We start from the raw sequence: 57,671 nt of genomic DNA, 5'->3' as shown, positions 1-57,671 counted from the left end.
ACTCATCAAGTCCAAGCTCGTCCGCTTCCTGAAGCGAAATCCGATATACATCCATATGATATAGGGGCAGACGGCCCTCGTACTCTTTAATAATTGTAAAAGTAGGACTGTTTACGATCCCCTTTACGCCGAGATGCCGAGCGTACCCTTGCGAGAATGCTGTTTTTCCTGCGCCCAGATCGCCGTCCAAGCCGATAATCATCCCTGGCGTTGAAGCAGTAGCTAGAGCAGCTGCAAGCAACTCCGTATCCTGGAGGCTGTAAGAACGGTAAGTGAACACCGTTTCGTCTGTATTGTCCAACTACAACTACCACCTTTTAAAATATACCTGCCAAAAACCATTACTATTAATTATATCGGTATGCTCCATCCATCGCAACAACTGTCCCAATTCAATCTCCCATGCCAGTATGCCAACAATAGAAAAAGAGACCTCTATGCAAAAATAAGCATAAAGAGTCTCTTTTATAAAAGTATAATTTAGCTTATCTCAGCTCTTTGAACAAACCTTGTTAATGATCTTGCTCCTCTAACCGTTCAACGCCTACCGTATGCGTATTCGTTGGTCGAGAGCCCACTTGAACTGTAGCCATTCCGTTCTGTGCATCCACATGCTCAATCCATACAGGTTCTCCATCCAAATGTACACTTACCGTCTCTTTAGAAGCATAAATATCCTGTGCTCGTTTGACATCCACCACTGTTCTCCTCCTTTATTTTACCTAAATCTCACGATTCTAATGGCGAAGTTTCTTCGAGGGTTGATTCCGCATCAAGCTTCTCCGAGTCCGAGACCTGACTTGCTTCCGGTGGAGCTATAATGCTGTCCCAATCCACAACTGTCGCTGGAATATCCTGTTCGCTCAGCGCATCGATCCACTCGTTTCCACGCGGTTCCATGACTTAGTATTCTCCTCCTCAGCTTTATTAGCCTGATTTTATATTTTCCCATGCTTCACAAAAAATGCACCCGGCTAGAAAAACCTGTCCTGCCTCATACTAACCCAAAGCAAATAACTTAGATCAGGAGGCGTTTCTCATGCATACCGTTTGGAAAGGGGCCATCAGCTTCGGGCTAGTGCATGTTCCGGTTAAAATGTTCTCCGCTACGGAAGACAAGGACATTTCTCTGCGTTATATCCATAAGGAATGCGGCAGCCCACTGTCGTATGTACGTAAATGTCCGGTGTGTGACAAAGAGGTGGCTTGGGAAGAAATCGGCAAGGGTTATGAATATGAAAAAGGGAAGTTTGTTCTATTCGACAAAGAGGAACTGGATCAATTGACCGACGAAAGCAGCAAAAGCATTACCATACTCGACTTTGTTGATCTGACGGAGATCGATCCAATTTATTTTCAAAAAACCTATTACTTATCTCCGGATCAGGCTGGCACAAATGCATATCGGCTTCTTATGGAGGCCATGCGTCAAACTGGTAAAATTGGCATCGCCAAAATATCGATTCGTTCCAAAAGCAGTCTGGCTGCTATTCGTGTGCTGGAGGATTGCCTCGCCATCGAGACTATTTTTTATCCTGATGAAGTGCGACCGGTCTCGCAAGTGCCTGGCCTGCCCGAAGCAGGGACGGTGAATGATAAAGAGCTGGATATGGCCAAGCTGCTCATTTCACAGCTATCCACGCCTTTTGATCCGGCAAAATATACCGATGATTATCGCCAGCGTATGCTTGATCTAATCTCACATAAAATTGCAGGCGAGGAATTTCATATCGCTCCTGCCAAACAGGAAAGCAATGTAATTGATCTAATGGCAGCATTACAGGCCAGTATTCAGGCTGTACAGCATATCCCTACAGATCCGGGTCCTTCATTAACAGGTACTAAGAAAACAAAAACTAAAGCGGCTCCGGCTGCCAAAAGAAAAACAGCCAAGTCTAAAGCAGCAGCTGAGCCTGCCGATCAGCAAAACGAGGCTTCTGGAACTATTCCTGTCATTGCACCAAAACCGAAACGCCGCAGCCCAAAAAGTAAAACAACCGTATCTTAGGAGGCTCTGCTGATGAAGCTTCAGCCTATTATTCCTTTTGAACCTATACTGGCTGGGCAGCTTCCAGCAGGCAACCAGTGGATTGCACAGATTAAATGGGATGGCGTTCGCATGTTGTCCTATTACAACGGAAGCACTACTCAGCTTATTAACAGACGTGGAAATTACCGTACAGCGCAATATCCTGAGCTTACTGATGTATCTGCTTACTGCAAGGCTGATTCCGTTATTCTTGATGGTGAAATCATTGCACTCAAGGACGGCAAGCCCTCATTTCACGAGGTAATGCGGAGGGACAGCTTAAAGAATGGCTCCACCATTTCCGTCGTTAGGCATCAGGTTCCTGTCATTTATATGATTTTTGATATTCTGTTTTATAATGGCCAATCGACGATGGATCAGCCTTTATTCTCACGGCAGCAGCTGCTAAACGATATTCTGCTGCCGCATCCCCATGTTCAGGCCGTACCCAGTTATACCGATCCCACAGAATTATTCGCCGCTGCTCAGAGTCAGAGCTTAGAGGGAATCGTCTGTAAGGATATCAACAGTACTTATGCTCCCGGTGGAAAAGATAAACGCTGGCAGAAACGCAAAATCATTTCTGATCTTACGGCAGTAGCCGGGGGTGTAACGTTCCGAGACGGCATCGTCAATGCGCTACTTCTTGGGCTGTATGATGATAAAGGGAATTTGCATTATATCGGACATGCCGGGCCAGGAAAATTGACTGTACAGGATAAACGCGACTTAACTGCAGAGGTACAGCATTTAAAAATAGATCAAATGCCCTTTACAGCTGATCCCCAGCGAGGGAAGGGTGCTTTTTGGATAAAACCGAAGCTTGTCTTCAAAGTTCATTTTTTGGAATGGAATACCTCAGGCACTCTTCGTCAGCCGGTTACTCAAGCTAGGGTAGATCTTCCTCCCGAATCATGTACTATGGAGCAAAAAGGATAAACTCTTTCCAAAAAAACGTCCTCCCGAATTTATCGAGAGGACGTTTCTTATTGCGCTGTAAGACTCGTTACAATGGTCTCCAGCTCTGCTTTTGTCTGCGCAGTATTTTTCGTATTCGTAAGCGTATAATCAATACTTCCATCCGCACTGGACCATACAAGCTGGACTTTTAGATCTCCATGGTGAGGACCAAACACCGTGTAAACTGCTTCAACCCCGTTGATGGTCAAATTTTCATCCTGGTCACCAGGCAGCTGCGCTAAAGTAACTCCTTCCGGAAGTGTATATGCTGGAGCTGATTTTAGATTCAATCTCTCCCCATTTCGCAGATAAGTGATAGAGGTTTCTGTATCGCTCCACTTTAAGCTTTGTGAAATCACTTTTTTACCAGCAGCTTGTGCTTTAGCTTTCACCTGATCTCTGAGGGTTTTATACTCTGTACTGAAAAACTTCGGAAGCACTGGATTTAAAACGACATCCTGCAGCTTATATTCGTCTGGTAGAGCAACGGGTATCAGGAGTGAATTCCCAGTTAATGAAGATAGCTTCTGTGCTGCTTCGTTTATAGAGCTGAATCTGTATGGCATATAGCTTACACTCAAATCTTCCTCTGGATTAGATTTTTTGTCATTAACATAGAGAGCCTTAATTTCTCCCGTTTGTAGGGGAACAGCATATTCTTTGGCAATCAAATCCTTAATCGTTGGCGATACCGGTGGTGATTTCTGCTCAACCGGAACCGTACCTTTGCTTTTATTATTGCTCCCTGCAGGCACTGCGCCTGCTGTTCCACTTACCGCGCTCATTAACACTAGCAGGCTCAAAACCGTGATGGCCGCACTTTTTTTAATCATCTTTATAATATCCTCCTTTAACCCCTTGGTTATTTGATCATGCTTTTAGCTACAGCCAACATTTCATTTGTCGTCAGTTTACTGACCCGATTGTCTGAAAGGGTATATTGTATCGCGCCTGATTTATCCAGCCACACTAGCTTAGTGTTGAAACTCGCTTCTTTAGCCGAATCAGTTGTAAGAATTACTTTCCTACCGTTGACCGTCAGTTCTTTCTTAGTTTCCGAAGCTCGTACAAAAGGCACAGCTCCTTCGGGAAGTTTGGCGGGCGGCACTCCAGTTACAATACTAAAATTGGCTTTTCCTTTGGCATACAGCTGCATAGACAAGTTCGTCTGGCTCCAGCTGATGATCTTGCTAAACAACTGTTTGTTGGGATCACCTGCCGCCGCTGCTGCCTTTAGTTCCTGCTCTAATTGCAAATACAGCTCTGAATCATTTGCTACAGACGGTGGATAAATGATGGCTGTCGCCAGAGCAAAGCCCTTAGGAAGGTTTCCAGGCTGTGGAGTAGCTGGACCCTTCAACGCTTTGAATTTAGCAGCAAAGGATTTGTAGTCTTTAAAAACAAATCCTTTGCCAGAGAAGCTGATCGTATCCTGAGGGTTAGAGACTTTGTCACGTACGTAGTAGGCCAAAAGCGTACCTTCCTTCAAGCTTGCTACGATCGCCTGTAATTCCTTTTGAGGATTCTGATCGGTTGATGCTGAAGTCTGCTGTTCTGCTGCCGCCGCGACCGAAAGAAACAAGCCAGGCGCAACCCCACTTACAACTACTCCTGTTCCTAACAAGGTTGCTGCCGAGAGTACGATCAGTGTTTTTTTGAAATCATTATTGAGCTTCAATTTCTAACATCCTCTCCTTCTAAAAGGGTGAATGTAAGCTCACCCTGTTTTCAACTACACTTCTATAACACTCCAGCATGAGAAAAAGGGACATTTTCTTACAAAAAAGAGGCCGCCCCAAGCAACCATCATGGCTTTTGGGACAGCCTCTTTTTTTGTTCTTAACATTACAAGTGACGCACCAAGTGATGCAATATGTGAAGCACCTATAGAGTAATTGGGGAATTTCTCCCTAAAATTCAGAGATTTCTGTTCATCGGACTTATAATTAGGGAAAACTTCCCTGAAATTTGGCCTATTCGGCAACGAATAAAGAAATTCCTATGATTATTAGGGAGGAATTCCCTGATTTCGTTTATTTAGAGCGAATATCGGTTATTTTTAGGGAGTTTTTCCCTAATTAGTTTAAAATAAGTAGATCACACATAGCACATCGCCCACCGCCCCAACCAGTAGCATAGAACACTACGCGTGGCATATCGTCACATGGCACAGTAAAATCCATTACTTTTCCTATTCCATAAAAAAAGCTGCCTCCCAAGTAGATTTCACTACTTTAGAGACAGCTTCTCATAATGTACGGATAGAACAACAGTAGCTAGCGAATAAAACTATTGGCAATCGCTTGCCATTGTTCACGGGTTAAAATGTTATTCAATCCATCATTTAGACTACGAATCGTCTGGCTGGCTTCATCATACCAATACAAACGATTCTGAGAAGTCCAAGCCTGCGCCCCCTGCTCTGTACTCGCAGCAATAAAAACCGCCTCTTTGCCGGTGTTTGTCAGTGACCATTTTTCAGCAGTCTGCCCTTCCAAGATAGACACTTGCGTTATACCACCCATATAGGCGCTCTGACTTAAGGATAGTTCAATTGTTTGATCCTCCTTATGGTAGGAAACCTCAGCGCTCTCTATGGCATTCACAGCGATCTTCTCCATAAACAGCTTTTGGCCTGTTTTATCGTCCTTAGCTTTCTTTTGAAATTGTTCAAGAACTTCTTTGTATTCCGTGTCTATCGACCCGTAAGGAGAAGCGGCTTTAAAAGTTGCTTGCTCGAATTCGTAACCATTGTCGAGTATGGAAGGCAGCTCGGGCCAGAAATCGCCAGCTAATTTTAATTCGTTTACGAAGTCCTGATATTTCGAATACACAGGAGGATTGAAAGCGAACTGCAATTGATTCCCATAGCCTAATCCTTTGACCAAATTAGTGAATTCAGTATCAATCACGTAATAGGCAGCCATTTCTCCGAGGTTCAAGCGGGCAAGCACCTGCTCATTATAAGTCGCTAATAAAGTCTGATACTTCTCAATCGCAGGAGAGGCCGTGGCAACAGGCTTACTATTATTAGTATGCACCGTCTGGACAACCACCCTTCCTCCACTATTCACTAGGGTAATGGAACCATCCGAAGGTTTGATGATATCAATTGTAGACTGGCTACCATGTTCCGTTAAACCTCCATATTCAGACAGCTGAAGAATGCCAAATCCGACTATCCCCAGCAATATAGCTGCGGAGACCCCTGAGAGAAGTCTTTTCCTAAATTTTGATGGAAGCGGGATAGTCTTCTCTTGCATCTGCATAACGGGAGCACCCGGTTCTCCGAATGACTCCAGCTCGTCTCTGAGGTTCGCCATTTCTCCGTCCATCGTATTCTGTTGATCATGAATTGCCCTTACCCGATTCATAACTGCTGCTTTTACATCTAGTTCGTCGCAGTTTCCCAATGCGTCCATCTTCTTTATCATTTTCTCTTCAACACAGCTTCGTTGCCCCACCATTCCGTCCCCCCTTTTTGAGCATTCATCATTTTGCCAAGCTTCGTAATCGTACGCCTGTATTTCTTCTTCACAGCATCAGTATTCTTATCGAGGATCTCCGCAATCTCCGGGAAGCTCTGTTCCTCAAAGATTCGCAGAACTAACAGATTTCGTTCATCTAATTTCAATTTCAAGAGGGCAAAGGTGAGATGTTCGTTAAATATGTAACGGTCCATCAACTGTTCCGGGCTTTCTGCAGGAGGATCCGGTTGAAAAAGCGCCATAATCTTCAAATGTCTTTGGCGTTTGCGGATCAGACTGAGGCAATGATGATAGGCAATTCTATATAGCCAGGAAGAAAAGCTCGCGATAGGGCGATATGTGCCTATATGCTGATATGCCTTCACTAGAATATCCTGTACCGCATCCTCCGCTTCTGTTCGACTCCCAAGCAGCCGGCAGCAATAGCGGTAAATCGGCTTTTGAAAAGCTTCGACGATAAGGGCATAGGACTCTACCTCGCCTGCCTGTACCCGAACGACGGTGTGTTCGATCCCGTCCAAAATCAGCAAACTCCCCTTTCACATAACCGTATAACCTTATAACTCTTATGATCATCCAAAAGGGACACTTTGGAAATATTTTTTTCATGAAAAGGAACAGACTGGCACATAATACCCTCATTCCTATAACAGAGAGGAGGTTCAGGATGCCAGCAGCCATCAAAGGCACAATTACTGTAGACGGCCAAGAGATAACCATCACCAACCCAGAGAAGCTGCTATGGCCGGATTGCGGGATTACGAAGCGGATCTATCTGGAAAAGCTCGCCGCCCTCTCTCCCTATCTGCTGCGTTATTGTCGAGATCGGCTGCTAACCGTAATACGTTATCCGCATGGTATCTCTGGAATGTCCTTTTATCAGAAAAATGCACCTGATCCTCTTCCAGCTTTTGTCCAGACCGCTGTTCACGAGAATATTAACTATATCAAGCTGCAAGGTTTACCTGAGCTGATCTGGCTGGGTAATCTGGCTGCTTTGGAGTTTCATCCTTCTTTGCATTATGTAGGTAGCGAGCTGCCTTGTGAATGGATGATTGATCTAGATCCGTCGCGTGAGGTCGAGCCCCGTATCATGGAAGCAACTGCAATTGTAGGGACGGTCCTAACCTCCCTTGGTTTATCCTCTGTGCCCAAAACCTCTGGGGCTACGGGGGTGCAGATCATCGTGCCTATCGAGACTGGCGTTACTTTTGATGGACTGCGAAAAATCGGACACTTTGTGGGTCGTTATGTCACTGAAAAGCACCCCGATTTATTCACCTTGGAGCGTCTGAAGAAGAATCGGGGAGATAAAATCTATTTTGACTACCTCCAGCATTACAGTGGCAAAACCTTAGCTGCACCTTACACACCACGTGCCAGGCCGCTTGCTACAGTATCCACACCATTGCTCTGGAAAGAGGTTCAACAAAACGTATCTCCTACTGATTTTCATCTGCTCAATATTGAGGAACGCCTGCAACAGATGGGAGATCTTTTGGAAAAAGTGCCACCGCAGCCCGTCAAACAACTCATTGCTAAGCTTCCATAGGGATGGAATGCCACGAATAATGAGCCCAAAAACAGCAATAAGCCCGCAGCATCATTTCATGCTACGGGCTTATCAGGCGTCCCACTCAAGGACAGAAGGTATATTGTATAAGAATACGGCATATCGAGTCTTGTTCACCGTATTTATTGCTCCATTATTCGTAAAAATACCTTCTTTCAGTTAATAGTACTAAAGTGCCAAGCTAAAACGCCTGCGGCGTCCTTTTAGGATGGTAAGCTAATGAATTGCTTTCTTCTTGAAACGGCCACCTTTAACATCATGAATGTTACCTATTGCGATGAATGCACCAGTATCCCAATCCTCAACAATGGATTTAAGCTTAGCTTCTTCCAAACGGGTGATAACTACGAAGATCACTTTCTTATTCTCCCCGGAAAATCCGCCTTCTCCATCTAAATAAGTAACACCACGTCCAAGACGTTCCGTCAAGGCTTCACCGATATCACGGAATTTATCACTAATAATCCATACCGATTTCGACTGATCCAGACCCTCAAGTGTAATGTCAATTACCTTGAATGCAATGTAATAAGCAATTAGTGAGAACATCGCATTATTCCAACCGAACACAAATCCAGCTCCGGATAAGATGAACAGGTTGAAGAACATAACAACTTCACCTACAGAGAAGGGAAGCTTCTTGGCTACTAGAATCGCAACAATTTCTGTACCATCTAGAGATCCGCCAAAACGTACAACTAACCCTACACCTACACCAAGAATGATCCCTCCAAAAACGGCAGCAAGCATAGGCTCAACCGTAAAGGCATTCACATGATGCAACATTGAAGTACCAATAGACATAAGCACAATTGCATATAAGGTAGATAAGGCAAAGGTCTTACCGATTTGCTTATAACCGATTAACAAGAACGGAAGGTTTAACAGCGTCAATAAAATCCCCAGAGGAATGTCGAATAGATGTGATAAAATAATGGAGATACCGGTAATCCCACCATCAATCATTTGATTCGGTACGAGGAATATCTCAAGTGCAACAGCCATCATTGCTGCCCCAATGGATAACATGATCATTCGCTGCGCGAACTTAGCCATTTTATGTGTTCCGGTCTTCTGCAGCTTGTTCTTTTCCTCTTTGGCAATCATTTGTGGACTCACATTCATAGAACTCCCCCTACAATTTAACAGTATAGTGTTGAAACATTCGGAAGTATAATTATAATCTATACTTTCTTACATTTCTTCTTATACAATTATTATATCACAAAATAAGCCCTAATAATGAATGGAACACGTTATATCCTTCGAAAAATTCAGATTTAGTCCTCTTTCCGCTCATAATAGCGGAGATAACAACTGACACAGCCCTTCACCGAGTTTGACAATTCTCCCTCTCTCCTTAAACTTTACAGGATCAATAAATTCACTGTGCTTTTGATCCTTCTCAAACCCTGTGACTAGAGGGGATATAGCATCAGGATGTAGCAGCACAGCAGTCAATTCAAAGTTAGAATAAAAGCTGCGCATATCCAGATTTGCACTCCCCACTGTAGCGAGCAGATTATCGATAATCATGATTTTGGCATGCATAAATCCTTTAGTATAGCGGTAGAATTTCACTCCAGCGTCTTGTAAATTTTCTAAATAAGACAAAGAAGCATGATAGACAAGCACATTATCAGGCTTCGCAGGAATGATAATTCTTACATCCACTCCACGAAGTACTGCACTTTTCAAGGCCCGGCAGATGGCAGGATCAGGAATAAAATACGGTGAAGTAATCCAAATCCGCTGTTTAGCTGCACATAAGGCGGCAAAATACATCTCTTGAGAGGCGTCTATTGCAGCATCCGGACCACTCCCTACAATCTGCACGGCTTCTTGTGACTCACAATTATGTTTTGGGAACAGACGCGGATGGCTTGTGCTTTCGCCAGAGGCCAATCTCCAATCCTTTAAGAAAACATACTGAATATAATATACTGAGTCTCCTTCGAGACGCAGATGGGTATCACGCCAGTATCCCATTTTGAGATCCTTCCCCAAATAATCATCCCCTATATTCATTCCACCCGTGAAGCCAACGAGGCCATCTACCACCAGGATCTTCCGATGATTACGGAAATTAAAACGACGGTCTAACAGAGAACTAATCGGAGGTAAAAAAAAGTGGAACTCCACCCCAGCATTTCTCATCGTTCGAATAAACCTGCGACTTAATTTATGACTGCCCAGACCATCACAAAGCAAGCGTACCTTAACGCCCTGTCGCGCCTTCCGAATCATAACATCTTGAAATTGCTCACCGATCTCATCATCACGATAAATATAAAATTCCATATGTATATGTTCTTTCGCTTCTTCCATAGCTTCCAGCATAGCATCATACGCTTCTCTCGCAGATGATAATACCCTGCTCTTGTTATGACCAGTAATTGGTCCTTCTGCGATCTTAGAAAGCAAACCCAATAGACCCTTATTATTCTCAAACTGAGCGTTCCCACTCTCAGTAACATCCTTTACTACCTTAATATTGCCAGAGACATGCGAACGAATTTCACGAAATAGTGTAGTACATCTTTTGTTTAATTTTCGATTCTGTCTATAATCACGGCCCAGAAAATAATAGAATGCCAGACCCAGCGGCGGACAACAGAATGAAATGAACAACCACGCCAAAGCCCTTTGCGGGCGACGAAACTCCATAAATACAATTACTGCGACCTGAATAATAAAAAGACTTAGAATTATCGCAAAAATCTTCAATTCCCTACCCCCTTCATTAATAAAACAGTTACCAATAGACTCGCTGCGACGATTCTATTACTGGTTTTGCCGTAACTCTCTTTCTTTATTCAAACAAACCGTTGTCATGTTCCTGAAAGATATGGAATACATAGAGTAGTAAGACAATTCGGGATGAGCCTAATGCAAGTAAGGTCGTTAGCTTCGTGTATCGTAAGGCGGCTGCCATATGCCGCAGAAAGGAGAAGCCATGAAGAGTCAGCCAGATCATAACCGGATTACGCTGCTCGTCGTAAGGGATGCCGGACGCCCAGTCAAACAACTCCAGATCTCCAAGCCACTTGCGTTCGCCCTGCCGGCAGCAGCAGCCCTGTCCCTCTCCAGTCTGGTCACCTCTATGCATTTCCATGCCTCGCAGTCGATCTCACAACTGGAAGCTGAGGCAGCCGCACTATCACTAACCAATCTCCGCATGGAAATGAAGGTCGCTGACAAGGATAAGGATCTAATGCAGCTTCGTACTCAAGTCAGCGAGCTATCAGAAGAGGCAGATCATATTAAAGACAAGCTGAAGAGTGTAAATGCGCTGGAACAGGAGTTGCAGTCTTTGATTAACAAAAGCAAAGGCTCCGCCGCTGAAACAAAAGAATCAAAAACGGGATCAACCGCTTCAAACTCAACCTTAGGCTTATCGAGCCGTAACGCTGTGCCAATCCCAAATGAGACATCTTCTAAAGCTACAATCACATCACAGGTAGGCGGAGAATATATCGCGTCTTATCAGAACGAATCGCTGAATCTAGTGGAGGAAACAAAAGACGATTTCGAAGAGATCCACGGTATGCTCGATGAAATGGTGGAAAGTATTACTCAAACTATCACTCTGGCGGAGCATGCGAATAACGTTCAAGCAAATCAACAGGCAAAAAAAGCTCAAGCTGAAAAAGCCAGACTAAATGCAGCGGTACTCTGGCCTACCGATTCTAGGGTCATCTCCTCAAGCTTCGGCTACCGAACAGATCCTTTCAAAGGCTTATCCGCGTTCCATTCAGGTGTCGATATTGCCGGGAACTTAGGCGATCCTGTATATGCCGCCTTAGACGGGGAGGTCGTTACCTCCGAGCAGATGGGTGCGAGAGGCAAGTATGTCGTGATCAAGCATTCGAACGGGCTTGAAACCTGGTATATGCATCTGCAGGCAATGAATGTATCTGCGGGAGACAAGGTTAATAAGGGGCAGAAGATCGGCTTGCTTGGAAACACTGGTCGAAGCACAGGACCTCATCTTCATTTCCAGGTAGTGAAGCAGAATAAAACTGTGGATCCATTGGATTATGTTAAACCCTAAACGTTAATGTAAAAATATATGAAATAGGAGGAATTTATACATGTGGAATAAGCGGCAGCAGCGTGCCACTATCAAGTCTACTGACTCTCTGATTGGGCATGGGGGTACGCTCGAGGGTAAAGTACATTGCGATACGAACCTGAGGATTGAAGGTACCTTTAGCGGAGAAATTATATGCAGTGGTGTTGTCACTGTAGGTGAGGAAGGCACGGTGCGCTCCAGTATTAGAGCAGAAGAGATCGTTATCGCTGGTAAAGTATATGGAGATGTTACCGCAGACCGTAGGCTCATTATGACCGGTACTGGCGAGCTGCACGGTAATATTTCTGCAGGAGCACTCAGTATTATGGAAGGCAGCCTGCTTAATGGGTCCATCGCCATGCAAGAACAGCCCACCTCTGAACAAGCAGGTGAGCTCAAAAGTAATACGAAAAAGGACAAGACAGCAAAACGTTCCTCCAAAGCAGAAGAAACGCTTGAAGCCGGTTAATCCTATTTTTATCCAGCAACGTCCCGTTTACGGAAGACAAACCAGGAAACTGCTAAGAATATAACATAATACACTGCCAGCACAGCAATGGAGAAGCCTAGTGTAGCACCACCTGGACCAATATCAGATCCCATGTAGACCCTTAGATCCATATGAGTGAAAATTAAATATCTGGCCCATTCGAACACATCCGGATTAAGCAAAGCAGCGAAAATACCTTGGGCAAACATGATAAACATAGATAACCCTATCGCCAATCCACTTGCACGGAATACGGAAGAGATCATAAAAGCAAGCGTAACCGTCAAGAAAAGAGTGACATAGCGACATAGGAGATCTATAAAGGAATACTCAGCAGGACTCCAAGCTGTAATCGAAGACAGTGTATCTCCAGTTGGTGAGGCGAAAATAAACGATGAAGCTAAACCAAAAACAATCAATACTGCAGTACAAAGCAAGCTAAACAACACAATGCTAATGTATTTCGAGAGCAAGATCTGGGAACGGCTCCACGGGCGAATCAGCAGCATTTTGATGGTTCCCCAGGTAAATTCGCCCGCTACGGAGTCAGCGGCTATAACAACAACGAAGATCGTATTCAGGAAGAATACAACACTCACTATCATTTGGAAACTGTCCCAAACGCCTAAGCGCGATGCAGGGTTATCCGTTGTGAAATACATAAGAGCCGGAAGAAACGCACTAAACACTGCTAGAATAATCAGCATAATCCATGTGCGAGCACGACTATATATCTTGATATTCTCATTATGTATCAACGCTGTAAAATTACTCAATTCCTTCACCTCCTGTAACCTCTAAGAATTGATCCTCTAGCGTACGGGCAAGTGATTTGATACTGTACACTTTAATCCCACCAGCCACTAGTCTGGCATTAAACTCAGCAATTTCTTCACGTGCCGCCTCAACTACAAGCCCACCGCTCTTTATAGTTCCTTGTCCAATGAGAGCAAGTGCAGCTTCGGCATCGTCAACCTCAAACAAGGTTTCTCCGATAGGCATTGTAACATTGCCTACCTCTTTTAGCTGTTTTACCTCAAGCAGTTGCCCATTCTGAATAATGGCTACACTGTCACACATGAGCTCCATTTCGGAAAGTAAATGGCTGGAGACAAATACGGTTGTTCCTTCTTCACGACAGAGTAGGCGCAGATAGTCACGAAGCTCACGTATGCCTTGTGGATCAAGCCCATTGGTTGGCTCATCTAGAACCAGTAGCTTTGGTCGGTTTAGTAGCGCCTGAGCTACTCCAAGTCTCTGACGCATACCTAGGGAATAAGTCTTCACTTTGTCATGAATTCTTTGACCAAGCCCGACCAGCTCCACAACCTCATCAATCCGTTGCTTACTGACTCCCGGTACCATCCGTGCAAATTGTCTAAGATTCTGATACCCAGACAGAAACTTGTACATTTCAGGATTTTCTACAATAGCCCCAACACTTGCAATAGCCTCTTTATAATTATTTTTAATACTATGACCACTAATCAGGACATCCCCACTGCTAATGGAAATTAATCCCACCATCATTCGTATTGTTGTCGTCTTCCCTGCTCCGTTTGGTCCCAAAAACCCGAATATTTGACCCGGTGGGATATCCAGCGTTAAATTGCTCACCAGCGTCTTAGAGCCTATTTTCTTGGTAACTCCCTGCAGACGGGCAACAGGTTCAGACAGCATTTCTGTATTTGACACAGTATCACTTCCTTTCATTTACAAACAAGTTTACCATACAGTTTTTTTCAGAAAATTACAAAAAAGAAACAGTCTAACGTTGTTTAGACCGAGGATTCGATTCGATTTGAACAAAAAAGGGACCTGGCCTCCCGCAAACGAAAGAGTCCAAGTCCCTTATATCACTTCATTCAATATTACCTGTTTATTCAGAATGCAGTTATTTAGCCACCTACACGTGCAAGCTCGCGCATATTCGCTTCAAATGCAGCCATCAAAGCAGCCTCGCCGGTCAATCCGGTTTGCTCTACTTTGCGAATCTGCTCCATCATCCGTTTGTAATCCTTCGGAATAACACGAACAAACTTCGGCAAGCTATCTGCCCACTGATCCAATACCCGCGCTCCCGCCTTACTGCCTGTAAGCTCTACATGACGGCTAATCAGCTCGCGCAGCTCTTCGATCTCTTCTGGCTCTTCCACTCTCTCGAGAAGTACCATCTCGAGATTGCAGCGGCCGATGAAGGATCTCTCTGGATCGTAAACATAAGCGATACCACCGGACATCCCTGCCGCAAAGTTACGGCCTGTTTCACCAAGAACAACCACACGGCCTCCAGTCATGTATTCACAACCGTGGTCACCCACACCTTCTACTACAACCTTCGCTCCAGAATTACGAACGGCAAAGCGTTCACCGGCGATACCGTTGATATAAGCTTCTCCAGCTGTTGCTCCGTAAAACGCAGTATTTCCGATAATGATATTGTCCTCAGCTGCAAAGGTAGCTTTTGGAGATGGTTTAATAATAATCTTACCACCCGACAGTCCTTTACCAACGTAGTCATTGGAATCGCCTTCCACCGTAAGTGTGATCCCCTTAGGCACGAATGCACCCAAGCTTTGACCAGCAGAACCGGTGAAATGAAGACGAATCGTATCATCAGGCAAGCCGGCTGCCCCGTATTTACGTGTCAGCTCGCTACCAAGAATGGTTCCAACGGCACGATTAACGTTCGTAATCGGTAACGATGCTTCTACAGCCGTTCCAGATTCCAGTGCAGGTGCAGCCAGATCCAGCAGTTTAGAGACATCAAGCGTCTCTTCCAGACCATGATTCTGACGTTTACTGCAGAAGCGTGTGCTTCCCTCTGGCATTTCCGGTACATGCAGCAGACTACTCAAATCTACGCCCTTCTTCTTCCAATGCTGCGAAGCTTGAGCAGCGTCTAAGCAATCTGTACGGCCAACCATTTCTTCAATCGTACGGAAGCCAAGACTCGCCATAATTTCGCGTAAATCCTGTGCCACAAAGGTCATAAAGTTAACTACATGCTGTGGATCACCCGTAAAGTTCTTACGAAGATCTGGATTTTGTGTCGCTACACCAACCGGACAAGTATCCATTTGGCAGACACGCATCATGATACAACCCACAGCTACTAACGGAGCAGTAGCGAAGCCATACTCTTCAGCACCTAGTAATACAGCTACGGCTAGATCGCGACCGCTAAGCATTTTTCCGTCTGTTTCCAGTACAACGCGGTCACGCAGATTGTTCAGCATCAATGTCTGATGCGTTTCGGCCAAGCCAAGTTCCCATGGAAGACCTGCATGACGAATGGAGTTCATCGGAGATGCACCTGTACCCCCGTCATAGCCACTTACCAGGATAATATCAGCGCGCCCTTTGGCTACGCCAGCAGCAATCGTACCTACTCCGACCTCAGAGACGAGCTTAACATTAATATTTGCACGTGGATTGGCATTCTTTAGATCGTAGATCAGCTCTGCCAAATCCTCAATCGAATAAATATCATGATGCGGTGGAGGTGAAATCAAGCCCACACCAGCTGTTGAACCGCGCACTTCAGCCACCCATGGATAAACTTTACGTCCTGGAAGCTGTCCGCCTTCCCCTGGTTTAGCACCCTGAGCCATCTTAATCTGGATCTCATCAGCGTTAACAAGGTAGTTAGATGTAACTCCAAAACGTCCGGAAGCTACTTGTTTAATCGCACTGCGACGGGAATCGCCGTTGCTGTCCGGGATATAGCGGGCTGGATCTTCTCCGCCCTCACCAGTATTACTCTTACCACCGATCCGGTTCATTGCAATAGCGAGGGTCTCATGCGCTTCCTTACTAATGGAACCAAAGGACATCGCACCCGTCTTGAACCGTTTCATAATGGACTCCACTGGCTCTACTTCTTCTAATGAAATCGGTTCATAAGCTGACTTGAACTGCAACAAGGAACGAATTGTCAGATGCTTCTCACTTTCACCTTGAACAAGTGCAGCATATTTCTTGTACATCTTATAATCTCCACTACGCACGGAGTGCTGAAGCAGATGAATGGTCTGTGGGTTGAACAAATGATCTTCCCCATCGTTTCGCCATTGATAATCACCACCGGAATCAAGCACTTTATCATTTCCGTCTTTTTCCGTGAAAGCACGGTTATGATGGATAAGTGCCTCGGTTGCTACTTCCTCCAGACCAATTCCGCCAATGCGGGAAGGTGTCCAAGTAAAGTAACGATCCACGAATTCCGAGTTCAGACCCACAGCTTCAAAGATCTGCGCGCCCCGGTAGGATTGAATAGTCGAAATCCCCATTTTGGAAAGAATCTTAACTACGCTCTTAGTCGCAGCTTTAATATAGTTCTTCACAGCCTTCTCATGCGAGATTCCCCGCAGTAAGCCTTGGCCGATCATATCATCCAAGCTTTCAAAGGCCAGATACGGATTGACTGCACTCACACCATAACCAAGCAGAAGTGCATAATGATGGACTTCACGAGGTTCACCAGATTCAAGTAAAATACTAACTTTTGTCCGTGTTCCTTGCCGGATCAGATGGTGATGCAAGCTCGATACCGCAAGTAGAGCAGGAATCGCAGCATTCTCACGGTCCACACCGCGGTCCGTCAGAATCAGAATGTTATGACCTTTAGCCATAACGCGATCAGCAGCCTCGTTCATACGCTCAAGCGCGATACGCATTCCTTCTGCTCCAAGCTCAGCTGGGAAAAGAATCGGAATAGACATCGACTTGAAGCCTGCACGACGAACATGTCGAATTTTAGCAAAATCTTCATTCGAAAGAATCGGTGTGTGCAGCGAGATTTGGCGACAGCTTTCTGGTTCTGGTTTAAGCAAGTTACGCTCTGGTCCAATTGTAGTCGTAGTAGAGGTAACCAGCTCTTCGCGAATAGCGTCGATTGGTGGATTCGTTACCTGAGCAAACATTTGTTTGAAATAATTATATAGACGCTGCGGACGGTCTGAAAGCACAGCGAGCGGCGCATCATAACCCATGGAACCTACAGCTTCAGCGCCAGTAGATGCCATTGGTTCAAGCACCTTGCGCAAGTCCTCAAAAGTATAGCCGAACGCTTGCTGCAGCTGCTGAACATTGTCATGCTTAGGATTTGGTAGTTCAGGCGCATCTGGAAGCTCTTCGAGACTAATCAAATGCTCATCCAGCCATTGGCGGTAAGGCTTCTCAGTCGCGATAGCCGATTTGACTTCCTCATCGGAGATAATACGGCCTTCCTTCGTATCCACGAGCAGCATGCGTCCAGGCTTCAGGCGGTCTTTATATAAGATGTCCGCTGCTGGAATGTCCAGTACACCCGCTTCGGAGGATAGAATAATCATGTCGTCCTTTGTTACATAATAACGAGCAGGTCGCAAGCCGTTACGGTCCAGAATAGCGCCGATCTGCACACCATCTGTAAAGCCCATTGCAGCAGGTCCGTCCCATGGCTCCATCAAAGTGCTGTGGTATTCGTAAAAGGCTTTCTTGTCGGCGTCCATACTGTCATGATTGCTCCATGGTTCAGGAACCATCATCATGGCTACTTGTGTCAAAGAGCGTCCGCTCAAATAAAGAAACTCAAAGGTATTATCGAACATTGCAGTGTCCGATCCATCCGGGTTTATAACAGGTTTGATCTTACTCAGATCTTCGCCGAACACTTCACTCTTGAACAGCGACTGGCGAGCATGCATCCAGTTCACATTTCCGCGCAAGGTATTGATCTCACCATTGTGGATCATAAAGCGGTAGGGATGCGCACGTTCCCAGCTTGGGAAGGTATTCGTACTGAAACGGGAGTGAACTAACGCGATTGCTGATTCCAGCTCTTCGTTCTGCAAATCCAGGTAGAATTGTCCGACTTGTTCTGTAGTCAGCATGCCTTTGTACACGATCTTACGACATGACAAGCTTGGGATATAGAAGGCTTCAGCCTCTTCTACACCACCGTAGCGAATCGCAAGCTCTGCACGTTTGCGGATGACATAAAGCTTACGCTCAAAAGACAATTCGTTCGTAACAGAGGCCGAGCGACCGATAAACACTTGGCGCACAAAAGGCTTTGCAGCCTTCGCGGTTTTGCCAAGCATTTCATCATAGGTAGGTACATCACGATAGCCGAGTACTTCCTGACCTTCTTCAGCAATAATTTTGCTTAAGAGAGCCTCATGTTGAGCCCGAACTTTCTCGTTATGAGATAGAAAAATCATGCCTACGCCATAATGGCCTTGTTCCGGCAAAGCGAAGCCAAGCTTCTGGGCTTCACTAGCAAAGAAACGGTGCGGAATTTGAAGCATGATACCTGCTCCGTCACCAGAGTTGGGTTCGCTACCTTGTCCGCCACGATGCTCCATATTAAAGAGCATTGTTAAAGCGTTACTAACAATATCATGGGACGGTTTGCCTTTAATATGGGCTACAAATCCCATGCCGCAAGCATCTTTTTCGAACTGGGGATCATACAGGCCCTGTTTTCCGGGCAGTTCAGTGTGTCTCATCGAACGCAACCTTTCTATTATAAAGTATGGCGTAATCTTTGGAAAATTTTTCAGATTAAAATTTTAATAATTATTCAAGCCAGATTAGTGCTATTATTTTATCACCGGGGTGACAACAGCGCAATTTAAACTTTTTTATGATGCTGATTAACATTTCTTTTTGCGACACAGCTTTAGTGGACAAAAGTTTAAAAAAACTCATCTATGTATAATTATGCATAAATGACGCATAAGAACTTATGCAATGAAAGCGTTTCAAGAATTTTCATCACCCTTGAATGTTTGCAAGAAAAAGGGTTCTATGATTTAAACTCAAAAAAAAGCGCCTCCCGGAGGAGACGCTTTTTAATTACTTTTTTTCAAATTATACAGTCATAGCTTGTTCACTGTTCATTCCAGCTTCATTGTCCCGACTGCGGGTCATGAAGTAAGCGAAAGTAAGAGCAAGGAACCCAAGACCGAAGATTGCAAGAACACCTACGTCACTCCACATTGCACTGAAGTCCCCTGTAGAAATTACTGATTTAAGACCACTAACTGTGTAAGTCATAGGAAGCAGTGGGTTAAAGAATTTCATCCAGTTCGGGATCAATTCAAGCGGGAATGTTCCGGCACTAGTTGTTAATTGGAAAATAAGAATAACGATAACAACAAAACGTCCCGGTTGATCCAACCAAGTAACAATGGATTGAACTACCCATGTGTAAACTAGACTAGTCAAGAATGTAAATAGGAAGAATAGCGGTACACTTTGTACTTCTAGTCCAAGTCCGTACAATACAACCACAGCAGCCAGCATAGACTGGATAAAGCTCATGATTGAGAACGTAAGCGTACGGCTGATAAAACGATTCATACGGCTTGCGCCTATTACAGCTGATTCACGCATTGGAATAACAATTGTAGAAATCAGTGCACCTACGAACAACCCAAGAGATAAGAAGTAAGGAGCAAACCCTGTTCCGTAGTTTGGTACATGATTTACAACTTGATCCTCAATCACAACCGGTTGTGCGAACATTTCCATCATTTTATCTGACTTATTCACGCTGCCTGTTTTTTCAGCAGCATCGCTAAGCTTAGTTGCCAGTTCTGTTGATCCAGATTTCAGATCATCCATACCATCTTTCAGCTCGCCTGCACCGTCAGCCAGTTTTTTCGAACCATCTGCTACAGCACTAATACCGGAACCTAGTTCGCCTACACCACTTAGCAGTTTTGAGGTACCATCGCCAAGCGCTTTACCGCCTTCAGCCAGCTTGCTGCCTCCAGCTGCAGCTTCTTTAAGCTTCGCACCAAATTGTTGCATCCCTGCATTCAGCTTATTGCCACCTGTTACAAGTGCAGATGCACCTTGTGCCAGTTTTTGCTGTCCTGTCAAAAGCTGTGTGCTACCAGCATTTAATTGCTGTGCTCCATCATGCAACTGAGTTACACCAGCAGCTACCTGCTGTGAACCTGAGTGCAGTTGAGTTGCACCTTGTGCCAGTTGCTCTTGCCCACTGTGGAGTGCAGTAGCACCCTGTGCCAGCTGCTCTTGACTTTGTTGCAGTTGCTCACTACCTTGTGCAACAGCTGCACTAGCTGCTAGGAGCTTCTGTACGGCCGGATTCTGTGCCAACTCAGGACTAGCCTGTGCCAATTGCTGCAAGCCTTGAGCGACCGCTTTAGCGCCCTCAGTAACCTTTGTGCTACCTTCTGCGGAAGCCTGCAAGCCTGCCTCCAGCTTCGCGCTGCCATCTACGGAAGAGGTTAGACCTGCTTCCAGCTTCGCGCTGCCGTCAACTAAAGATTGTGTTCCTGCTTGTAATTTAGTAGTACCATCTACAGCAGACTTCGTACCTGCTTGAAGCTGTGTGGCACCTGTTACAGCTTGCTTCAAGCCGTCATTAAGCTGTTTACTGCCGGCAGCGCTTTGTGCAACGCCATCTTGAAGCTGTGTATGAGCAGCCGACAATTGTTGCAAACCGCCTGCCAAAGTGCTAGAACCCGTTTGAATTGCAGTAGCACCTGAATTTAAATCAGACACACCTTTAGTAAGTGGTTCTACACCATTTTGAAGTTTACCTGTACCATCTGTCAGTACAAGAAGATTATCTTTCAGCTTCAAGGCTCCGTCATCTAGCTTACCAGCGCCATCTGCGATCTTGGAAGCTCCATCTCCCGCCTCGCCCAATCCATCAGAAACTTCTGTAATCTGATTGAATACAGACTCCACATAAGCCTCTGTTACCTTAGCGGATACTTTAGATTTAATTTCTGATACAGCCGTTCCACCGATCTGTCCGGCCAGGAAGTTGTAGCCTTCATTTGGCTCATAAATAATTTTTGCCGGTTGTGGTTCATCATCCAAAAGCGTTGTTGCTTTAGCAGAGAAGTCTTCTGGAACAATAATCGCCATATAATAGGTATTGTCCTTCATTCCTGCTTGCGCTTCTTCTAGTGAAACAAAGTTCCATTGAAAGCCATCGGTTACCTTAAGCTCTTCAACCAGATCATCTCCGGCCTGAAGTTGTTTTCCTTCATAATTAGCACCGACGTCTTGGTTGACAACAGCAACCGGTAACTCATTCATCTTGCCATACGGATCCCAGAATGCCTTTAGGAAGAATCCGCTATACATCACCGGAATAAATAGGATGGCAATCATCGGAATCAGCACCTTTGGATTTCTCAGTGCTGCGCCAAGATCCTTGGTAAATACGGATAATGATTTCATTCTGGTTCTCTCCTTATGAGCTTATGCTCTCTTTAAAATGCTTTGTTTGCGAAATATTACGTAACACTAGGTGACCATTTTCCCCATCTGGTCAATTTAGGGGATAAAAAAACGCCTTTCGGCTCTTCTTCAATGCCTAAAACAGCTTGGAAATTGTTAAGGGAAAGCAATCTGATCACGCCATCCCTATCCTGAATCAACGCTTACTGTGCCAGTCCTTCGGCGAGAAACAAATGAAAGTACATCTTGATCTGTTCCTTGTCCAAGGGAGTATGTGTTTTATTCAGTTCAGCAGTCAATACAATATATAGCCTGAACATGACTACAGATACGATTTTAGGATCGCAAGGTTTGATTTCTCCCTTTTCAAGGGCTTGTTGCACCTCCCGTTCTAAATATTCTAAAACTAAGTTCTCGATCTTCTCGAGCCCTTCTCCTGCCTGCGGCGTTCCGAATTCGCGACTCTCCTGGGAAAGCTTGATGAATAGCTCCTGCTCACTTCGAAATTCCAGCAGGGCATCCAGCACACGATGCAGGTTATCAAAGAAAGGTCTGTCTCGCCTGATCTCGCGATCAGCAATCATCTTCATTTCTACCATCATATCGCGCAGGATCTCATCAAACAATTGCTCTTTGTTTGTAAAAAAGGTGTAGATGGTTCCTTTCCCGACATTTGCGATCTTAGCAACCTGATCCATGGTAGTCGCCTTATAGCCGAATAATGAAAATGATTTTGCTGCGGCCTGAAGCACCTGCTGTCTTCGATCCACCACTGCCACCTGTGCCCACTTCCTTTCTCCAGAAAATATCATTACCGCTGACTATCTGACCACTTTACTAATCCGGTCAATTGGTCATTCATTACTTTAACATGTAGCTTTGCAGTTTGCAATACTTTAGAAAATCTTTTATTTTTTTATTTATTGCAGGGTTTTAACTTTCTATTTACGTCTTATTTGTATAATGTGAGTAGAGAACAGTTTTCCCTCATCTATTTAAGAAGAAATTCCGCATTTCTATTGAAAAGGAAAGTAGCAGGTGAACTTATGCGAAAGAAAAGAGTACTGCTGTTTTCGGAAGGCTTCGGTACGGGCCACACAGGAGCAGCCTATGCTCTGGCCGAAGGAATAAAGCTGCTGAATCCGGATGTCCAGTGCCGAGTCATCGAGCTAGGTAAATTTCTTAACCCGATGGTCGCCCCATGGATTCTTTCCGCTTACCGAAAAACAGTTAGCAGCCAGCCTAAGCTGGTCGGCATGATGTATAAGACACAATATCATAAATCATTGAACCCGTTGACTAAGATGGCACTTCACCGGATTTTTTATACACATGCCTCTCAAGTGATCGAACAGCTAAAGCCTGATTTGATTATTTGCACACACCCCATTCCGGCCGCTGTCATTTCCAGACTAAAGCGTCGTGGATTGGAGGTTCCGCTGTATACGTTAATTACAGATTATGATGCACATGGTAGCTGGGTAAATTCCGAGGTCAATCGTTATCTCGTCTCTACCCCACGCGTCAAATCAATTCTAACAGGCCGAGGGATTGCTCCTGAGCTTGTAACGGTCACAGGCATTCCTGTGCATCCGAAGTTCTGGGAACGATCCAACAAGACTCTGCTCCGCAAGGAACTAGGTCTAGCCGATATCCCTACTGTTCTCATAATGGGTGGAGGCTGGGGACTGATGTTCGGCAAAGAGATTATGAATTCACTCACAGCCAGAATGGATAACATCCAACTCATCTTCTGTATGGGCAGTAACGAGAAGCTTATAGCCAAAATGAAGTCCAATCCAAGGCTTAATCATCCTAACGTCAGGATTCTTGGATACACCAGTGAAATCAATAAACTGATGGATGCCTCCGACCTTCTAATCACAAAGCCTGGCGGTATGACCTGTACGGAAGGTCAGGCTAAGGGAATTCCAATGCTCTTCTATAAAGCTATTCCAGGTCAGGAAGAGAAAAACTGCCAATATTTCGTAGAGCTAGGACTAGCAGAGGTACTTGACTGTGAGGTAGTGAATAAATGGTTCTCTATGATGCTCCGTGAATATTCTGTTCTCGAAGAACAGCGTAAACGCCGTCTAGCCCCTGATAAACATCAACCGCAAAGTTGCGCGACTACCGTTCTGCAGATGTTAGGCAACCCCGCAGACAAAACAGCTGATATCAGAGGAGCAAGATCTCAAGCCCGAGGCGAAGAGCCTGTGTGCATTACACCATAAAGAAAAGCAGGTAGCCAGGGAAATTCCCGGCTATCTGCTTTTTTTGTATAGACATGTAATCAGGATTTATTAAATTTCTATACTTTCACCAGCTTTAAGCGGGAATCCCTCTATCCCCTCTTGTCGCAGACGATTACAGAAATCCATAGCATCCTGAGCAATATCCGGAAATGTATTGTAATGAAGTGGTATGACCTTGTCCGCTTGAAGCCAGCGCGCAGCAAGGAGCGCATCATCCGGTCCCATGGTCAGCATATCGCCAATTGGCAGAGCCGCCAAATCAATCGCAGTTCTTTCACCAATCAGACGCAGATCGCTGAATAGTGCGGTATCACCTGCATGGAATAACGTCTTCCCCTCAATCGTCAATAAAATACCTGCGGGTTGTCCAGCATAAATCCAAACGTCGCCTTCCTGAATCGATGAGGAATGAAACGCCTGAGTATATTTAACGGTAATGGCATCATAAATATGACTGCCGCCTATATTCATATGTTTTACCTTGGCACCCTTCATTCGGCAGTATTCTGCAAGCTCAAAAACAGCAAAGATCGGACAATCATTCTGTTTGGCAATTTGCACAGCATCACCTAAATGATCCGAGTGACCGTGAGTCAGCAGGACAGCATCTACAGTAATGTCATCAGGTGAAATACCGGAGTTCGGATTTCCTGACAAAAAAGGGTCAATAATAACTTTCGCTTGCTCTGTTTCTACCAGCAGCGCTGAGTGTCCGTAATAAGTGATCTTCATGACAATTCTTCCACCTCCAGGGTTATATAGTCTAGTTTACCCTATAAATAGCTGAGGTTCACAGATAAGGTCAATTATTTATAAAACGTATGATTACCAATGGTCTTCACATACTCCTGCGAATGATGTACGGTAAGATCCTGCGCAAGCTTAAGCGATAGGAAAAAATAAGTACTATCGGGAACTTCCTTCACCCCAGAGAGCGCTGCGTTCACCGCTTTAATACTATCATCATTAGGCTTGACACGTTTAAGACGCCCGTTAGCTACAGGACTGAATTGATGCTTTTGATAAATGACCTTATATATCGTGTCGGGGAAATTGGCTGACCGTAGCCTATTCAGAACAACGTTGGCAACTGCCACCTTGCCCTGGTACGGTTCACCTTCCGCCTCTGCCATTACAATTTTTTGTAGCAGAAGCAGTTCTTCTTCGGATACTGCGTAGCGCCGGGTTGCTTTACTTTGCTGCTCCTGGCTTAATAGCTCGGTCCGAGAGAAGTATAATGTTGTGAGGGGATTTTTCTGAGATGCCGAGACTGTCTTAACCACAGTCTGAGCGCTCTTTTTCGCTGTCGCTTTCTGCGCAGCTGAATTAGATTGTGCCACATCAGCCTTTACCCGAACTATGGAAGCCTGCGATGTATTTTGTGGCTTTATTTTATTCTTACTAAGCCATTCTACACTCTGCTCTGGTTTCCAAGTGGAACTGAACAGGTTAACTGTGCTGTAAAGCTTATTCGTTTGTGAAACTTTTGTAGTGCCCCTCGTCTTACTAGATTTTGATTCTTCTTGCAAATAATTAATTACCGATGCTCGGCTGGTGGATTGCAGCTTATCCATCTGCAGATTATCTATTTTCCCCTCGGCAACCTGATTAGGCTGCATTAAGCTTATGGCAGAGAAACACACTAGTATAACGCCAACAAGCAACGCGATACAGCGGTTTTGTTTAAAGATTAACATGATATTCCTCCTATTTCACGGCACATTCCTATTGTATGTAACCGAAAACGGAAGCTTTGAAAACTTAAATACCGATTTTAAAATGTAATATTTTCAATCATTTCATACATAGGAATGGCATACATTCTGGTAGCATACAACACAAAACTATCAATCGTCCAGTCTCTATGAAAGATTTTTGATCTTTTTTCATCATCCAATTTCAGTAAATTTTCCAGCAATTTATCATCAAATGAAATTTTTCCAAGGTACTTTCGAGCCACTGTGAGATGTGGTTTGTACTCCCTGGATTCGGCCGAAAAACCTAAAGGAAGTGTAGCAGTGTGTACTCTCGCAGCCAGTAAATTCAGCTCTTCTAGTTCGCCAGAAACCCCTACCCATAAAACTTTTGGAGCCTTTGGCAGACCAAATGTATTCCATTTGTCTAAGGATAGTTTGAAGGGGCTGCATTGCTCTGACATCTGCTTCAACGACATGATTAAATCCGGGATTTTCGTCTTTGGGGTGTCTCCTAAAAATTGCAGGGTAATATGATAATCCTCTGGATGAGTCCATTTTGCAAAATGAAACTTTTGAGATAGGTTAGAGCACTCTTCCGCCACAACTTGCCCAAGTTCTGCGGGTAATTTCACAGCAATAAATAATCGTTCTGAATCTTTATCCGACACGTTAGCATCCATATCAATTTCACCTTCTCCTATAGATTTGGTATCCTTATCCTATAACATTATCCATTTTCATCAAACCTTAGAGCAGGAGGAATACATCATGACTAAGTCCATAGTATGTCTACAACCACTGACAGCCGAGCAACAAGAAAGAATCAAAGCAGCAGCCCCCGGTTATACATTCATACAAGGTGACGGCAAAAATCCGGATTTACAGCTGCTAGCTGATGCTGAAATCGTAATCGGCTGGGCTAAAGGCATCGCCGATACGCTTCTTCGTCCAGATTCGCCCCTTCGCTGGGTCCAATCCTGGTCTGCTGGAATTGAGAAGCTCCCGTTAGAGCGTTTTAAGGAACGTGGAATCCTATTGACTAGTGGGAGCGGAGTGCATGCCGAGCCTATTTCTGCGGTAATCTTTGGCTTCATGCTTCTCTTCACACGTAATTTGCATACAGCCGTTCGCAATCAGATGAACCGCTACTGGAATTCTGACGGAAGTGAGAGTGAATTGTTCGGAAAGACAGCCGTTATTGTTGGAACTGGAGCCATCGGCAGCGAAACTGCCAGAATCGCTAAAGCTTTCCGGATGAAGACGATCGGAGTAAGTCGCTCAGGCAAGCCACTCGCTGATTTTGATCAAGTATATACCACTGACCATCTGCCAGAAGCTGTGAGCCAAGGCGACTTCATCATCAATATTCTCCCTATCACCGATGAAACTAAGCAATTATTTAATACTGCAATCTTCTCTGCCTTTAAACAAGGCTCCTATTACATTAACGTTGGACGTGGAGCAACTACTGATACTGAGGCTCTAATCCACGCACTGAATCGCGGTCAGCTTCGTGGTGCGGGATTGGATGTATTCGAAACCGAACCCCTCCCGCAGGATCATCCACTTTGGACTATGGAACAGGTAGTCATCACTCCTCATTCTGCTGGCATAACCGATCAATACGCTAATCGAATCGTAAATATTTTTACCGAAAATATAAATTCCTATTTATCTACTGGCACTCCATCCCTAAATCTCGTTGATTATGCCCGCCAATATTAAATTTAGTATTTGATTATTAAGAACACTTGTTCTATAATAAAAAAATCCAGGAATCAAGCATAAAGAGAGGTTAGCGAAATAGATGTTACTGTCACACAATACAATGAGGAATGGAATCTTATCTTCCAAGAAGGATCTCGTAAGATTAAAGAGATCTTCGCTGATGCACTTATTGATATTCACCATATTGGCAGCACTTCTGTTCCTGGGCTAAAAGCTAAACCAATCATTGATATGATGCCTGTTGTACGAAATATCGAAGTCATTGATGACTTCAACGCGCAAATGACAGAGCTCGGTTACGAATGTATGGGCGAGTTCGGTATGAGTGACGAGGCAGCAGAACAATACGGTAATCTAAAAGAGGATCTTGCGAATCAATTTCCGAAGGACATTGAAGCTTATATGGATGGGAAAGAAGCATTTGTCACCGAACTAGAAAGAACAGCGCTTGAATACTATTCAAATCTTTAACTATAAACTGATCATACAAAATAGTCCCTGCATATCTATTAGGCAATCCTAATGGACATGCAGGGACCCTTATTTCACACCTGGATCGCAGCGCGCTTAATTAGAAGCTATGATCTCGTCAATATAAGCTGTAGCGGTTCCAGCCGTAGAAGGTGTAACAAACTGAATGCCAATGGCATCTACTTTCTTCAAATTCTCAGGCGATAGAATGGAATTGTTGCTGAGATCAATCGTGAACTCCGTGAATCCATCCTGAGCAGCTATCTTCGCACCCGAATCTACCCATACTGCATAGCCACCTAATTGAAGAAACAGCTTCGCTTGAACATCAGGCTGGTCAGAGGCGATTCTAACTTTAGCAGTAAGCTTGGAGAATGAGCTCAGATCAAGTGCAGCTACTTTTGATGCTGCTATAAAAGGATCTTTATCCTCTCCATTCCATGCGAAATCAAGCTTCAAAGATTGATTACCTTCAGCATATACATCAGAAGATACTGTGGCTGTACCAGAATTGATAGCCCAACCGTCATTCCCCGTCTCGAAGCCATAGTGAACATCCGGGACAGCTTTCTCCAGAGATACTTCCTTCAAATAAAGCTTCGCAGTTCCTCCATCATTGGAAACATCCTCAATTTTAATCCCAATCGTCTTTACAGCAGCCAAATCTACGCCCACCCCTGCTGCTGCAGTAGGCAGGGAAATAGATAAGGTCGTATAACCGTTAGAATCTACAGGCACAGGATCACCGCTGTCGCTCCATTTCCAGTCCGCACCTGTCTTGATGAATAGACGTGCTTTAGCTGCACCACTCGAGAGCTTAACCTTAGCGCTGATCGTATCCAGCCCTGTAATATTCAGCTTCTCAGGATTAATAGCAAGTTCGAAGGATTCTTTGGAGCTGCCATTTGTATCATTGCCAGTATTAATCAAATCAAATTGTACACTTGCCGCTTCTTCATTGGCATCAAATACTGGAGGTTGAGCGTTGGCAGACGAACCGTTGGTTGTAGCCCATCCTGCAATATCAGCTTCTGTAGCGAAGGCGTACAACACGCCAGGCTCATGTCCCTGGGAACCTCCATTTCCTTCTTCCGACATATCCGGAAGTGTCCCGTCATAGACCGCTTGAATATCGTCAAAGTAGAGCGAACCTTCGTGGCTCTGTCCGTCCATCGCATTCACATACAAATTAAAGCTCTGAACTTGCTTCAATCTTTCCTGTGTAAGCTCTCCGGCTTTTCCCCAGCTCATCTCCGTCAAATTCTTCAAACTTAATACTATTTTACCGTTCTTGTCTGGATTAATGACCGGATAGGCTTCGAAATATCCTCCATCAATGACAAGCTGCACCACTAGCTTAAGCGGCTCACCTTTCTCAGCATAAGCGTTGTCTCCATCGGAAGCTACCCACATACTGAGTGCATTATAGTCGGACCAGTCCAGCGAACCCAGACTTTTACCTACTCCGGTATAACCTGCATTATTAATCGTATAGTGCAGTTTCATTCCGTAATCCCCGGATGCCTTATGTTCGGAGCTTAAAGATACGCTCACATCATCTCCGCCAGCCTTAGGATATTTGGCTATCAGTGCTTCATCACTTGAGCCATAAGATTCAAAATTATCTACCAGTGCTTTGTCAGCAACAGGTGCAGTATACGTATTATAAAGACCGATATTATCTACATAGATTGGCAATTCACCTTTCACTTCCAAACCACTGCCAACCAGAGATATCGCTAGACCAGTGGCTTCGGTTGATTTAGCGGCATTATCCAGATCAATCGAAACATCAAATTTATAATACTGTGATCCACTCACGTTAACTTTCTCAAGATCGGACAAAGATTTATAGGATGAGTCCATGCCATACTTTGTATCCCAATCTGGTGGCAACTGAATGACACTGCGTACCGCAGCATTGTTAGCCTCATTCTGTGCAGCCTCCGGAATTAACACGGAGAACTTCACACGTGTAACTTGAGACAGATCCACTCCATCCAATGCAAGATCATTCAATTGCAGCTTCAATTCCTGCCAAGTATCCTCAGCAGACAGCCCTTCAGTAATGTTAATAACTAGCTTACCGTTAGCATCTAGTGACGCATGCTGCAAGACCGTCTTGATCGTCTCTGCGTTATTGGCGAGCCCTGACCAAGTACCATTGTTTTGGATTTGCTCCAAATCCTTGTCAGTATCAAAAGTAAGTACCTTTATTGGCGCTTCATTGATTTTTAAGAATACAGAATTAGTCTGTGCAAGTGTAGCATCTCCAGTTCCATATGCCCTCACTGTAATCTCTGCTGAACTGCCATTCAGACTAGCGTCTGGCTGCCATGAAGCGCTATAGTAGCCGTCTGTACCGAGCGTCATTTCCACTTCTACTCCAGAATCACCCACAGTATAGGTCACTTTGCTAGGCACTGCATTGAGTACCTTGGCCCGAATGATGGTCACGGCATCTGTTACTGTACTGATATTATTCGGAGTTACAATGTGGAGGAAAGGTTTCTTTCCTGCCACTTCAACCTCGAGATTGTACTTATTATCTTCTTTCACATCACTCGCAAAAGCCGTGAAATCATCTTTATAAAAATTCACAAAATCAGGAAGCAACTCATGATCTGCTTTATTAGGAACATTCTTATAAGGAACATACAAATTATTACCTTCACCAAAGTTCGCCCAAGTCAGCATATAAGATATTTTTGCCGCATCAGGGTCAGCCTTGATCGCATTCAATACTTTAGTGAACCATTCCAGCTCATTATTGCCTGTTGTTTTCATACCAGCAGCACTATAACCATACTCAGATAGGGTAACAATCTTACCTTTGTCTTGAGCAAGCTGAGAAATCATCTTAAGGTCTTTAACAAGACCACCCAGGAAAGCCTCCGAACCCGCATTCTCCTTGTTGTCATACTGATCCATTCCAAGAATATCAACAAATTGATCACCTGGATAAGTCGTTAAATATTCACTTTCATTTCCATTAAAAGATCCGTTTGGTGAGAATACATAAAGGAAGTTATGAACGCCTTTAACATCACGTAGGTATTCAACTGTATATCTGTACAGTTCCGCGTATTCACTCTTTGTCGTTGTAGCCGCACCCCACCAGAACCAACCTCCATTTTGTTCGTGGAAAGGACGGAACAGAACTGGAATCAGGTTGCCATCGTCATCCTTAAGATTGTTCGCAAAATCAGAGATGCGATCTAGATATTTATTAAACTCTCCATTCTTATCTCCGCCCGGCAAAATACGTGATACTACCGAGCGCGTTGCTCCTTTGGAATTCCCTGTATCGTTAAAGCTTCCACCCGTAACAAAATTGTACGGATGTGTACTTAGCGTTACAATACCACCCAAATCATGAGCCTGCTTCATGGCAGCGGATAATCCTAATCTACTCGCTTCATAATCTCCGCTAACTCCAGGAGGATTCTCATATCCATCTAAACTAAGGGTGTCCCAACCAAAAACCCCAGGATAATCACCAGTGGAGCTGTATACGTCAGAAATAACATTTCCGTTCTTATCCTTTCCGGCAAAAGAGACGGTAGTATCATGCTGATGACCGAACATAACTTGTTTGCCGCTCATGCTATCCAGATAAGCAAATAACGATTTGGTAGCAGCCGATGCATCTACGTCAACGATATGAACCCCAGCTTCTGGTGTTGCCGTTGGAGCAGCCGTTGCTGTAGGTTCCGGAGTAGCCGTCGGTACTGGCGTTGCTGTAGGCTCTACACTAGTACCACCTGAGCCCCCAGGCGCCGGTGCACTTGTTCCCTGTCCTACAAGAACTCCATCCTTCACAGTGTATGTTCCTTCTACTATAGTCACTCCATTTAAGACTACAGAGGAAGCACTTACTACAAGCTTGCTAATGGTACCCTTTGTTGTAATCAACGTTCCCGTTGCACCGTTACCAATCACAAGCTGATCGATTGTAGAACCTGAGCCTACTTCTATAATAGAAGCACTATCAATAGTCAGTTGAGTGATGACCGTACGATCCTCTATAACGACCCGAACTTTTCCTTCAGGACGATTCACTTTTACAACAGCGAATTTAGAATTTTTTAAATGAATCGAATGCTCGCCACCACCAGATATAAGTACATTACCTTTTACTGTTGCATTCTCCAAGACACCCTCACCATCACCAATACCAGAGGTAAAATAAAGGTTGCCTGATGCAGCTACATTCTTTAGTTCAACCCCACTTTGGTTAATGACAATATTCCCATGGATATCTCCCCCAGTGAATGTACCGGCTGTGTTGTAGTAGCCGCTAATCAATCTGTCAACGATAGTGACTACCTCCGCCCTTGTAATTGGGTCGTTCGGACGAAATGTACCATCTGGATATCCGGATAGAATTCCACTCAATGCTAGGGTAGCCTCTTTAGCGTAAGCGCTGATGGATGCTTGGTCTGTAAAGGCACTCGCTTTAGTGCCTGGCTCCAATGAAAAAACAGAAGCAATTAATGTTGCAGCATCTTGACGAGTTACTTCAGTATCCGCTTTCGCTTTATTATCAGGAAAACCTTTGTAATAGCCAGCTTGCTTCGCTATAGATAAAGCGCTTGCATACCAAGCTTTAGCAGGTACATCCGAGAATGACATTTCCGAAAGAGTGCTAAATCCAAATAGCTTATTAATAATACTTACAAGCTCAGCACGCGTTACTTTATGATCCGGCTTAAAAGAGCCGTCCGGATAACCTTGAATAACACCATTACCCTGCCATTTCTCTACACTTTCTCCAGCCCAGTGCGCCATGAGGTTTTCATTTGTTTTTCCGTTAGCTAGCGCAGGCACAGCCATTGTAACGAGCATTACTGCTGTAAGAAATAGAGCAAAGCTTTTTTTGAACCTCTTCATTCGTTTTACCCTCCCGTTTTGTAAAGGTTTTCATTATTACTCAAGCAGAAGATTCGACTCCTTTATCAACCTCCCCATTTATTACCAATAACAATTTAGTTATTATATTAGCACCAAAGTAGCATACAAACAATAACTTATTTTTATAAATAGCTATTTTGTTATAAAAAACACTGAATATCAGGCTTAACAAGCTTAAATATAGTCGAATAAATAATAACAAAATACTAACAAAATACTATCAAAATATTCGCCGCTCTATAAAAACAAACAAAAGGCCAGTCTCCAATGGATTGGAGGCTGGCCTTAACTTAATCTTCTCTTTTATCTAATCCAAGTCATAAATCGATCCGACTTTCAACCCGTATAGCTCGTTGTATATCTTCTCAGCAAAGGCATCCGTCATCCCTGCGATATAATCAATCACCATATGTTCCCACGTCCAAATAGGATTCGCTTGTTTCTGATCCTTCTCAAAGCGTTGCAGCCAGTCCGATGGAATAATGGCTTTGGATGTCTGCGGATCAAGAAAAGCTCCCCATAGACGGCGCAGAATCCATTCACTACGTTTCTGAAGCCGCTGTACTCGTAAATCACGAATCATCGTGACCCAAGCGAAGCTTTTCAGCACACTTACGGTCCGTAGCATATCCTCATCTTCTTTTCCTTCCTTTATAAAGGTGACCTTCTTCCAGTCTCCATCAGGAATCACCCCAAGACTTGCGACAAAGGTGCTAACCCAATAAGCCTTAACTTCACGCCGAGTTCTGGAATAGTCGTTCTCGCAGGTTGGCATCTTTTCCATCCATACTCGAAGAAATGAACTAAGCACCTCTTCGACCTTAGCACGGATACCTTCCTCCTCCCAACCCTTCCAGAAGAAATCCTCTAACGTTGAAATTTTCTCTACGATCAGCCGCTGAATATAGGAATCATGCATAAAGTGTTCATGCACTTCAATCTTTCCAGCCTTAATTCCATCCTCCAAATCATGTGCAGAATAAGCGATATCGTCGCAAAGGTCCATCAGCTGAGCTTCCAACGTTTTCTTACCCGCAGGAATTCCCCACTCTTTGCGAATCTCCGAAATATATGCCCATTCGTGAAGGTACATCCCCTTCTTCAGTGAGGTGCCAGGAAACGGATATTTATTAATTCCGAGAAGCACTGCATCCGACAGATTTAATCCATCAATGTTCTCCCGCTTCTCCAGAAACATAATCAGCCGATAATTATGGGCATTGCCTTCAAAGTGCTCATAGCGCTGCTTCATCTGCTCATGAATGAGCAGCCTATCTGCACCCGTTGCTCCAGATTGCAGGGCAGCCTCATTCGTCTTCTTTTCAATAAGCTGGTCCAGAATGTTATCTAGTACCTCTTCCCCTTTATGTCCGAAAGGAGGATGACCAAAATCATGAGCAATGGCCGCGCATTCTACAACCTCTGGATCTATTACAAGTCCTGGGTTCTCAGCTTTACTTGTCTCCACCTCTGGATAAGATCTAAGCAGACTTTTCGCTGCCTCACGAGCAATCTGAGCGACTTCAAGCGAATGAGTTAGACGCGTCCGGTAATAATCACCCGTGCCAGCCCCGAACACTTGAGATTTGCCTTGCAGCCTACGAAAAGTAGGCGAATGAATCAAGCGTGAATAATCACGCTCATAAGCAGCTCTCGACGTTTCTAGGCGGGTAATTTCCGGATATTGCCGGTGTTCTCTTTTTTCAATAAGTGTCATATTCCCACCCCTAACCAAATGTCTATATATTGAACTTCATTATAAGGCATTTTCATAACAATTTTCACATCAAAATACAACGTTATCCCAATCCCAAACTGCAATGGAAGCAATCCACCAATCTAAAAGCAATTGAAATGGAGATATTAATCTTCGTAGGCAAAAAACATCTAGGAGGAATCCACTAAATGATTATGAAGAAATTGTCCGTAGCTCTTTTATCGACTTGCTTGATGCTATCCGTTGCTTCTGCGGCTTCTGCTTCTGCTGCACCAACCGAAACGAAACATGAGAAAAAAGTACATGCTGAAAAAATGAAGAAAGAAAAAGAACATAAAATGCATGAAAAGAAAATGCATATGAAGAGCCACTCCACTAAAGGAATTCATGCAAAGAGCATGAAGGCTAAAAGCATTAACACTAAGAGCATTCACATGAAAGCAACAAAAATGCCAAAAACAGGCCATGGCGGTGCTAGCGAACAAACTGAATAGGGAGGATGAAAGAGGGGGAATCCCCTCTTTCTTTTCTTACACATGAAAAAATGGATATCTTCATTTATATTAACCTTCATCACTTTAACCACTGCCAGTTGTACTGACTCACATTCGCAGGAAAGCAGACCAGACACGAAGTCACTACAAACACAGCAGCAAGAAACGATAACTCCTACTAAAGCTATTCAAAAGATCGATATTAAACCATCATTACCCAAACCTATCCTGCCTACTCAGCTTAGCATTCCAGCTATTAAAGTAAGCGCCAAAATAGAGACCGTTACATTGCTTCCAGATGGACAAATGGACGTCCCTAAGGATAGCAATATTGCAGGAATTCTGTACCCAGGAATATTACCAGGTGCTAAGGGAAATGTAATTTTAGACGGGCATGTGGATAGTTATATTGGTCCAGCTATTTTTTTCAACCTCAAAAAGCTTAAGCACGGTGATGAAATAACGGTATCCAATGCGGACGGGCGAAAACTAACTTATATTGTAGAGTCTGTAGAAATCTTCACCACTGCTGAAGCACCCTTGGAACGAATTTTTGGAAAGTCTACTGAAGCCAGAATGAATCTTATTACTTGTACAGGGAGATATAGCAGAAAGAAGAAAGAACATGAAAAAAGGCTGATTGTCTTTACAAAACTGAAACTATGAATATTTTGACCCTCCAAAGGAGCATTCTAAAATAAAAAAAACAGGTGAATTCATGAAAACTAGCAGCAAAATTATGATGACTACCCTCTCTCTCTTGTTATGCTTCACGAACTCCGCTCTAGGTAGCCCGAGCAAGAACCGCGACTACTACGAAAAAAGAGGAGACATGATTTGGGAAGTACATACTAACCAAAAAGTGATTGCATTAACGTTTGATGACGGTCCTGACCCTTCTGAAACCGATCAAATATTAAAGGTATTGAGTCAATATCATGCGAAATGCACCTTCTTTGCCATAGGAAAAAGAATTGCAGCGTATCCAGATGTGGCGAAACGAGTCATTTCCGAAGGACATGAATTAGCTAACCATACCTACAATCACGTCTATTTTAGAAAACCTATTAATAAAGCCCAGTTTGAGCGGGAGCTTAATTTAACCGAAGAAGAAATCATAAAGGTTTCTGGAAAGCATAGTGCTTTGTTCAGACCCCCGGGTGGCATGTATGACGAGACACTAGTTGATACTTCAAACAACATGGGCCTAAAGCCTATTTTATGGTCCTGGCATCAAGATACACGTGACTGGAATCGCCCTGGCGTGCAGAGTATCGCGAACAAGGTTATTCGAAACGCACATAATGGTGATATCGTCCTGTTTCATGATCATGTGCATGGACAATCTCAAACCAGAGAAGCGCTCAAAATTATTTTGCCGGAATTAGAAAAGCAAGGTTTCCGATTTGTCACCGTTTCAGAATTAATCAAATTATCCAATACACAGCAGGCAGGTAAAGCACAATAGCCTAATTGCACAGGACTTCAAAATAAGGTAGTCTTGTCCTATTATGAAGTTCTGGAGGCTTTTGTCATGTCTGATAACACATCCTATACGACTGAGGAAATTGCCCGTTTACTGAAGATCTCGAAATTAAAAGTATATGATCTGATTAAAAAAGGGGAGCTTCCCTCCTACCGTGTAGGAAAACAGATGCGTGTGGATCAATCCGATTTAGAAGCCTACAAACAGAATGCTCGAAGTGGCATGACCCTATCGACATCGCCGCTGACTTTTGCTGGAGCAAATCTAACACAAGTTGCCACACATTCTGGCCAATTTAATAGTAAAGCTACAGGACACAGCCTCGTGATTACGGGTCAGGATATGTCACTCGATATTCTAGCCACCTATTTGGAGCGTTGCCTGCCCACTGAGCGCCCTCTTCGTTCTTACGCTGGCAGTCTAGATAGTCTGATTGCCATGTATCAGGGCGAGTCGGACATCGTCAGTACGCATCTGCTCGACGGGGATACTGGAGAATATAACCTTCCCTATATTCGTAAAATCCTTGTAGGCTTCTCTTATGTTGTAGTGCGTCTGTTGACCCGAAGTGCAGGATTGTATGTTCAAAAGGGAAATCCTAGAGGTCTTCATGAATGGTCTCATCTGCAACAGGATGGACTTACACTGATTAATAGAGAACGGGGCGCTGGTGCACGTGTGTTATTGGATGAGCAACTCCGATTGCACGGCATTCCTGCCGCAAGCCTATCTGGATATGCGCAGGAGGAGAATAGTCATTTGGCAGTCGCTGGTAAAGTGTCACGAGGAGAAGCCGATGTGGCCATCGGTACTGAGAAGGCTGCTCAGATTGTCGACGGCGTTGATTTCATTCCCTTGATTCAGGAGTGTTATGATCTAGTGATGCTCAAGACACCGGGAAATGAGCACTGGATCACCACCGTGATTGATATTTTACGCTCGCCAGCCTTTCAAAGTGAGCTTGGGTCCATTCACGGATATGATCTCACGGAAACCGGGACGATTATTTACGAAACCTGATAGTCACAAGCTTGCTTCTTATTAAAGAGGTTTTGTTTTAACGGTGCGTTTCTAAAGAAAAAAAACCTAGTCCATCCCAGGTTACTCCTGGATGGGCTAGGTTTTTTTAAATTTATCAAGATTTCCAATCGACATTCCCACTGAGGTCAGCGGAGCGATCTCTGTCGAGCATAATTAAGTACGCCGGTTCACAAACATCAACATCACAGCAGACATAACAATAATGGAGCACACCCACATCCAAGCAAGGGTCATGTTGCCGCCATCCACCGCGACATAGATCGCTGTAGGTACAGTCTGCGTGCGGCCAGGAATATTTCCAGCTACCATGATCGTTGCGCCAAATTCTCCTAAACCGCGGGCAAAACCTAGAACATACCCAGCAGCGAGTGACCGACCTGCAAGGGGCAATGTGACATAACGCAGTACCTGCAGTTCGCTCGCTCCCTGCGCACGCGCCGCATCTTCAAGATCCGCTTCCACGCCTTCAAAGCCCGCCTTCACCGTACGGTAAACGAGAGGAAAAGCTACGACAACCGCAGCGATAACCGCAGCCCCCCATGTAAAAAGGATCGTATGCTCCGTCATTTGTTCATACCATCTGCCAATCCAGCTGCGACGACCTAAGACGACCAACAACACAAATCCGACAACTGTCGGAGGCAACACAAGTGGAAGCAGCATTACCGTCTCGACCAAGCTATAACCAGGGAACTTGCGACCTGCCATAGCCTTAGCCGCGGCCGTTGCAAGAATAAATACAATGATGCTGGTAATTACTGAAATTTTAACGGAAAGCCATACCGGGGCGAAGAAATCAGTCCAATTTATTTCCATCCTTATTCACCCCGCTTCTACTCATGATTTCTTATTTAAGGAAGCAAGAAGCCATAGCTTGCAAAAATATCACTAGCCTCTTTGCTTTGAAGATAATTGTAAAATTCTTTAGTTTCCTTTTGATTCTTTGAATCCTTCACGATACCCGCCGGATAATTAATAGCTTTGTGAACATGCGGGCCTACAGTAAGGGCGATCTTCGTCTTTTTTGAAGTCAATGCATCTGTCTTATATACAAAGCCTGCATCGACATTCCCCGTTTCGACGTAAGACAGAACCTGACGTACATCCTTCGCAAATACAAGTTTGTTTTGCAGCGTATCCCATACCTTCTTCGCAGTTAACGATTGCTGAGCATATTGGCCAGCGGGCACAGATTCAGGCTGCCCTACCGCTACCTTCTTAAAGGATTTATCCGTAAGTTGAGTGATTGTATTTAATGAAGCTTTTGAATTCGAAGGTACGACTAGAACCAACTGATTCTTAAGCAGAACCTTATGGTCAGAGATCAGTCCAGCATCCACTAACGCATTCATCTGTTTATCCCCTGCAGAGAAGAACAGATCCGCAGGAGCACCCTGCTCAATCTGCTTCTGTAATGTGCCAGATGCAGCATAATTAAAGACCAAATCAATATCGGGATGCTTCTTCTCATAGAGAAGCGCCATTTTATCTAAGCTATCCTGCAAGCTGGCTGCGGCGGATACTATAATCTCTGTCTTCTTGGCGGCTGCCTCTACCTCCAACCCTGCGCCCGCAGAAAAATTCACAACCAAAAAAATTGCTAATACACCAAAGATTCTGACTGACCATTTCTTAAACATTTCCATTCCTCCCATTTTCACATGTATATATGTAGATGCTATTCTAGCATACGTTTTTTCGATTTTCTATAGATTGAGTTGTGTTTGGATATGTTTAGTTATATATTGTTATAATTAGATAGTTAGAAATGAGTATCTTGGACTTACTCGCAAAAAAAGGATGCCACCGGCAACCATTTAAATGGTTGCTCAAGCACCCCATCTTTCGAATTGAACGAAGGTCAAATGAGCGTATCACTATTTATAGTGCGAACTCCATTTTTCCAACTGCTGCCTGATTACTTCACGGTAATAGTACGGTTCAATGATTTCTGCTTCCTCTTCGAATCTCTTAATCCAGCGGACAAATCCTATATCTTGTTCCACGGCAACCTTAAAGTGAAAACATCTAGATTGACGATCCACTTTACTTGGCTTAAAAGGCAATTCGTCCTTCTTAATTCCTTCCATTACCCGTTCCGAGAATTTCACTTTGAATTCTACCTGTAAACTATCCCTATCGAGTGACCATTTCTGCTTCATAAAGGCTTGCACATCAAACGCTTCCTTCGAAAAAAAACGATTTAATGGCTTCACATTAGAAAAATCGTTGATATGATATGTACGAATAACACCCTGACGATGACAAAATCCAATGAGATGAAAACGACTTTCCAGCGGGACCAGACAATAAGGATCAATGGTGATCCCTTTCTCTTCTAATGCATTCTCACTATAATTCGCTTGAATACTCTTTTGCTTTAATAAAGCCTCCAGGATCGGACTAAGAAATGAGTGTTGTTCCATATGCGAACTGTTTCTTTCTGCCCACCCCACCCCTACTTCTCTTCTTGCACGTTCTATTGTTTCTTCTCTCTCCGCCTTACGTTTATATTCAGCTGCGACTACTTTTTCATACGCGCTTTCAAAATCTATGGGTAATGCTGGTTTTATATCTTCCATAATATAGCGTAATTGCGAAAATGCGTTTGCTTCTTCTTCCGACCAATCCAAGGGATAGAGTGCAAAATTCCCAATAAAAGCATAACCTTTTCCATGCCCCAGGTGGGTTATGGGAATATGCATGGCGCTAAGCGCGTCCATATCCCGGTAAATCGTTCTCTCGCTGTTGCCGCAGCGTTCCGCCAATTCGCGGGCTAATATCCCTGGCTTGGCTTGAACAAGTGTAATAATGCGCATCAGTCGGATTAATCGGTCTGTCATATTCAGTTCCCCTTGATTTATGGTTAAATAGACCCATTATTTTATGAAAAAAAGTAAAATTGTGATAGAACTTTTTTACTATGTTACCACATTTTATATTACAATTCTTCTTATAATTTTCCGCCGAATCCGCTGAAAAATCCAATTTATGTATAGGTCTTTTTTCGCTTATGTGCATCCTCGTGCAGTGAGTCCTATATTAAATTCCACCAACGGCTTTACTTCGTTGCTGATGCTCGAACCCGATCTGTTTATACAGCATTTCAGCCTCTTTAAGCAGCAAAGGATCTCCAGAGCGTACTGCGAGTAGCAACATCTTATCCGCATGTCGATTGAGCATTTCGTGAGCTTCACTATGCTGGCCTTTACTTCGTAGTGCCTCTGCTGCTTCAACCGTTTCAGCCGTCTTCAACAATTCCAGATGCTTCTCAACATAAAAGCAGCAAGTATCGCTCAGAATGCGCGTATGATGCGCGTACTCCAGCTCAAGTACCTTCACGGGAAGTTCACGAACACGCTCTACAGTTGGTTTTTTATACTTCCACTGTAGGGATAATGCTTCATATTTACCTGCTACAGAACTAGAAGTAGTGAACTCCAATCCTATGAATTTGCGTTGTCCTGTTTTTATTTTTCCGAGCTTAAGCAAGAGTGAATTCCCTTCTCCAGCCTCCATTTCACATCCATAACAGCGCTTAAAAGTTACATGTGGCTCAAGCCAAACTCGTAGTTCAATATCACGTGCAACCACTTTGTGGCTGCTTGGTCGGCTATTTTCTGAAGGCAAATTTCCTTTCCATTCGACAAGTAAAACAACATCCCGATTTCCACCTGCAAAAATACGATCTTGACCCCACGTAAATATAGGAGTAATACTTTCCATCATATTTTCCACCTCTTTCTTTTTTTGGGTCTTCTATTAATGTACCAATAATGGCGGACAACTCCATGTCATGGAATGTATGTTCGGTTCTATATTATCGACAAAAAAAGAGCCATTCTACATACTAAGTAGACTGACTCTCGCAAAAACAGCCCCTTTTGTCTGTTTATGACGAAAATTTTATGTTTTTAACTTTAACGACTCTGAAGTTTAGGCTGCACTCGCTCCCGCTTAAAAAATAGTCCCAGCGCCCATTTGGCGCAAAGCAGAGAAAATATAAAAAATAGGACTGCCCAAAATATGGCCGGCACCGATGTCATCCTTGCCAGGTTACTGGCATCTCCCGCACGAGATGGGGATACAACGGCCGCATATACGAGAAATAAACTTCCCATTACAGACTCTTCCAAGGTCAAAAAAGCTAATAACAAATAATAATATTTGCTGGCCTTTTTCCACACCACCAGCATTAAAACATTCAGCGCAATAAACCCGCCTAACCACATCATTCCGAAGCTTCCCCGCACGTACATTACCAGCATAATCAATGCTACTGTAGTAGCTAAGATAAGTCCCCAATCATGCCGTCCTTTACTGTAGAGATAGAAGAGCAGCAATGCGAATAAGGAAGCAAGCACATACCCGGATAGCGACACCAGTATCGCTCTTCCTCCATCTTGAATGGCTGAATAGGTGACCCCACTATGATTCGCGTATAGTTCAATCCGCAGCACACTGCCAGACAGCAGTAAAGTCACCAGCGCATGACCAAATTCATGAATCATCGTGTCCAAATTCCGAAACAAAGATGAGAATGGAATCAACCTCGTCAAAAAAGCAGATCCGACCAAAAATAACATTGTCTTAAGCCATTTATTCATTCCGCAGCAGCCCCTTTCCGTCCAAAGTATACGATAAATAGTCCCTCTTCTCAATCATGTTGAGCACAGCCAAATCGTTCTTTACAAGGAAGTGTAACCTCACTTCAAACAGGCAAATATTACTGACCCAAGAAGCCCTATTCACGTTTAGCGTACGCTGTCAGAAGCTGTCAAGCTGTGTTAAAATAAAAGAAATATAAGCCTAAATTGGGTGGTGATTATATAGATGAAACAACGTAAATACCGTAAATATCTACAGCTGTTATGTTCGCTCCTGCTTCTGCTGACTCTTTCCATATCTCTTCCGGCCCCAGTAGCACAAGCCAATATATTCAGTGATATCTATAATGGATTCAAAAGCTTCTCTGAGCTTCCAAATGAAGTCAATGAATTGAAAGAAGGATTTCAGCAGACAGCTGAAGAGCTACAACAGGCGAAGGATAAGCTTACGAATACCATGCAGGAAATGGAGGCCTACCGGACACAGAACGAAGCCCTTCAGGAGCAGAATCGCCAACTAACGCAGATGGTTGATGAGTTGCAAAATGACCGGACGGCACGCGAAGAATATTATCATAAAATCAAAGTGACTATTCTTACGGGGATTGGTCTAATTCTGGGGTATTTTATACTCATCCGTATTGTTCGTTTCAGCATGCTTCACCGTTCTAGAAAAGGAGACCGCCTGCGCTAATCTTGAACATTCAGTAAAGATCACGTCTACAGCATGAGGGAGATGAAATATGAACATCGATGTCCAAGATGAAAGCGACAGCGGGAGCGGACAAGCCGTAGCCTTCACCCTTGGGGAGAAGGAAGAGGTTCATGTGCTGCACCCACAACAAATTATCGCTTATCAAGGGCCTGCCACTGGACGGGCAGACAGATTTATGGATGTAAAGGGCATCTATCGCAAGCGAAAACTGATTCGTTCGGATATGTCTGGCCCTTGCCATTTTGTCGCCGCCCTTCCACCAGGTTATCGGGTAAAGATTCTGCAGCTTGATGGAAAGAGCGATTTATTGTACGACTTTAAACATCTCTTCTTCTACAGCAAGGGAGTTACGATGGATACACGAGTGCTAAGTATGAAGAATGTGCTCGTTACACGAGATATTGTGAAAGTGAAATTTACGGGTAACGGCATCATTGGTATATTGACTGAAGGTACGGTATGTGAAGCTGAGCTTCATCCTTACAATCCGCTCTATGTGGATGCAGGCAGCATTATTGCCTATCCTGAGAATGCGAAGCTGGAGCTTACCGTTTACGGCAACCATTTAGCTAGCCAGCATATGAGTTATCATTGGAAGATGACGGGCCACGGCCCTGTGTTGTTTCAAGCCGGACGCCAGAATCGCCGATTTGAAAGAGATAATAACGATGATGGTATTATTAAACGATTTCTGCGCGAAGCCGTGCCATTTGGTGGAGTATTTATTAAATAGAATGCTTCAAAAAAAAGAGCGCCATGCGTTAACCATACGCAGGCGCTCTTTGTGTATTCTATCCCTATAAGGATGTTGTCTTAGCCGATAAAGGCATTCAGCATCCAAGCATGTTTCTCAATGCTGCTTCTGATGCCAATCAGCAGATCCGCAGTTGGTTGATCGCTCAATTCTTCAGCAGTAGCAATTGCATCTTGCAGTTCTTTAGCAACAGTCTTAAAGTCTCTCACGAGCTCAAGTACCATACCTTTAGCATCTTCGCCGCCGCGAGCTTCTTGTAAGTCGGACAATTCAAGATATTGCTTCATTGTGGAGGCTGGTTGTCCACCAATAGAAAGCAAACGCTCAGCCAAATCATCTGCATAACCCGCAGCTTCATTGTATAGCTCTTCAAACTTCTCATGCAGTGTGAAGAATTGAGATCCGCTAACATACCAGTGATAATGATGAAGCTTTACCCCGAGCAGGAACCAGTTCGCAGTTTGGCGGTTCAAAGCAGCTTGCAGTTCAGTATGGTTCTTTAATTGTGTTGTCATTAATAAAACCTCCTATGGTTCATTTATTATAATTGTATTTAGACTCGTTCTAAATCTATATACAATTTAACACACTCTTTCGTGTTTTGCAACTATTCTGGAGATTATATGTTGTGCCGATTCTAGCACAGCTTATGTTATGAAGCCTATTATGTGTGTCACACTTTGGTAAAAGAGTCTCTTCTCTAGATTAAAGAAACATCCTCCTCCGCTGTCTTTCCTTTCCTGCTGCGGAAGAAAGCCCTCATCTCATCACGCTTACTCTTCGGACTTAGGACATACACAGTATCCCCAGGCTCAATAACAGTACTTCCATGCGGAGTGACAATCTTTTTATTGCGGATAATTGCCGTAAATAAGATATCATCTGGCAGACCTATTTCTGAAATCTTCTGTCCAGCAATGGGCATATAAGGGTTAATTCCAATATGGTTAAACTCCGAGTCTGTCTTGCCAAGAGCAACCAGCTCCATCAGGGAAGGCTGATCTGAATCTTCTTGCCCCACAAGCTTCAATCGGGATGCTAGCGGGGAAATACTAGTTCCCTGAATCACCGCCGAGGTCAGTACGACAAAGAACACAACATTAAAGAATAGTCGTCCGTGAGACAGATCAGCCAGCAGCGGATAAGTCGCTAACACAATCGGAACGGCTCCACGAAGTCCGGCCCAAGAAATCAAAGTCTTCTCGCGGATCGTAAATTTGGAAAAGTGCAGGCTTATAAATACACCGATTGGTCTAGCTACAACCATCAGAATGACGGATAACAAGATACCTTGCCATGCCACTTCCGCCAGCTCCTGTGGAAATACTAACAAACCAAGCAGTATGAACATAAATATTTGCATCATCCAAGCAAAGCCATGACTAAAATTCATAATGGTACGGTGATACATTAGCTCGGAATTCCCAAGCGTAAGGCCCATAACATAAACAGCCAGCAGCCCGCTGCTATGTACCCATGCTGATAAACCATAGGTCAGAACAGCAAAGCCAATCGCCATTACTGGATAAAGACCTGTAGAATCCAGGTTAATTCGATTGATACAGAAAACTGCGATCTTCCCCAGCACAAAACCCAGTACTAAGCCAATGCCCATCTCCCATATAAAAGACAACAGCAGCCCCCATATCGCCATATCCGGATGCTGTATCCATTCGATTAGCGAGACTGTCAAGAACACCGCCATTGGATCGTTACTTCCTGATTCTGCTTCTAACGTCGAGGTCAGACGTTTATCAATGTTCTTACCGCCGAGTACCGAGAAAACTGCAGCCGCATCTGTCGATCCAACGATCGCTCCAAACAGAAAGCTTTCTGGCCATGTCACATCAAGGATCAGCTTAGCGAATACCCCTACAATGGCTGTCGTCATGATTACGCCTACCGTTGATAAGGATAATGCCGGCCGAATAACAGGTTTAATACCCTTAATATTCGTCTGCATGCCACCTTCGAATAATATGACAACCAATGCGAAGATCCCGGCCATTTGCGTTAAGGAAGCATTGTTAAAAAAAACAAATTGGCTTAGCACCATCCCCGCAGCAAGAAACAGCACTAAAGCTGGCATTCCAAATTTAGTGGAGAACTTGGTGGAAAATACGCCTACAAGCAGGAGTGCTGCCAGTAATAATATAATATTATCTGCAAGTTGGGACACCGATTATTCACTTCCCTTTCTCTTCTAGCTTTAAAATATAAGAAGCTTCCTTATTTATGTACTTTATTACCCTTTTCGATATCCTTTTGAGACATTGAATAATATAAACAAGATTGGAGATTTCATTCCCCGGGCCTTATACTTTATGTAAATGCTTTCTCCCCATCGTGTGTACATATAGGAGGTTGAATGTTATGCAATTGAGATTAATTAAACCTGCGGAGCTAGATCAAGCGGCTCTGCTTGCAGATTCTGTCTTTCGTGAACCGGGTGCCACTTCAATGAAAGAACTGTTTCCACTTATTTTCCGCCCTGGACTCAGTCATTCCTACGCGGCTATTGCCGATGACGGAACGGTTGCTGCTTTCATGGGGCTCGTACCCTCCACGATCAAGACTGGAGATGCTTTCCTGAATGTATTCTCCATAGGTGCTGTCTGCACCGATCCCGCTTTTCGGGGCCAAGGACTGGCGGGCCAACTTCTACAGCTATGCCAGAGTCATGCTGCCGAGGCCGAGGCATCGCTGATTTTTGTTTCGGGTGATCGTTCGTTATACACCCGAGCTGGGTGCGTACCGTTCGGAGGTACGCAATTTACCGAGCTGAACGCAAGCTCAGCTCAGGCTCTTGCAGCCGCAGCAGGAGAAGAATGGACGCTGCGGCCAATGCAGCCGGGCGACTTCTTCGGAGTCTACCGGCTGCTCAATGAACGCGAAGCCGGACATGTATATAGTCCGGGTGAGCTGGCGCTGCTGCTGGGGACCGAGGCTTACGCGGGTGTGATGGGCTTAGCCCAGCGCACACTCGTAGCCGTTCGGGACGGCAGCATCGAGGGGTTCGCCGCGGTGGCTGTGCCCGCGGCGGCGGACGTGCCAGCGCCGAACACGGCGACGGCGGTGGAATGGGCCGGCCAGCCGAGCGCGGTAGCGGCATTGCTGGCCAAGGCGGCCTTGTGCGGCGGCGTTGGCACGCTGCAAGTGCCTGTGCCGTGGCAGGAGCGCGGCTTGCTCGCGCTTCTGCGGGACGCCGGCGCCAGCTTAAGCGGCGGCGCGAACAGCGGGACGGTCTGCATCGCAGACCGGGAAGCGCTATTGCGGCAGACCGAAGGCTGCCGCAAGGGCCTCGACTTGTCGTCCGTGCAGGACGACAAGGAGCTGATCTCGCTGCTCTTTGATCCAGCGAGATCAGCGGATTCCGATGCTATTGCTTTGCCGTATATGTCTGGACTTCGTTTCATTTAACGGATTTAAACAAGAATAAACGGAAGCCGTCCTTTTAAGGACGGCTTCCGTTTCTGCGAGAAAGAGAAAGATAATATATGCCGTGTAACATATACATTCTGATCTATGAGGATATCCCAAACTCCCCCACCTTCTGCACTCAGTCTAAGAAATTGTGATGGGGCGTTGGGGAAGGAGTTTTATGTGGAAAAACTCCCTCTATTTAGGATGATTTCCTCACAATTGCCCAGTTATGCGGAATTTCTCCCTATAATACGGAGGATTTTCTAAAAAACGGCGATATCCGCTGGAATACAGGGAGAAATTCCCTATATTCCACCTGTTCAACCCTAAAACACAAAATTTATAGGGAAGAATTCCCTATTCCATTGTAGATCTATCTCACAGTAATTTAGTATGCGCTATAAATGATTATATAAATTCAAATGATACCCTTATTCTCTGGAATACACCTGCAGCTCTTGAATGGACCAATAATTCCCGCCGGATCCGGTCTGTACAATTTTGATATACCTCGTCTTTACTTTAGAAAAGGATATCTTAGTAAGCTCTTTCGTACCTTTTCCAGACGTGAGTTTGTTCCAGTTTTGAGCATCGTCAGAAATATAAACTACATAGTCTCTTGGATAATCAAAAGGTGAAAGCGTGCTGTCCAAATCTATTCTTTCAATTTCATGTGCTTCACCCAGATCAATCTGAAAATACTCTCCGGAGGCCTGATGTTTCCCCGTATCCCAGCGCGTGCGCCGATCCCCATCGATAGCCAGACTAGGAGCTGATGCTGCCGTATTCACATTTGAGGATACCTTCCATTTAGTACGATCCAGAGGAACCAATCCGGTGGCTGTAATCTGAACTTTATCGGACAGTAAATTAGAGCCGGATACCCTTACCGCGTAGGTATATAACGTCCCTTCACGTAAATTATGATCCGTATATTCTGTAAGCTTCACATCGGTGGCTACCACCTTCATTTCCCCGCCGCTACCTTCAGCGCGAAGCAGCTCATAGCTTGCTCCCGGTGCCTCCAACCAATTTAATTTTACAGCTAAACCTTTTGTTGCTGCGGCTTTGAATCCTTTAGGTGCCGACGGCTTTACTTCAGTGGAAGGCTGCAAAATATACTGCACAGCCTCTCCCGGAGCAAGTGTCTCCGTAAAGGTTAACGTGGGAGTAGCCTTTTTACCTGTTACATAACTTCTTGCTTTTTCATACGTATCCCCGTTTCCAAAACGCTCCCCTTCATACACCCCGTTTTTCGGCATAGTCACATTTACACTCACGGTCTGTGGAGTAGACTCAAAGTTAACGAAATTAACCAGTACCTTATTTGAAGTCGCCCCGCTTCCAGCAAGAGGCTTCAATGTAGAAGTATCCACGGCCCGAACATATACCAGCTTGTCGGCTAACACATCTTTGTTGGCAATTTGATAAGTTAGCGGGGCTCCATGTGTAGCATAGGCAAGACTGAGCCTTCTCATGATGCTGACACGTGAATCCTCATTTTCTTTTGTATAATAAATTTCTGTGGTCGCCGGATCATGCTCTTCTAAATTAAACCCGTATTTGAATAAACTGAAATCCTTAAAAAAAGCAGCATGCTGCACAAACATATCCGCATAACCAATATGCGCACGCATGATCCGGTCGAATACAGCCGCTGTCCGCTCCGTTGCCCCGTATTGATAGGCATCCACATGACTGTCCGAGGTACCAAATTCAGTGGTCAGCATTTTTTTGCCAAGTCCATTGTCTGCGCCAGTGAAGGTCTTCAAATTCTCAGTAAAGCTTCCTCCATTACTAAAAATATAAGAGTCACCGTAGGAGTGTCCATTGGTCAAATCCGTAACCTTTTCCAGCTCCATACGTTGCTCTGGATCACGTTCCCAGCCATCCGGATCTCCACATTCCTTCCCGGTTCCCTTCTGATTACCACAGGAATCTTCACTGTAGCTCGGCCAATACGCCCAGCCCGGAGCAACAGTTTGTAAATGGGGCGCGATTTGCTTCCCCTTTTTATTCAACCAGTCCGCAATCGCCAGGTTCACTGCCTTAGAACGATTAAATAACCCTGGCTCATTATCTACCTCATAATATTGAAAATAAGGGCTATATTGTTCAAAATAATCTGTCAGCTTTTTCTCCGCATCAGCAGGCAACGATCCATCTGCCTTAAGCTTAATATCACCAGTATGCAAATACAGAGCAACCGCCTGCATGTTGTAATCCTTCAATACCTTGTAATATTCCAGCATATCTGAGCAGGATCTCCCGACATCACTGGCACAACTGGTACGCATCACATTGCCGCTATAAGCCATCCCTAGCCATTTGATAACATAAGGCAAGTGCGTAACCGCACCTTCATCAAAGTAAAACTGCTTATTATTCACTACTGTTCCGGTCAGTGTATAGCTGCCATGAATAGGCTCGGAAATTGGAGCGTTAAGAGATTCTAAACGGAGATTATCCCAAGTCCACCAGGAATATTCGTCTTCTTTGTCACTGCAATATAAACAGCGAACCGTTTGCAGCTTCAATTCGTTCGTTCCCAGCTTCAATTGCTCCTTGGGAATGTATAATTCATAGGATTTTTGAAAGCTATATTCACTTTCTGTGCCCGATACGCCCGCAATTTGAATGATCCCTGACAATTGACGATTGGAAAACACACTCATTTGCGGCACGGATTTATAAGCATCCAGAATTCCTACGCTAAATAAGACCCCATTCTCCGGGATCTTATTTAGCTGATAGGTGATCGTTAATTCCGGCTGGGTCTTTCCATTCAAGCCTGCAGGCAAGCTCTGAAGAGCCGATGATTTGAGCGCTGAAGAAGGAACATTAAATATCTTCTTACTGCCAGAAGTGCCACTCGCAGCGAACTCAGCTGCTGAGCCATCATGTTGTCCCAGATTCCAGATCACAGTACCATCCGGTATTTCTGCTGCAACATCACTTCCTGTAGCTAATCTTGGTATATTGGCACCTACCTTATAATCGTTCGTCTTATTCGTTCCGAAAACAGAGACAGACAACAGAAACAAGACGGTTAATGCGGTGAATTTCAGTAATAACAGTAATGGTTTGTTTGCAGTTATCCTATTTTTTCTATTAGATATTCTCCTCGTTATTCCCATCCATAGGTCCTCTCTTTCTTCCGGAATGTCTAACCCTATCATTTCATTAGATTAAGGAAGGAACAATGCCCCTTGTGGAATCACCTGCTGCTTCTGGCTGGAACTCTCCCACAGCAAGCGAAGATTAGCATCTCCTTCATTCTCATAATATTCAATTTGGATATCATAAAGTGTTCCGGCTGTGAGCGGGATACTTCCTTTATGAAGGGTTGCACTTTGATTCTTCCAATTATCGATGATCAGCTTTCCGTCAATCCAGACACGGACTCCATCATCAGAGGATGCCGAAATCGTATATTTTTCACTGAATTTAGGTTTGAGCTTCCCTTTCCAGCGAACAGAAAAATGATCTTCATCTATCTCCTGTGCAGGTGACCCGCCATGCCAATTAAAATCAATCTTACGATCATCGCGGATAAGTACCGCTTCTCCCTCTAAATCAGTATTGTTATAGTATTCTCCATTTAAACCCGCTAGGGTTACCGGGATTACCGGTGCTATCGAAGGGCCTCCTGTTGTGAGAACGTAATCCTCTCTCGATACTATAAACGAGTCATTCATAAAGCTTTTAATTGACTGTAGCGTATTATTTTCTGTCAGTAATTTTCCCCAGGTCATCATATAGACCCATTTATTTTGTTTCTCGGTTAATATTTCCGGGTTCGGCAGCTGTCCACTCTCCCCGATTCCGATAGGTTTACCATCAGCAAGTGCGAGCAGATCCTCATAGTAGGACTGCTTATAATCGTTATTGTAGATATCCGCAGCCAGAACATCGAGTTTATCCGCACCGGGATAATATGCAGCATAAGGATCTGCCCATTCATTCGGCGCATTCGGATTCCACACCCACAGTAGATTATTCAGTTGATGTGTATTTACAAAACGATCATAGACAATATTCCAAAGCGCTGAAAAATTGTCCTTTTTCCCCCACCAAAACCAACCGCCGTTCATTTCATGGTAAGGTCGCCATAAGACTGGAACTCCGGCATCACGCAGCTGTCCCAAATAGCCAGCGATCTCGTCTAGATCAGAGATTAGACTCTTATACTGAGCCGTCCCAGGCGTAACATAAGTATTAAACTTCTCTTGACTGAGACTTCTGTTTACATTGGACCATTCCGGAGAAGTCCCCGGCAAACTCTGATGGAATGTCATGGCTACAATGCCACCCTCTTGATGCCACTCCATTGCACTGTCTATAACAGCTTGTCGCTGTTCTGCGATCGTCCCTTCGGGTTGATTATTAATTGCCCCCAATTCATAACCATGTAGAACGGCATTTTGTCCCGATGTATTCTTCAGCTTATGAACCAGTTCATCTGGACTTTCTAGATAATCATGCTGGCCAGACAGGATTCCTTTGCCACGTAGATTCACCAAATTACTCAGCAGTTGCTTGGCTTCTTCAGAAGCTGATGGATTGCTTGGTATAGCCGGAGGAAGAGCGGAAGAAACACTCATAGCCTTCGGAAGACCCTTAACCTCTCCCCAAGGCAGCAAGGAAAAAATAATAAACACCGGTAATATAGTAAACAACAATCTGTTTTGCTTATAATATTTACGCAAATAAATCCTCCTTTCGGTAGCTGTACTGCCTCCACAGGTGCTAAATAAACATACCTGTTATCGGACAATCGTCTTCTGACCTAATGAGGACTATAGCTTAGTAGCTCTGCAATAACGCAGAGCCACTAAGGATCGACCTTTAATTTTCATCAATCAGGAGACATCCGGAAGATAAAGTGCACTTGCTGGAACTGTCTCTTTAGCTTGACTAGTACTTTCCCACATCAAGCGGACTCTCGCATCGCCTTCATTTTCGTAATACTCCACCTTGATATCGTATAGCTGGCCAGCCTTCAGCGTTATATTACCCTTACGCTCAGTACCACTTTGCTTAGTCCAACTATCAATCACGGATTGCCCATTCACCCACACACGGATGCCATCATCTGAGGTAGTGTAAAATGTATATTGCTCATCATATAATGGCTTAATTTTACCGCTCCAACGTATGGAGAAACGATCAATCCCGAGGGCGGCATCCGGCGATCCTTGCCGCCAATTGAAATCGATAATTGCATCAGTTCTAGTAAGAGCTGCTGTTCCCGATAGCTGTATGTTGTTGTAATATTCTCCTGCAAGCCCCTTCACAAGAGGAATTGCTGCCTCACCCTCTTCTTCGGGAGGTGCCGGCGCTGGTGCAGCGCTAGGTGTCGGTACCAGACTAGTATTTAATTTATCTCTAGTTAAGGTATAGTTGCTATTCATAAATGTTTTAATTGTATCTGCACTGTTATTCTCGTAAAGCATTTTTCCCCAGCTCATCATATACGTCCATTTACTTTGTGATTGCTGAAGCTTCTCCAGATTAGGCATTTCACCATTCTCCCCGATCGCAATCGGTTTGCCTGCGGCTAGACTCAACAAGCTGTCATAGTATTTTTGCTGGTAATCATTTTCGTATATATCTGCTGCCAGAATATCTACTTTATCAGCACCTGGATAAGTTAGCGCATAAGGATCTGACCAAACATTGGGAGCATTCGGACTCCATACCCATAACAAATTATTTAATTTATGAACGTTAACAAAACGGTCATACATAATATTCCAAAGTTTAGAAAAGTTATTTTTCTTCCCCCACCAGAACCAGTTCCCGTTCATTTCATGATAGGGTCTCCAAAGCACCGGAACATTGGCATCGCGCAAGCTTTTTAGGGAGACTGCCACCTTATCAAGCTCAGCGATCAGATTGTTATATTGCTTGGTACCCGGTGTAACGTAACTATCGAACTCATTCTGACTAAGTGTTTTTTTCACATTATCCCAGTCATAAGAGGTGCCCGGCAGGTTAGCATGAAAAGTCATAGCTACGATCCCGCCCGCTTTATTCCAGTTGATCGCGCTGTTCACCACATTTTGACGCTGCCAGGCCATCGTTCCTTCTGACTGACCGCTGATCGCGCCCAGTTCATAACCGTGAAGAGCGGCATATTGTCCGCTGCTTCCCTTCAGCATATTGTTAATTTCATCTGGACTTTCTAAATAGTCATGTTGACCAGCAATAATACCTTTTCCTGAGATCGAGTAAAAATAGTTAAGCAGCTTTACGGCTTCAGGTGAGGCTCCTGGGGTAACTGGCGTTCCAGAATTTGAAGCAGCTATGACAACAGACGGCGAAATTCCAACAGTAAGCGGAAGTGCAGTCAGAAACAAGACGAGTGACAGAAATGCGCCAAATAATCGATACGTACGGTAAGCTTTCAAAATAATCTCCCTTTCGGTAGCCAGGCTGCCACTCTTTCGAAGGCCCTATAGCTTTGCGTCCCTACCTTTCGATAGGTTTGCCTTTTCAATTTAAGAGAAATAATCTCTCTTACCGTAAGTATCGACGACAATTAATGATATATTTAGTGTTTTTATGACTTTTTTTGATAATTGAGTCAATTTACCTGTTTCAAGAAATTTTGGATTGGTTAAATAGATAGGTTAGACCTATGAAATGAATTGTTGTAGTTCTATATCATTCCAGTCTAAAGTAATACGAATGTTATCTTCTTCTACTAATTCAGAACCCGTCTGTACCTCTATAAACTCGACATCCGTCAAAGCAAGGATCGCGTGCTTCGTCCCTTCCGGTATACGTACCACGTCCCCAGCCTTCACATTATGTTTTTTCTCATTCAGCACAATACTTGCTTCGCCGCTGACGATTGTCCAAATTTCACTACGCTTGCGATGTAATTGATAGCTGATATTATTCCCCTCGGATATAAAAATCCGTTTGGTCAGCACTTCATTGCCTTCATCATATTTCACATAATCAATAACTTTGTAATGGCCCCAGCGGCGTTCCTCGTACATCGGTCTTTGTTCAAAGGTCTTCAGCACTTCTTTAATCCGTGGGCTCTCAGCTTTATGGGTAACTAGAATCCCATCCGGGCTAGCCGCAATGATCAGATCCTTCGCACCAATTACCGTAATCGGAATATCCAGCTCATTAATCAAGCAAGTCCCCTCAGAATCCGCCGTTACAAAACCTTTTCCTACATGCTTGCTGCTCATTTCCTCTGTCAGCGTATTCCACGTTCCAAGATCCTTCCAGAATCCATCATACGGCTGTACTACAATATGTTCTTCTTTCTCCACCACTTCATAATCAAAGCTGATGGAAGACAATAGCTTATACTGCTTCTGCAATTCTTCATATCCTAAAGGCAACCCTTTACGCTGCAAAATATCTAACAAGTACCCTAAGCGGAAGGCAAACACTCCGCAATTCCACAAGGCATTTTGTTCGATGAGCTGTTCTGCTTGTATGCGGTCTGGTTTCTCTTGAAAGTGACTCACCTTCATAAAACCATTTTCCCCCGCCTCTTCGGTGGTAGGAATAATGTATCCGTATTTCTCTGAGGCATGTTCAGGAACAACACCCATTAGTGCCAGATTTGCTCCACTTTCCAGCATGGTCCCCTCAAGCATAGCTATGGTATCGAAAAAGGATGCTTCTACATAAGGGTCAACAGGCAATATTGCTACCGTCTCCGCTGGAGAAACACCTGCCACTGAATAAAGATAGGTAGCTGTTAAGGCGATAGCCGGAAAAGTATCCCGACGCTCCGGTTCAACGATAATCGGCACATGACTTCCCAGTTGGCTTTGTATCATTTCTACTTGGCCGCGGCCGGTGGCCAGATAAGATGATTCTGCCATCCCTGCTTCCTCCAGCTGTCTCCAGACACGTTGTACCATGGATTCTGGTTCACCTTGAGGGCTTTCAAGTACCTTTAGAAATTGCTTTGAACGTGAGTCGTTGGACAACGGCCATAACCGTTTACCTGAACCGCCTGATAGAAGTACCATTTTCATAGAATGAACCCTCCTTGAATTATGGAAATCGAGCATATTTGAATTGTTATCAAAACGTCTGGCTTCCGTTTGGTGGTAGCTAGAATGGATTGTATTAAAAGCTATATCTTTGTTAGGTAGAAACCACTCCAAGGGATTTTGGACTTCCGATCGCTGTTATCCTCAGATTTCCTGATTGAACCGCTTCTCGCGGTAGAAATCCGAGGATAAAGGCGAACACTCCGTTTCTACAGTTCCAAATTCCCTTTCCGTTCTTAACCTAACCAACTTCTTCTTAATACTTGATCCGTGCGTACCGGGCTGTACCAGCCAGAAGCAAGCACGTTTTTCTAAAGATTCGCTTCTGCTCCGGGGGAGGCAGCAGCTAACGCAAGTGCAACTACAAGCGCAAGACTATCTGCTACTGCGGTATATAATCAGAGTACCTAACTTTATAAATTGCTTAGAAACTTAAGATAAGGGAACGAAGTGGCGGAGGGGAATTTTGGAACTGTAAGAGCGATAGCGTCCGCCTTTGTCTGCGGATTTCTACCGCTATCAGCGGTTAAATCAGGAAATCTGCAGACAACAGCGGCTGGAAGTCCAAACATTCTCTGGAGTCACGGCTCATCCCTAAATAGAAAAAACACAAGTTCAATCAATATAACTTAGATTAAACCGCTCCAGCCACACTAGCAGAATAACCGCTCAATCCACCCATCTGTGGGCGGCCGACAGAATGATAAACGAGGCCGGTACCCTCGATTTGCTCCTTGGAATACACGTTGCGTCCATCGATCAGCACCCCATTGCGCATGCTTTTCGCCAGCTGATGCAGATCAATCTCCTTGAGTAGGCTCCAATCGGTCAAGAGGCATACGGCGTCGCTGCCCTCAGCCGCTTCCTCTGGCAGATTGCACCAGCGAAGCTGCGGATGATCATATTGCTGCCTGAAATTTGTAGCTGCGATTGGATCATATAGTTTGACTGTTGCCCCTTCAGCAACCAGTGCCTCAACAATCTCTCTGGCTGGAGCTTCGCGGACATCATCAGTATTAGGCTTGAAAGCAAGCCCCCATATCCCAATCGTCGAACCGCGCAGGCTGCCAAGTGATTCATGCAGCTTGGAGATGATCATAAACCGTTGTCCCTTGTTCACTTCGACTACAGATTTCAATAATTTGAATTCGTAATCGACGTTGCCCGCAATTTGAATGAGTGCATTAGTGTCTTTCGGGAAACAGGAGCCTCCATAACCGATGCCAGCCTGCAGGAAGGATGACCCGATTCTTTGGTCCATACCCATTCCTTGTGCTACCTCGGTTACATCAGCTCCCACTTTTTCACAAATATTGGCGATCTCGTTAATAAAGGAGATCTTCGTGGCCAAAAATGCATTTGAAGCATATTTGATCATTTCAGCACTGCGTATATCTGTTACAAATACATTTTCAGTGAAACCCTTATGAAGCTCGCGCATGGTTGGTTCCAGCTCTGGATTATCAAGACCAATGACAATTCTGTCGGGATGGAGGGTATCGCGAATCGCTGACCCTTCACGTAAAAACTCGGGAGCAGACACGATATCAAAAGAATGATGGGTAAACTTAGAGAGCATTTTGGAGATTTTCTCATTTGTCCCTACGGGAACTGTAGATTTAGTCATTATAATTTTGTGCCCTTCCATCGCTTTAGCGATTTCAGCAGCTGCACCCTCAATGTAGGTTAAGTCAGCTTCACCATTAGGCAGCGATGGCGTACCTACAGCAAGAATGATAATATCTGAATGCCGCACCGAATCCTGAAGATCTGCAGAAAAAGATAACCGTTCCTCACGAAGATTCAGTTCAATCAGTTCCTCGATTCCCGGCTCATAGATGGGCGATTCCATCTGTTTCAGCTTCTTAATCTTTTCCTCGTCCTTATCCACACAGATGACATGATGTCCGCCCAGTGCAAAGCACACGCCAGATACAAGACCCACATACCCAGTACCGATTACTGTCAGCTTCATACAATCATCCTCCTTTTAGAAAATTGACGTAGGCCTGCTCAACATACTGCTTGAACTTAACCATAAACGCCTGCTCATCGAATTTACGTGCATGCTCCATGATTTGATCGATATCCCAAGCGTAGGACTCTACCTCATAAATAGCCTTAAGCAGATCCTCCACTTCTTGATGCTGAAAGAACACACCATTTACATAAGGAATAATAGTATCCAGTGCCCCACCTGCTTGATAAGCAATTACCGGTCTTCCTGCAGCGTTCGCTTCCAGCGGTGTAATTCCAAAGTCCTCTTCTCCTGGAAAAATGAACGCTCTACACTGTGCCATCATTCCAGTCACTTGCTCATCTTCTAGCCGGCCCAGAAACGATACATTATCCTTAGCCATGCCTTCGAGACGCTTGCGATCTGGTCCATCCCCTACGATATAAAGCTTAAGTCCGTTACGGTTAAAAGCCTCTACTGCCAGATCAATCCGCTTGTAGGAAACAAGCCGAGATACAATTAAATAATAGTCACCAATGGTTGAAGAGCTT

At 44.4% G+C, this 57,671-nt stretch carries 47 protein-coding genes and 1 riboswitch (2 of these 48 only partly in view); of the genes, 15 read left to right on the top strand and 32 right to left on the bottom strand.

All coding sequences use genetic code 11. From position 1 onward, the window contains the following. The 3 genes from tsaE to NSS87_RS04985 all read right to left on the bottom strand — a co-directional run. A protein-coding gene (tsaE, locus tag NSS87_RS04995) for a tRNA (adenosine(37)-N6)-threonylcarbamoyltransferase complex ATPase subunit type 1 TsaE (protein ID WP_231573469.1) crosses the window boundary here: on the bottom strand, positions 1 to 241 show its 5' portion. It extends 182 nt beyond the left edge of the window; the window shows 241 of its 423 coding nt (coding positions 1-241); it begins with the start codon at positions 239 to 241; the stop codon falls past the left edge of the window. Positions 242 to 512: 271 nt separating this feature from the next. Then, positions 513 to 698 carry an H-type small acid-soluble spore protein gene (locus tag NSS87_RS04990; RefSeq protein ID WP_042193364.1) on the bottom strand — a complete coding sequence of 62 codons (186 nt, stop codon included), beginning with the start codon at positions 696 to 698 and terminating at the stop codon, positions 513 to 515. A 31-nt stretch (positions 699 to 729) separates the two neighbouring features. Then, complete coding sequence (locus tag NSS87_RS04985) at positions 730 to 900, bottom strand: hypothetical protein (protein WP_156113056.1); 171 nt, start codon at positions 898 to 900, stop codon at positions 730 to 732. Positions 901 to 1,039: 139 nt separating this feature from the next. On the opposite strand from NSS87_RS04985, the gene NSS87_RS04980 reads away from it, so the two are divergent. Next, positions 1,040 to 2,008, top strand: a complete 969-nt coding sequence (locus tag NSS87_RS04980) for a Ku protein (RefSeq protein ID WP_339245200.1) — start codon at positions 1,040 to 1,042, stop codon at positions 2,006 to 2,008. A 12-nt stretch (positions 2,009 to 2,020) separates the two neighbouring features. After that, a complete protein-coding gene (locus tag NSS87_RS04975; protein WP_339245198.1) occupies positions 2,021 to 2,968 on the top strand; it encodes a DNA ligase in 948 nt (315 codons plus the stop codon). Positions 2,969 to 3,015: 47 nt separating this feature from the next. Here NSS87_RS04975 and NSS87_RS04970 read toward each other — a convergent pair whose 3' ends face one another. The 4 genes from NSS87_RS04970 to NSS87_RS04955 form a co-directional block, all read right to left on the bottom strand. Beyond that, complete coding sequence (locus NSS87_RS04970) at positions 3,016 to 3,822, bottom strand: hypothetical protein (protein WP_339245196.1); 807 nt, start codon at positions 3,820 to 3,822, stop codon at positions 3,016 to 3,018. 29 nt (positions 3,823 to 3,851) lie between these two features. Next, positions 3,852 to 4,667 carry a hypothetical protein gene (locus tag NSS87_RS04965; RefSeq protein ID WP_339245194.1) on the bottom strand — a complete coding sequence of 272 codons (816 nt, stop codon included), beginning with the start codon at positions 4,665 to 4,667 and terminating at the stop codon, positions 3,852 to 3,854. A gap of 598 nt (positions 4,668 to 5,265) precedes the next feature. Continuing rightward, entirely contained in the window at positions 5,266 to 6,456 is a 1,191-nt protein-coding gene (locus tag NSS87_RS04960) for a hypothetical protein (protein ID WP_339245193.1), read from the bottom strand. Then, a complete protein-coding gene (locus NSS87_RS04955; protein WP_339245191.1) occupies positions 6,420 to 6,998 on the bottom strand; it encodes a sigma-70 family RNA polymerase sigma factor in 579 nt (192 codons plus the stop codon). The genes NSS87_RS04960 and NSS87_RS04955 overlap by 37 nt, the downstream gene beginning before the upstream one ends. A gap of 146 nt (positions 6,999 to 7,144) precedes the next feature. Here NSS87_RS04955 and ligD point away from each other — a divergent pair, with 146 nt between their 5' ends. Then, positions 7,145 to 8,029 (top strand): non-homologous end-joining DNA ligase, encoded by an 885-nt coding sequence (gene ligD, locus NSS87_RS04950; protein ID WP_149646489.1) that lies wholly within the window; start codon positions 7,145 to 7,147, stop codon positions 8,027 to 8,029. Between the two features lie 237 nt (positions 8,030 to 8,266). Here ligD and NSS87_RS04945 read toward each other — a convergent pair whose 3' ends face one another. Both NSS87_RS04945 and cls read right to left on the bottom strand, forming a co-directional pair. Next, positions 8,267 to 9,106, bottom strand: a complete 840-nt coding sequence (locus NSS87_RS04945) for a YitT family protein (RefSeq protein ID WP_231573468.1) — start codon at positions 9,104 to 9,106, stop codon at positions 8,267 to 8,269. A 240-nt stretch (positions 9,107 to 9,346) separates the two neighbouring features. Next, positions 9,347 to 10,777, bottom strand: a complete 1,431-nt coding sequence (cls, locus tag NSS87_RS04940; RefSeq protein ID WP_339245189.1) for a cardiolipin synthase — start codon at positions 10,775 to 10,777, stop codon at positions 9,347 to 9,349. 208 nt (positions 10,778 to 10,985) lie between these two features. Here cls and NSS87_RS04935 point away from each other — a divergent pair, with 208 nt between their 5' ends. Both NSS87_RS04935 and NSS87_RS04930 read left to right on the top strand, forming a co-directional pair. Next, positions 10,986 to 12,104 (top strand): peptidoglycan DD-metalloendopeptidase family protein, encoded by a 1,119-nt coding sequence (locus tag NSS87_RS04935; protein WP_339245187.1) that lies wholly within the window; start codon positions 10,986 to 10,988, stop codon positions 12,102 to 12,104. Positions 12,105 to 12,144: 40 nt separating this feature from the next. Then, positions 12,145 to 12,594 carry a polymer-forming cytoskeletal protein gene (locus tag NSS87_RS04930; RefSeq protein WP_042185241.1) on the top strand — a complete coding sequence of 150 codons (450 nt, stop codon included), beginning with the start codon at positions 12,145 to 12,147 and terminating at the stop codon, positions 12,592 to 12,594. A gap of 8 nt (positions 12,595 to 12,602) precedes the next feature. On the opposite strand, the gene NSS87_RS04925 is transcribed toward NSS87_RS04930, so the two are convergent. The 5 genes from NSS87_RS04925 to NSS87_RS04905 form a co-directional block, all read right to left on the bottom strand. Further along, on the bottom strand, positions 12,603 to 13,391 hold the full coding sequence (locus NSS87_RS04925) for an ABC transporter permease (protein ID WP_042185240.1): 789 nt from the start codon (positions 13,389 to 13,391) through the stop codon (positions 12,603 to 12,605). After that, the gene (locus NSS87_RS04920; protein WP_042193356.1) at positions 13,384 to 14,295 is read right to left on the bottom strand and encodes an ABC transporter ATP-binding protein; all 912 of its coding nucleotides are present in this window, start codon (positions 14,293 to 14,295) and stop codon (positions 13,384 to 13,386) included. The genes NSS87_RS04925 and NSS87_RS04920 overlap by 8 nt, the downstream gene beginning before the upstream one ends. Before the next feature lie 218 nt (positions 14,296 to 14,513). Then, complete coding sequence (gene gltB / locus NSS87_RS04915; RefSeq protein WP_339245184.1) at positions 14,514 to 19,109, bottom strand: glutamate synthase large subunit; 4,596 nt, start codon at positions 19,107 to 19,109, stop codon at positions 14,514 to 14,516. 364 nt (positions 19,110 to 19,473) lie between these two features. Next, positions 19,474 to 21,828, bottom strand: coding sequence for a YhgE/Pip domain-containing protein (locus tag NSS87_RS04910; RefSeq protein WP_339245181.1), 2,355 nt, complete (start codon positions 21,826 to 21,828; stop codon positions 19,474 to 19,476). Between the two features lie 203 nt (positions 21,829 to 22,031). Continuing rightward, positions 22,032 to 22,607: a TetR/AcrR family transcriptional regulator gene (locus tag NSS87_RS04905; RefSeq protein WP_179085738.1), complete on the bottom strand. Its 576-nt coding sequence runs from the start codon at positions 22,605 to 22,607 to the stop codon at positions 22,032 to 22,034. A gap of 267 nt (positions 22,608 to 22,874) precedes the next feature. Between NSS87_RS04905 and NSS87_RS04900 the strand changes: the two genes are divergently transcribed. Beyond that, complete coding sequence (locus NSS87_RS04900) at positions 22,875 to 24,062, top strand: glycosyltransferase (protein WP_076299152.1); 1,188 nt, start codon at positions 22,875 to 22,877, stop codon at positions 24,060 to 24,062. A gap of 69 nt (positions 24,063 to 24,131) precedes the next feature. Here the strand turns inward: NSS87_RS04900 and NSS87_RS04895 are convergent, their stop codons facing one another. The 3 genes from NSS87_RS04895 to thpR form a co-directional block, all read right to left on the bottom strand. Then, entirely contained in the window at positions 24,132 to 24,815 is a 684-nt protein-coding gene (locus NSS87_RS04895; RefSeq protein ID WP_339245178.1) for a metal-dependent hydrolase, read from the bottom strand. Positions 24,816 to 24,889: 74 nt separating this feature from the next. Next, positions 24,890 to 25,780 carry a cell wall hydrolase gene (locus NSS87_RS04890; protein ID WP_076283914.1) on the bottom strand — a complete coding sequence of 297 codons (891 nt, stop codon included), beginning with the start codon at positions 25,778 to 25,780 and terminating at the stop codon, positions 24,890 to 24,892. Between the two features lie 77 nt (positions 25,781 to 25,857). Further along, the gene (gene thpR / locus NSS87_RS04885; protein WP_339245175.1) at positions 25,858 to 26,460 is read right to left on the bottom strand and encodes an RNA 2',3'-cyclic phosphodiesterase; all 603 of its coding nucleotides are present in this window, start codon (positions 26,458 to 26,460) and stop codon (positions 25,858 to 25,860) included. Positions 26,461 to 26,548: 88 nt separating this feature from the next. Here thpR and NSS87_RS04880 point away from each other — a divergent pair, with 88 nt between their 5' ends. Together NSS87_RS04880 and NSS87_RS04875 are read left to right on the top strand one after the other, a co-directional pair. Then, entirely contained in the window at positions 26,549 to 27,505 is a 957-nt protein-coding gene (locus NSS87_RS04880; RefSeq protein WP_042185224.1) for a D-2-hydroxyacid dehydrogenase, read from the top strand. A gap of 78 nt (positions 27,506 to 27,583) precedes the next feature. After that, positions 27,584 to 27,979 carry a GrpB family protein gene (locus NSS87_RS04875; protein ID WP_339248433.1) on the top strand — a complete coding sequence of 132 codons (396 nt, stop codon included), beginning with the start codon at positions 27,584 to 27,586 and terminating at the stop codon, positions 27,977 to 27,979. A 96-nt stretch (positions 27,980 to 28,075) separates the two neighbouring features. Here the strand turns inward: NSS87_RS04875 and NSS87_RS04870 are convergent, their stop codons facing one another. Together NSS87_RS04870 and dgt are read right to left on the bottom strand one after the other, a co-directional pair. Further along, positions 28,076 to 32,872, bottom strand: coding sequence for a glycosyl hydrolase (locus NSS87_RS04870; RefSeq protein WP_339245172.1), 4,797 nt, complete (start codon positions 32,870 to 32,872; stop codon positions 28,076 to 28,078). Between the two features lie 328 nt (positions 32,873 to 33,200). Further along, positions 33,201 to 34,610 carry a dGTP triphosphohydrolase gene (gene dgt, locus NSS87_RS04865; protein ID WP_339245170.1) on the bottom strand — a complete coding sequence of 470 codons (1,410 nt, stop codon included), beginning with the start codon at positions 34,608 to 34,610 and terminating at the stop codon, positions 33,201 to 33,203. Positions 34,611 to 34,798: 188 nt separating this feature from the next. Here dgt and NSS87_RS04860 point away from each other — a divergent pair, with 188 nt between their 5' ends. The 4 genes from NSS87_RS04860 (at position 34,799) to NSS87_RS04845 (ending at position 37,610) form a co-directional block, all read left to right on the top strand. Then, positions 34,799 to 35,104 carry a hypothetical protein gene (locus tag NSS87_RS04860; RefSeq protein ID WP_052404166.1) on the top strand — a complete coding sequence of 102 codons (306 nt, stop codon included), beginning with the start codon at positions 34,799 to 34,801 and terminating at the stop codon, positions 35,102 to 35,104. Positions 35,105 to 35,146: 42 nt separating this feature from the next. Further along, entirely contained in the window at positions 35,147 to 35,770 is a 624-nt protein-coding gene (locus tag NSS87_RS04855) for a class F sortase (RefSeq protein ID WP_042185215.1), read from the top strand. A gap of 166 nt (positions 35,771 to 35,936) precedes the next feature. After that, positions 35,937 to 36,572, top strand: a complete 636-nt coding sequence (locus NSS87_RS04850) for a polysaccharide deacetylase family protein (protein ID WP_231573388.1) — start codon at positions 35,937 to 35,939, stop codon at positions 36,570 to 36,572. A gap of 66 nt (positions 36,573 to 36,638) precedes the next feature. Continuing rightward, on the top strand, positions 36,639 to 37,610 hold the full coding sequence (locus NSS87_RS04845; protein WP_339245167.1) for a helix-turn-helix transcriptional regulator: 972 nt from the start codon (positions 36,639 to 36,641) through the stop codon (positions 37,608 to 37,610). A 174-nt stretch (positions 37,611 to 37,784) separates the two neighbouring features. Here the strand turns inward: NSS87_RS04845 and modB are convergent, their stop codons facing one another. The 5 genes from modB to NSS87_RS04820 all read right to left on the bottom strand — a co-directional run bounded on the left by modB (position 37,785) and on the right by NSS87_RS04820 (position 42,238). Continuing rightward, entirely contained in the window at positions 37,785 to 38,447 is a 663-nt protein-coding gene (gene modB, locus NSS87_RS04840; protein WP_042185211.1) for a molybdate ABC transporter permease subunit, read from the bottom strand. A gap of 35 nt (positions 38,448 to 38,482) precedes the next feature. Continuing rightward, entirely contained in the window at positions 38,483 to 39,271 is a 789-nt protein-coding gene (gene modA, locus NSS87_RS04835) for a molybdate ABC transporter substrate-binding protein (protein WP_339245165.1), read from the bottom strand. Positions 39,272 to 39,508: 237 nt separating this feature from the next. Then, complete coding sequence (locus tag NSS87_RS04830; protein ID WP_339245162.1) at positions 39,509 to 40,474, bottom strand: WYL domain-containing protein; 966 nt, start codon at positions 40,472 to 40,474, stop codon at positions 39,509 to 39,511. 199 nt (positions 40,475 to 40,673) lie between these two features. Then, on the bottom strand, positions 40,674 to 41,360 hold the full coding sequence (locus NSS87_RS04825) for a hypothetical protein (RefSeq protein ID WP_042185207.1): 687 nt from the start codon (positions 41,358 to 41,360) through the stop codon (positions 40,674 to 40,676). 191 nt (positions 41,361 to 41,551) lie between these two features. Then, positions 41,552 to 42,238: a M50 family metallopeptidase gene (locus NSS87_RS04820; protein WP_076283905.1), complete on the bottom strand. Its 687-nt coding sequence runs from the start codon at positions 42,236 to 42,238 to the stop codon at positions 41,552 to 41,554. 226 nt (positions 42,239 to 42,464) lie between these two features. Here NSS87_RS04820 and NSS87_RS04815 point away from each other — a divergent pair, with 226 nt between their 5' ends. Together NSS87_RS04815 and NSS87_RS04810 are read left to right on the top strand one after the other, a co-directional pair. Beyond that, a complete protein-coding gene (locus NSS87_RS04815) occupies positions 42,465 to 42,932 on the top strand; it encodes a hypothetical protein (protein ID WP_339245157.1) in 468 nt (155 codons plus the stop codon). A 49-nt stretch (positions 42,933 to 42,981) separates the two neighbouring features. Beyond that, positions 42,982 to 43,686, top strand: a complete 705-nt coding sequence (locus NSS87_RS04810) for an AIM24 family protein (RefSeq protein ID WP_042185200.1) — start codon at positions 42,982 to 42,984, stop codon at positions 43,684 to 43,686. A gap of 80 nt (positions 43,687 to 43,766) precedes the next feature. Here the strand turns inward: NSS87_RS04810 and NSS87_RS04805 are convergent, their stop codons facing one another. Next, positions 43,767 to 44,222, bottom strand: coding sequence for a Dps family protein (locus NSS87_RS04805; protein WP_042185198.1), 456 nt, complete (start codon positions 44,220 to 44,222; stop codon positions 43,767 to 43,769). A 185-nt stretch (positions 44,223 to 44,407) separates the two neighbouring features. Continuing rightward, the gene (locus NSS87_RS04800; protein WP_339245156.1) at positions 44,408 to 45,886 is read right to left on the bottom strand and encodes a potassium/proton antiporter; all 1,479 of its coding nucleotides are present in this window, start codon (positions 45,884 to 45,886) and stop codon (positions 44,408 to 44,410) included. 194 nt (positions 45,887 to 46,080) lie between these two features. Here NSS87_RS04800 and NSS87_RS04795 point away from each other — a divergent pair, with 194 nt between their 5' ends. Next, positions 46,081 to 47,127 (top strand): GNAT family N-acetyltransferase, encoded by a 1,047-nt coding sequence (locus NSS87_RS04795; RefSeq protein WP_339245154.1) that lies wholly within the window; start codon positions 46,081 to 46,083, stop codon positions 47,125 to 47,127. Positions 47,128 to 47,561: 434 nt separating this feature from the next. Here the strand turns inward: NSS87_RS04795 and NSS87_RS04790 are convergent, their stop codons facing one another. The 6 genes from NSS87_RS04790 to NSS87_RS04765 form a co-directional block, all read right to left on the bottom strand. Next, positions 47,562 to 50,267, bottom strand: a complete 2,706-nt coding sequence (locus NSS87_RS04790) for a discoidin domain-containing protein (protein ID WP_081951040.1) — start codon at positions 50,265 to 50,267, stop codon at positions 47,562 to 47,564. Between the two features lie 51 nt (positions 50,268 to 50,318). Continuing rightward, on the bottom strand, positions 50,319 to 51,839 hold the full coding sequence (locus tag NSS87_RS04785) for a glycosyl hydrolase (protein ID WP_339245151.1): 1,521 nt from the start codon (positions 51,837 to 51,839) through the stop codon (positions 50,319 to 50,321). 153 nt (positions 51,840 to 51,992) lie between these two features. Beyond that, positions 51,993 to 53,543: a glycosyl hydrolase gene (locus NSS87_RS04780; RefSeq protein WP_339245149.1), complete on the bottom strand. Its 1,551-nt coding sequence runs from the start codon at positions 53,541 to 53,543 to the stop codon at positions 51,993 to 51,995. Between the two features lie 12 nt (positions 53,544 to 53,555). Beyond that, a riboswitch (cyclic di-GMP riboswitch) is annotated at positions 53,556 to 53,635 on the bottom strand. A gap of 136 nt (positions 53,636 to 53,771) precedes the next feature. Then, positions 53,772 to 55,145 (bottom strand): sugar phosphate nucleotidyltransferase, encoded by a 1,374-nt coding sequence (locus tag NSS87_RS04775; protein WP_076129262.1) that lies wholly within the window; start codon positions 55,143 to 55,145, stop codon positions 53,772 to 53,774. A 652-nt stretch (positions 55,146 to 55,797) separates the two neighbouring features. Next, positions 55,798 to 57,138, bottom strand: coding sequence for a UDP-glucose/GDP-mannose dehydrogenase family protein (locus tag NSS87_RS04770; protein ID WP_339245147.1), 1,341 nt, complete (start codon positions 57,136 to 57,138; stop codon positions 55,798 to 55,800). Positions 57,139 to 57,142: 4 nt separating this feature from the next. After that, a protein-coding gene (locus tag NSS87_RS04765) for a glycosyltransferase (RefSeq protein ID WP_036676592.1) crosses the window boundary here: on the bottom strand, positions 57,143 to 57,671 show its 3' portion. Its footprint extends 572 nt past the window's final position; only the last 529 of its 1,101 coding nucleotides appear in the window; its start codon lies off the right edge, out of view; the stop codon is at positions 57,143 to 57,145.

This window comes from Paenibacillus sp. FSL F4-0243 (assembly GCF_037963295.1).
In the GTDB taxonomy this organism is placed as follows: Bacteria; Bacillota; Bacilli; order Paenibacillales; family Paenibacillaceae; genus Paenibacillus_AQ.
This window is presented reverse-complemented; position numbering and strand designations above follow the sequence as displayed.

Coding starts and splice junctions, on each gene's coding strand:
- NSS87_RS04985 (WP_156113056.1), bottom strand. CDS start 900: ATGGAACCGCGTGGAAACGAGTGGATCGATGCGCTGAGCGAACAGGAT.
- NSS87_RS04980 (WP_339245200.1), top strand. CDS start 1,040: ATGCATACCGTTTGGAAAGGGGCCATCAGCTTCGGGCTAGTGCATGTT.
- NSS87_RS04975 (WP_339245198.1), top strand. CDS start 2,021: ATGAAGCTTCAGCCTATTATTCCTTTTGAACCTATACTGGCTGGGCAG.
- NSS87_RS04970 (WP_339245196.1), bottom strand. CDS start 3,822: ATGATTAAAAAAAGTGCGGCCATCACGGTTTTGAGCCTGCTAGTGTTA.
- NSS87_RS04960 (WP_339245193.1), bottom strand. CDS start 6,456: ATGGTGGGGCAACGAAGCTGTGTTGAAGAGAAAATGATAAAGAAGATG.
- ligD (WP_149646489.1), top strand. CDS start 7,145: ATGCCAGCAGCCATCAAAGGCACAATTACTGTAGACGGCCAAGAGATA.
- NSS87_RS04945 (WP_231573468.1), bottom strand. CDS start 9,106: ATGGCTAAGTTCGCGCAGCGAATGATCATGTTATCCATTGGGGCAGCA.
- NSS87_RS04935 (WP_339245187.1), top strand. CDS start 10,986: ATGCCGCAGAAAGGAGAAGCCATGAAGAGTCAGCCAGATCATAACCGG.
- NSS87_RS04930 (WP_042185241.1), top strand. CDS start 12,145: ATGTGGAATAAGCGGCAGCAGCGTGCCACTATCAAGTCTACTGACTCT.
- NSS87_RS04920 (WP_042193356.1), bottom strand. CDS start 14,295: ATGCTGTCTGAACCTGTTGCCCGTCTGCAGGGAGTTACCAAGAAAATA.
- gltB (WP_339245184.1), bottom strand. CDS start 19,109: ATGAGACACACTGAACTGCCCGGAAAACAGGGCCTGTATGATCCCCAG.
- NSS87_RS04910 (WP_339245181.1), bottom strand. CDS start 21,828: ATGAAATCATTATCCGTATTTACCAAGGATCTTGGCGCAGCACTGAGA.
- NSS87_RS04900 (WP_076299152.1), top strand. CDS start 22,875: ATGCGAAAGAAAAGAGTACTGCTGTTTTCGGAAGGCTTCGGTACGGGC.
- NSS87_RS04895 (WP_339245178.1), bottom strand. CDS start 24,815: ATGAAGATCACTTATTACGGACACTCAGCGCTGCTGGTAGAAACAGAG.
- NSS87_RS04890 (WP_076283914.1), bottom strand. CDS start 25,780: ATGTTAATCTTTAAACAAAACCGCTGTATCGCGTTGCTTGTTGGCGTT.
- thpR (WP_339245175.1), bottom strand. CDS start 26,460: ATGGATGCTAACGTGTCGGATAAAGATTCAGAACGATTATTTATTGCT.
- NSS87_RS04880 (WP_042185224.1), top strand. CDS start 26,549: ATGACTAAGTCCATAGTATGTCTACAACCACTGACAGCCGAGCAACAA.
- NSS87_RS04870 (WP_339245172.1), bottom strand. CDS start 32,872: ATGAAGAGGTTCAAAAAAAGCTTTGCTCTATTTCTTACAGCAGTAATG.
- dgt (WP_339245170.1), bottom strand. CDS start 34,610: ATGACACTTATTGAAAAAAGAGAACACCGGCAATATCCGGAAATTACC.
- NSS87_RS04860 (WP_052404166.1), top strand. CDS start 34,799: ATGATTATGAAGAAATTGTCCGTAGCTCTTTTATCGACTTGCTTGATG.
- NSS87_RS04855 (WP_042185215.1), top strand. CDS start 35,147: ATGAAAAAATGGATATCTTCATTTATATTAACCTTCATCACTTTAACC.
- NSS87_RS04850 (WP_231573388.1), top strand. CDS start 35,937: ATGATTTGGGAAGTACATACTAACCAAAAAGTGATTGCATTAACGTTT.
- NSS87_RS04845 (WP_339245167.1), top strand. CDS start 36,639: ATGTCTGATAACACATCCTATACGACTGAGGAAATTGCCCGTTTACTG.
- modB (WP_042185211.1), bottom strand. CDS start 38,447: ATGGAAATAAATTGGACTGATTTCTTCGCCCCGGTATGGCTTTCCGTT.
- modA (WP_339245165.1), bottom strand. CDS start 39,271: ATGTTTAAGAAATGGTCAGTCAGAATCTTTGGTGTATTAGCAATTTTT.
- NSS87_RS04830 (WP_339245162.1), bottom strand. CDS start 40,474: ATGACAGACCGATTAATCCGACTGATGCGCATTATTACACTTGTTCAA.
- NSS87_RS04825 (WP_042185207.1), bottom strand. CDS start 41,360: ATGATGGAAAGTATTACTCCTATATTTACGTGGGGTCAAGATCGTATT.
- NSS87_RS04820 (WP_076283905.1), bottom strand. CDS start 42,238: ATGAATAAATGGCTTAAGACAATGTTATTTTTGGTCGGATCTGCTTTT.
- NSS87_RS04815 (WP_339245157.1), top strand. CDS start 42,465: ATGAAACAACGTAAATACCGTAAATATCTACAGCTGTTATGTTCGCTC.
- NSS87_RS04810 (WP_042185200.1), top strand. CDS start 42,982: ATGAACATCGATGTCCAAGATGAAAGCGACAGCGGGAGCGGACAAGCC.
- NSS87_RS04805 (WP_042185198.1), bottom strand. CDS start 44,222: ATGACAACACAATTAAAGAACCATACTGAACTGCAAGCTGCTTTGAAC.
- NSS87_RS04795 (WP_339245154.1), top strand. CDS start 46,081: ATGCAATTGAGATTAATTAAACCTGCGGAGCTAGATCAAGCGGCTCTG.
- NSS87_RS04790 (WP_081951040.1), bottom strand. CDS start 50,267: ATGGGAATAACGAGGAGAATATCTAATAGAAAAAATAGGATAACTGCA.
- NSS87_RS04775 (WP_076129262.1), bottom strand. CDS start 55,145: ATGAAAATGGTACTTCTATCAGGCGGTTCAGGTAAACGGTTATGGCCG.
- NSS87_RS04770 (WP_339245147.1), bottom strand. CDS start 57,138: ATGAAGCTGACAGTAATCGGTACTGGGTATGTGGGTCTTGTATCTGGC.